General features: G+C 66.6%; 51 protein-coding genes (2 of these 51 cut by a window edge). 27 read left to right on the forward strand and 24 right to left on the reverse strand.

The features are described 5' to 3' along the window. The 6 genes in view from QOZ99_RS02475 to mnhG are tightly spaced (at most 4 nt apart) and all read left to right on the forward strand, a layout consistent with a single transcriptional unit that may run on beyond the window. Nucleotides 1–191: the 3' portion of a monovalent cation/H+ antiporter subunit A gene (locus QOZ99_RS02475; protein WP_306888294.1), read on the forward strand. The gene continues 2,728 nt to the left of window position 1, outside the view; the window shows 191 of its 2,919 coding nt (coding positions 2,729–2,919); its start codon lies off the left edge, out of view; the stop codon is at nt 189–191. Between the two features lie 4 nt (nt 192–195). Continuing rightward, on the forward strand, nt 196–537 hold the full coding sequence (locus QOZ99_RS02480; RefSeq protein WP_306888296.1) for a Na+/H+ antiporter subunit C: 342 nt from the start codon (nt 196–198) through the stop codon (nt 535–537). Nucleotides 538–539: 2 nt separating this feature from the next. Further along, complete coding sequence (locus tag QOZ99_RS02485) at nt 540–2,150, forward strand: monovalent cation/H+ antiporter subunit D (protein ID WP_306888297.1); 1,611 nt, start codon at nt 540–542, stop codon at nt 2,148–2,150. Next, complete coding sequence (locus tag QOZ99_RS02490; RefSeq protein ID WP_306888298.1) at nt 2,147–2,644, forward strand: Na+/H+ antiporter subunit E; 498 nt, start codon at nt 2,147–2,149, stop codon at nt 2,642–2,644. Before QOZ99_RS02485 ends, QOZ99_RS02490 begins: the two co-directional genes overlap by 4 nt. After that, nucleotides 2,641–2,922 carry a K+/H+ antiporter subunit F gene (locus tag QOZ99_RS02495; RefSeq protein ID WP_306888299.1) on the forward strand — a complete coding sequence of 94 codons (282 nt, stop codon included), beginning with the start codon at nt 2,641–2,643 and terminating at the stop codon, nt 2,920–2,922. Before QOZ99_RS02490 ends, QOZ99_RS02495 begins: the two co-directional genes overlap by 4 nt. Beyond that, entirely contained in the window at nt 2,919–3,281 is a 363-nt protein-coding gene (gene mnhG / locus QOZ99_RS02500) for a monovalent cation/H(+) antiporter subunit G (protein WP_306888300.1), read from the forward strand. Before QOZ99_RS02495 ends, mnhG begins: the two co-directional genes overlap by 4 nt. 81 nt (nt 3,282–3,362) lie before the next feature. On the opposite strand, the gene QOZ99_RS02505 is transcribed toward mnhG, so the two are convergent. The 14 genes from QOZ99_RS02505 to QOZ99_RS02570 all read right to left on the reverse strand — a co-directional run bounded on the left by QOZ99_RS02505 (nt 3,363) and on the right by QOZ99_RS02570 (nt 21,288). After that, complete coding sequence (locus QOZ99_RS02505) at nt 3,363–3,872, reverse strand: GAF domain-containing protein (protein ID WP_306888301.1); 510 nt, start codon at nt 3,870–3,872, stop codon at nt 3,363–3,365. Beyond that, the gene (locus tag QOZ99_RS02510) at nt 3,869–5,659 is read right to left on the reverse strand and encodes a gamma-glutamyltransferase family protein (RefSeq protein ID WP_306888302.1); all 1,791 of its coding nucleotides are present in this window, start codon (nt 5,657–5,659) and stop codon (nt 3,869–3,871) included. The genes QOZ99_RS02505 and QOZ99_RS02510 overlap by 4 nt, the downstream gene beginning before the upstream one ends. An 18-nt stretch (nt 5,660–5,677) precedes the next feature. Further along, nucleotides 5,678–7,114, reverse strand: coding sequence for an aldehyde dehydrogenase family protein (locus QOZ99_RS02515; RefSeq protein WP_306888303.1), 1,437 nt, complete (start codon nt 7,112–7,114; stop codon nt 5,678–5,680). Beyond that, nucleotides 7,111–8,487, reverse strand: coding sequence for an aspartate aminotransferase family protein (locus tag QOZ99_RS02520; RefSeq protein WP_306888304.1), 1,377 nt, complete (start codon nt 8,485–8,487; stop codon nt 7,111–7,113). The genes QOZ99_RS02515 and QOZ99_RS02520 overlap by 4 nt, the downstream gene beginning before the upstream one ends. Then, nucleotides 8,487–9,506 carry a branched-chain amino acid ABC transporter permease gene (locus tag QOZ99_RS02525; RefSeq protein ID WP_306888305.1) on the reverse strand — a complete coding sequence of 340 codons (1,020 nt, stop codon included), beginning with the start codon at nt 9,504–9,506 and terminating at the stop codon, nt 8,487–8,489. Before QOZ99_RS02525 ends, QOZ99_RS02520 begins: the two co-directional genes overlap by 1 nt. Beyond that, complete coding sequence (locus QOZ99_RS02530) at nt 9,503–10,393, reverse strand: branched-chain amino acid ABC transporter permease (protein ID WP_306888306.1); 891 nt, start codon at nt 10,391–10,393, stop codon at nt 9,503–9,505. The genes QOZ99_RS02525 and QOZ99_RS02530 overlap by 4 nt, the downstream gene beginning before the upstream one ends. Nucleotides 10,394–10,404: 11 nt before the next feature. Further along, complete coding sequence (locus QOZ99_RS02535) at nt 10,405–11,115, reverse strand: ABC transporter ATP-binding protein (protein ID WP_306888307.1); 711 nt, start codon at nt 11,113–11,115, stop codon at nt 10,405–10,407. Nucleotides 11,116–11,118: 3 nt separating this feature from the next. After that, nucleotides 11,119–11,832, reverse strand: a complete 714-nt coding sequence (locus QOZ99_RS02540) for an ABC transporter ATP-binding protein (RefSeq protein WP_306888308.1) — start codon at nt 11,830–11,832, stop codon at nt 11,119–11,121. A 55-nt stretch (nt 11,833–11,887) separates the two neighbouring features. Next, nucleotides 11,888–13,132 carry an ABC transporter substrate-binding protein gene (locus QOZ99_RS02545; protein ID WP_306888309.1) on the reverse strand — a complete coding sequence of 415 codons (1,245 nt, stop codon included), beginning with the start codon at nt 13,130–13,132 and terminating at the stop codon, nt 11,888–11,890. Nucleotides 13,133–13,226: 94 nt separating this feature from the next. Beyond that, the gene (locus tag QOZ99_RS02550; protein ID WP_306888310.1) at nt 13,227–15,491 is read right to left on the reverse strand and encodes a hydantoinase B/oxoprolinase family protein; all 2,265 of its coding nucleotides are present in this window, start codon (nt 15,489–15,491) and stop codon (nt 13,227–13,229) included. After that, the gene (locus tag QOZ99_RS02555; protein ID WP_306888311.1) at nt 15,488–17,569 is read right to left on the reverse strand and encodes a hydantoinase/oxoprolinase family protein; all 2,082 of its coding nucleotides are present in this window, start codon (nt 17,567–17,569) and stop codon (nt 15,488–15,490) included. The genes QOZ99_RS02550 and QOZ99_RS02555 overlap by 4 nt, the downstream gene beginning before the upstream one ends. 497 nt (nt 17,570–18,066) lie before the next feature. Next, on the reverse strand, nt 18,067–18,672 hold the full coding sequence (locus QOZ99_RS02560; RefSeq protein ID WP_183190084.1) for a helix-turn-helix domain-containing protein: 606 nt from the start codon (nt 18,670–18,672) through the stop codon (nt 18,067–18,069). 421 nt (nt 18,673–19,093) lie between these two features. Then, entirely contained in the window at nt 19,094–19,351 is a 258-nt protein-coding gene (locus QOZ99_RS02565; RefSeq protein ID WP_306888312.1) for a hypothetical protein, read from the reverse strand. A gap of 62 nt (nt 19,352–19,413) precedes the next feature. Beyond that, nucleotides 19,414–21,288 carry a sigma-54-dependent Fis family transcriptional regulator gene (locus QOZ99_RS02570; RefSeq protein ID WP_306888313.1) on the reverse strand — a complete coding sequence of 625 codons (1,875 nt, stop codon included), beginning with the start codon at nt 21,286–21,288 and terminating at the stop codon, nt 19,414–19,416. A 241-nt stretch (nt 21,289–21,529) separates the two neighbouring features. On the opposite strand from QOZ99_RS02570, the gene adh reads away from it, so the two are divergent. Both adh and QOZ99_RS02580 read left to right on the forward strand, forming a co-directional pair. After that, a complete protein-coding gene (adh, locus tag QOZ99_RS02575; RefSeq protein WP_306888314.1) occupies nt 21,530–23,047 on the forward strand; it encodes an aldehyde dehydrogenase in 1,518 nt (505 codons plus the stop codon). Nucleotides 23,048–23,118: 71 nt separating this feature from the next. Continuing rightward, entirely contained in the window at nt 23,119–23,553 is a 435-nt protein-coding gene (locus tag QOZ99_RS02580) for a DUF779 domain-containing protein (RefSeq protein WP_306888315.1), read from the forward strand. Between the two features lie 49 nt (nt 23,554–23,602). Here QOZ99_RS02580 and QOZ99_RS02585 read toward each other — a convergent pair whose 3' ends face one another. The 3 genes from QOZ99_RS02585 to QOZ99_RS02595 all read right to left on the reverse strand — a co-directional run bounded on the left by QOZ99_RS02585 (nt 23,603) and on the right by QOZ99_RS02595 (nt 28,527). Beyond that, the gene (locus QOZ99_RS02585; RefSeq protein WP_306888316.1) at nt 23,603–23,932 is read right to left on the reverse strand and encodes a hypothetical protein; all 330 of its coding nucleotides are present in this window, start codon (nt 23,930–23,932) and stop codon (nt 23,603–23,605) included. Between the two features lie 277 nt (nt 23,933–24,209). Next, nucleotides 24,210–25,154: a response regulator gene (locus QOZ99_RS02590; RefSeq protein ID WP_306888317.1), complete on the reverse strand. Its 945-nt coding sequence runs from the start codon at nt 25,152–25,154 to the stop codon at nt 24,210–24,212. Next, complete coding sequence (locus tag QOZ99_RS02595; protein ID WP_306888318.1) at nt 25,144–28,527, reverse strand: hybrid sensor histidine kinase/response regulator; 3,384 nt, start codon at nt 28,525–28,527, stop codon at nt 25,144–25,146. The genes QOZ99_RS02590 and QOZ99_RS02595 overlap by 11 nt, the downstream gene beginning before the upstream one ends. Nucleotides 28,528–29,014: 487 nt before the next feature. Here QOZ99_RS02595 and urtA point away from each other — a divergent pair, with 487 nt between their 5' ends. From urtA to QOZ99_RS02630, 7 genes are all read left to right on the forward strand, one after another. Then, nucleotides 29,015–30,298, forward strand: a complete 1,284-nt coding sequence (gene urtA / locus QOZ99_RS02600) for an urea ABC transporter substrate-binding protein (protein WP_306888319.1) — start codon at nt 29,015–29,017, stop codon at nt 30,296–30,298. 100 nt (nt 30,299–30,398) lie between these two features. After that, the gene (gene urtB / locus QOZ99_RS02605) at nt 30,399–31,325 is read left to right on the forward strand and encodes an urea ABC transporter permease subunit UrtB (RefSeq protein ID WP_306888320.1); all 927 of its coding nucleotides are present in this window, start codon (nt 30,399–30,401) and stop codon (nt 31,323–31,325) included. 10 nt (nt 31,326–31,335) lie between these two features. Beyond that, complete coding sequence (gene urtC / locus QOZ99_RS02610) at nt 31,336–32,499, forward strand: urea ABC transporter permease subunit UrtC (protein WP_306888321.1); 1,164 nt, start codon at nt 31,336–31,338, stop codon at nt 32,497–32,499. A gap of 11 nt (nt 32,500–32,510) precedes the next feature. Continuing rightward, the gene (urtD, locus tag QOZ99_RS02615) at nt 32,511–33,278 is read left to right on the forward strand and encodes an urea ABC transporter ATP-binding protein UrtD (protein WP_306888322.1); all 768 of its coding nucleotides are present in this window, start codon (nt 32,511–32,513) and stop codon (nt 33,276–33,278) included. A 10-nt stretch (nt 33,279–33,288) separates the two neighbouring features. After that, nucleotides 33,289–33,978, forward strand: coding sequence for an urea ABC transporter ATP-binding subunit UrtE (urtE, locus tag QOZ99_RS02620; RefSeq protein ID WP_306888323.1), 690 nt, complete (start codon nt 33,289–33,291; stop codon nt 33,976–33,978). A 75-nt stretch (nt 33,979–34,053) separates the two neighbouring features. Then, nucleotides 34,054–35,289, forward strand: coding sequence for a formamidase (gene fmdA, locus QOZ99_RS02625; protein ID WP_183190071.1), 1,236 nt, complete (start codon nt 34,054–34,056; stop codon nt 35,287–35,289). A 92-nt stretch (nt 35,290–35,381) separates the two neighbouring features. Continuing rightward, nucleotides 35,382–35,747, forward strand: a complete 366-nt coding sequence (locus QOZ99_RS02630; RefSeq protein WP_306888324.1) for an FmdB family zinc ribbon protein — start codon at nt 35,382–35,384, stop codon at nt 35,745–35,747. A 41-nt stretch (nt 35,748–35,788) separates the two neighbouring features. On the opposite strand, the gene ggt is transcribed toward QOZ99_RS02630, so the two are convergent. Beyond that, nucleotides 35,789–37,552: a gamma-glutamyltransferase gene (gene ggt, locus QOZ99_RS02635; protein WP_306888325.1), complete on the reverse strand. Its 1,764-nt coding sequence runs from the start codon at nt 37,550–37,552 to the stop codon at nt 35,789–35,791. 338 nt (nt 37,553–37,890) lie between these two features. On the opposite strand from ggt, the gene QOZ99_RS02640 reads away from it, so the two are divergent. Both QOZ99_RS02640 and QOZ99_RS02645 read left to right on the forward strand, forming a co-directional pair. After that, complete coding sequence (locus QOZ99_RS02640) at nt 37,891–38,364, forward strand: YaiI/YqxD family protein (protein WP_306888326.1); 474 nt, start codon at nt 37,891–37,893, stop codon at nt 38,362–38,364. 34 nt (nt 38,365–38,398) lie between these two features. Next, nucleotides 38,399–39,139, forward strand: coding sequence for a 3-keto-5-aminohexanoate cleavage protein (locus QOZ99_RS02645; RefSeq protein ID WP_306888327.1), 741 nt, complete (start codon nt 38,399–38,401; stop codon nt 39,137–39,139). A 36-nt stretch (nt 39,140–39,175) separates the two neighbouring features. Here QOZ99_RS02645 and QOZ99_RS02650 read toward each other — a convergent pair whose 3' ends face one another. Next, nucleotides 39,176–39,811, reverse strand: coding sequence for an FMN-binding negative transcriptional regulator (locus QOZ99_RS02650; protein WP_306888328.1), 636 nt, complete (start codon nt 39,809–39,811; stop codon nt 39,176–39,178). Nucleotides 39,812–39,888: 77 nt separating this feature from the next. Further along, nucleotides 39,889–42,681: a phosphoenolpyruvate carboxylase gene (gene ppc / locus QOZ99_RS02655; RefSeq protein WP_306888329.1), complete on the reverse strand. Its 2,793-nt coding sequence runs from the start codon at nt 42,679–42,681 to the stop codon at nt 39,889–39,891. 364 nt (nt 42,682–43,045) lie between these two features. Between ppc and QOZ99_RS02660 the strand changes: the two genes are divergently transcribed. From QOZ99_RS02660 to QOZ99_RS02670, 3 genes are all read left to right on the forward strand, one after another. Next, entirely contained in the window at nt 43,046–43,213 is a 168-nt protein-coding gene (locus QOZ99_RS02660) for a hypothetical protein (RefSeq protein ID WP_306888330.1), read from the forward strand. Between the two features lie 196 nt (nt 43,214–43,409). Next, nucleotides 43,410–44,435: a Tim44 domain-containing protein gene (locus tag QOZ99_RS02665; RefSeq protein ID WP_306888331.1), complete on the forward strand. Its 1,026-nt coding sequence runs from the start codon at nt 43,410–43,412 to the stop codon at nt 44,433–44,435. A 107-nt stretch (nt 44,436–44,542) separates the two neighbouring features. Further along, nucleotides 44,543–45,652: a linear amide C-N hydrolase gene (locus QOZ99_RS02670; RefSeq protein ID WP_306888332.1), complete on the forward strand. Its 1,110-nt coding sequence runs from the start codon at nt 44,543–44,545 to the stop codon at nt 45,650–45,652. Nucleotides 45,653–45,698: 46 nt separating this feature from the next. Here the strand turns inward: QOZ99_RS02670 and QOZ99_RS02675 are convergent, their stop codons facing one another. Beyond that, on the reverse strand, nt 45,699–46,115 hold the full coding sequence (locus QOZ99_RS02675) for a DUF805 domain-containing protein (protein WP_306888333.1): 417 nt from the start codon (nt 46,113–46,115) through the stop codon (nt 45,699–45,701). A gap of 313 nt (nt 46,116–46,428) precedes the next feature. Between QOZ99_RS02675 and QOZ99_RS02680 the strand changes: the two genes are divergently transcribed. Further along, nucleotides 46,429–46,866: a GNAT family N-acetyltransferase gene (locus tag QOZ99_RS02680; protein WP_306888334.1), complete on the forward strand. Its 438-nt coding sequence runs from the start codon at nt 46,429–46,431 to the stop codon at nt 46,864–46,866. A gap of 85 nt (nt 46,867–46,951) precedes the next feature. Here QOZ99_RS02680 and uvrB read toward each other — a convergent pair whose 3' ends face one another. The 3 genes from uvrB to QOZ99_RS02695 form a co-directional block, all read right to left on the reverse strand. Continuing rightward, nucleotides 46,952–49,567, reverse strand: a complete 2,616-nt coding sequence (gene uvrB, locus QOZ99_RS02685; RefSeq protein WP_306888335.1) for an excinuclease ABC subunit UvrB — start codon at nt 49,565–49,567, stop codon at nt 46,952–46,954. A 65-nt stretch (nt 49,568–49,632) separates the two neighbouring features. After that, nucleotides 49,633–50,430: a phosphodiesterase gene (locus QOZ99_RS02690; RefSeq protein ID WP_306888337.1), complete on the reverse strand. Its 798-nt coding sequence runs from the start codon at nt 50,428–50,430 to the stop codon at nt 49,633–49,635. Between the two features lie 121 nt (nt 50,431–50,551). Next, on the reverse strand, nt 50,552–51,256 hold the full coding sequence (locus tag QOZ99_RS02695) for a hypothetical protein (protein ID WP_306888338.1): 705 nt from the start codon (nt 51,254–51,256) through the stop codon (nt 50,552–50,554). 323 nt (nt 51,257–51,579) lie between these two features. On the opposite strand from QOZ99_RS02695, the gene QOZ99_RS02700 reads away from it, so the two are divergent. The 6 genes from QOZ99_RS02700 to QOZ99_RS02725 form a co-directional block, all read left to right on the forward strand. Beyond that, nucleotides 51,580–52,266 carry a cysteine hydrolase family protein gene (locus QOZ99_RS02700; RefSeq protein ID WP_306888339.1) on the forward strand — a complete coding sequence of 229 codons (687 nt, stop codon included), beginning with the start codon at nt 51,580–51,582 and terminating at the stop codon, nt 52,264–52,266. Between the two features lie 111 nt (nt 52,267–52,377). After that, nucleotides 52,378–53,994, forward strand: coding sequence for a regulator (locus QOZ99_RS02705; RefSeq protein ID WP_306888340.1), 1,617 nt, complete (start codon nt 52,378–52,380; stop codon nt 53,992–53,994). Nucleotides 53,995–54,113: 119 nt separating this feature from the next. Then, nucleotides 54,114–54,467 carry a cupin domain-containing protein gene (locus QOZ99_RS02710; protein ID WP_306888341.1) on the forward strand — a complete coding sequence of 118 codons (354 nt, stop codon included), beginning with the start codon at nt 54,114–54,116 and terminating at the stop codon, nt 54,465–54,467. A 122-nt stretch (nt 54,468–54,589) separates the two neighbouring features. Further along, a complete protein-coding gene (locus tag QOZ99_RS02715) occupies nt 54,590–55,144 on the forward strand; it encodes a hypothetical protein (RefSeq protein ID WP_306888343.1) in 555 nt (184 codons plus the stop codon). Beyond that, nucleotides 55,141–55,845 (forward strand): ribonuclease T2 family protein, encoded by a 705-nt coding sequence (locus QOZ99_RS02720; RefSeq protein ID WP_306888344.1) that lies wholly within the window; start codon nt 55,141–55,143, stop codon nt 55,843–55,845. The genes QOZ99_RS02715 and QOZ99_RS02720 overlap by 4 nt, the downstream gene beginning before the upstream one ends. Nucleotides 55,846–55,900: 55 nt before the next feature. Beyond that, nucleotides 55,901–56,714, forward strand: the 5' portion of a protein-coding gene (locus QOZ99_RS02725) for a 23S rRNA (adenine(2030)-N(6))-methyltransferase RlmJ (protein WP_306888345.1). The gene runs 62 nt beyond the window's last position; the window shows 814 of its 876 coding nt (coding positions 1–814); the start codon lies at nt 55,901–55,903; its stop codon lies beyond the right edge, outside the window.

Raw genomic sequence — 56,714 nt, forward strand, 5'->3', positions numbered from 1 at the left:
CCTCGCATTTCCGCTATCTGGAACTGCCGCTCCTTGGCAAGGTGCCGATGGCGAGCGCGCTGCTGTTCGACCTCGGCGTGTTCGCGCTGGTGGTCGGGGCGACCGTGCTCATCCTCATCGCGCTCGCCCACCAGTCCCTGCGCAGCAGCCGTGCGTCGCAGGCGGCGGAGGGAGGCGAGACGTGGAGGTGATGCAATGGAGATAATCCTCGCGATCGGCATCGGTGTCTTCGCCGCCTCCGGCGTGTGGCTGCTGCTGCGCCCACGCACCTATCAGGTGATCATCGGTCTCTCGCTGATTTCCTATGCCGTGAACCTGTTCATCTTCAGCATGGGCCGCGTCAAGCTGCATGCCCCGCCGGTGCTGCAGCCGGGCACCGCGGGCGACCCGTCGGCGGTGGCCGATCCGGTGCCGCAGGCGCTGGTGCTGACGGCCATCGTCATCGGCTTCGCCATGACGGCGCTGCTGCTGGTCGTGCTGCTGGCCGCGCGCGGGCGCACCGGCACCGACCATGTGGACGGGCGGGAGGCGGACTGACGATGGATCCCATCAACCACATCGTCATCCTGCCGATCCTGCTGCCACTCGTGGTCGGCGCCTTCATGCTGCTGTTCAGCGACCGCCGGCGCAGCATGAAGATCGCGCTCAGCATCGGCACCACGCTGACCCTGCTCGGCGTGGCGATTGCGCTGGTCGCCATTGCCGGCACGCCCCATGGCGACCGCTGGTCCTCGCTCATCGTCTATCCCGTCGGCAACTGGCCGCCGCCCTTCGGCATCGTGCTGGTGGCGGACCGGCTCTCCGCGCTGATGCTGCTGCTCACCGCCGTGCTGGCCAATGCGACGCTGCTCTTCGCGCTGGCGCGCTGGCACGGCGCGGGGCCACGCTTCTACACCCTGTTCCTGTTCCTGCTGGCGGGGCTCAACGGCGCCTTTCTCACCGGCGACCTGTTCAACCTGTTCGTGTTCTTCGAGATCCTGCTCGCCGCCTCCTACGGGCTGGTGCTGCACGGCTCGGGCACGGCGCGGGTGAAGGCGGGGCTGCACTATATCCCCATCAACCTCATCGCCTCCTCGCTCTTCCTCATCGGCGTGAGCCTGATCTACGGCGTCACCGGCACGCTCAACATGGCCGATCTCGGCCGCACCGTGCCGACGCTGCCGGAGGATTCGCGCGTGCTGTTCGAGATCGGCGCGGCGATCCTCGGCATCGCCTTCCTGGTCAAGGCCGGGATGTGGCCGCTCAGCTTCTGGCTGCCCACCACCTATGCCGCCGCCTGCGCGCCGGTGGCCGCCATGTTCGCCATCATGACCAAGGTCGGAATCTATGTGATCCTGCGCCTGTTCCTGCTGGCGCTGGGCGACGAGGCCGGCGCGGTGGAGGATTTCGGCGCCGAGTGGCTGTATTTCGGCGGCATGGCGACCATCGCCTTCGGCGCCATCGGCGTGCTCGCGGCCCAGTCCATGCAGCGGCTCGGCGGCTATGCGGTGCTGGTGTCGTCCGGCACGCTGCTCGCCGCCATCGGCACCGGCAACAGCGCGGTGATTTCCGGCGCGCTCTATTATCTCGCGGTCTCCACTCTCTCCATCGCCGCCTATTTCCTGCTGGTCGAACTCATCGAGCGCGGCCGTCAGGCCGGCGCCGACGTGCTGGCGGTGACGCAGGAAATGTTCGGCGACCCGGAAGAGGACATCGAGGAGGAGGACGACGAGGTCGGCGTGGCCATTCCCGCCACCATCGCCGTGCTGGGCGGGGCCTTCGTCGCCTGCACCGCGCTGCTCTCCGGCCTGCCGCCGCTCTCGGGCTTCATCGCCAAATTCGCCATGCTCTCGGCGCTGATCAACGAAGCGGGCTCGATCCCCGCCCAGCATTGGGCGCTGGTCATCCTGCTCATGGTTTCGGGCCTCGCCATGCTGATCGCCATGACCCGCACCGGCATCCGCTCGCTGTGGGTGCCGGACGAGATCGCCATTCCGCGCGTGCGCGCCATCGAGGCGATCCCGATCGGGTTGCTGCTGTTGCTGTGCGTGGTCATGACCGTGATGGGCGGGCCGACCATGCGCTACATGGAGGCCACCGCGCAGGTGCTGTACTGGCCGGCCATCTACGCCAATGACGTGCTCGGCCCTGCCGCGGGAGGCCCGCGATGATCCGGCGCGTGCTGCCGCACCCCTTCCTGTTCGTCGCGCTGCTGGTCATGTGGCTGATGCTCAACCAGTCTCTCGCGCCCGGCACGTTCGTGTTCGGCGCGCTGGTCGCCTTTGGCGGCTCCTGGGCCATGGTGGCGCTGGATCCACCAAGGGCGCGGCTGCGTCTCAGCCGCTTGCCGCCGGCCCTGCGGCTGGCCGGGCGCGTGCTGGTCGACGTGTTCCGCTCCAACCTCGCGGTGGCGCGCATTATTCTCGGCGGAGCCGAGCGGCGCACGCATTCCGGCTTCATGACGCTGCGGCTCGACCTGACCGACCGTTACGGCCTTGCCGTGCTCGCCATCATCATGACCTGCACGCCCGGCACGCAATGGGTGCATTACGACCCCGCGCGCGGCACGCTGCTGCTGCACGTGCTCGACCTCGTGGACGAGCGGCAATGGGCGAACCTGATCAAGCAGCGCTACGAGACGCTGCTGCGGGAGATCTTCGAATGAGCGCTCACATCCTCGGCTGGTCCTTGACGCTGGCGCAGGTGCTGCTCGCCTTCGCCATGGGGTTCGCGGCGGTGCGCTTCACGCGCGGCCCGCGCGCGCAGGACCGCGTCATCGGGCTCGATACCTTCTACGTGAACGCCATGCTGATGCTGGTCACGATCGGCATCCGCAGCGGCGTGACGCTCTATTTCGAGGCGGCGCTGATCATCGGCATGCTGGGCTTCGTCAGCACGGTCGCGCTGTCCAAGTTCCTCATGCGCGGCGAGGTGATCGAATGAACGCGGCACCCGACCTGCCGCTCTGGGCGGCGATCCTCGTCTCGCTTCTGGTGGTCGCCGGGGCGGCGATCACGCTGGTCGGCTCGGTCGGGCTGGTCCGGTTGCCCGATTTCTACTCGCGCCTGCACGCGCCCTCGCTCGGCGCCACGCTGGGAACCGGCTGCATCCTGATCGGCTCCATGCTGTGCTTCGGCGTGCTGAGGGATCGGCTGCTGATCCACGAAGCACTCATCGCGCTGTTCCTCACCATCACCACGCCGGTGACGATGATGCTGCTGGCCCGCGCCTCGCTCTACCGCGACCGTGTCGAAGGCAACAGGGCAGCCCCGGAACATGACCCGGAACCGACCGAACTGTAGGCGCCCCGCCCTCTCGGATCGTCTGCCGGATCGTCTGCGCGGTGGACGCGCGCGTCCACCCGCCGGGCCGTCGCTCGGCGCTTAGGGAGCCGACTTTTCCGCGAGGCTGTCGCGATAGGGGGCCGACAGATAGGGCCCGAGGCTGACCGCAGCGTCGAGATGACGGGTGTCATAGGCGCCCGCCGCGTGGAGGATGTTCAGCGAGCCGAGCGTGCGCCCCAGCGACACGATGGGCACGTTCATGGTCGCGCCCAACCCCAGACTCGCGATCAACTCGAAATCCGCGGGGAAGGCCCAGCGCACGGCCGCCGAATCGGGGCCAAGATACGGGCGCCGCTCGCCCAGCACATGGCGGCCCCAGTCGGTCGGGCCCAGCCTCTCCCGTCCGGATACGGGATAGTGCTCGGGATCGGTCGTGTAGAGCCGCTGCACCTCCTCGCCATCCGGCGACAGCCGCAGCATGGTCAACAGCCCGAAGCCGATGCGCGCGCGGGCAACCGCCTCGACGGCGCGGAACATGTCCAGCGGCGCGCGGGCCCCCAGATGCGCCAGGCCGAGCTGGCGATAATCGTCGGCTGTGATCATCATCATCGCCCGATCGCATAGCCCTGCATGAAGCGCGGCGTCGCTCCCGCGTGCAGCATGCCCCCGGAAATCCCGGCGGCGCAGACCCGGCCGAGCGCCCACGGCCCCTCGATCTTGAGCCGGTGTCCGCGCGCCGCCAGCCGCTCCAGCGTCTGCTGGGGGAAACGGCTCTCGATCAGCAGTTCGCCGGGCGCGCGCGCGCGCGGATAGAACGAGGCCGGCCCGTGCCGGGTATTGAACAGCGGCGCGTCGATCGCCGCCTGCAGATTGAAGCGGTGGTGCAGATGGCGCAGCAGCACGGTCGAGGACCACTGGTCCTGCTGGTCGCCGCCCGGCGTGCCGAGCGCGAGCCACGGCTTGCCGTCACGCCCCACCATGGTCGGCGAGAGGGTGGTGCGCGGGCGCTTGCCCGGCGCCAGCGCGGAGGAGAGCCGGCGGTCGAGCCAGAACATCTGCGCGCGGGTGGAGAGCGGAAAGCCCAGCTCCGGCACCACCGGCGAGCTTTGCAGCCAGCCCCCGCTCGGCGTCGCGCAGACGACATTGCCCCAGCGGTCGATAATGTCGAAATGCACCGTGTCGCCCTCCACCTCGGGAAGGTCGACAAAGGTCGGCTCGCCCATGCCGGGGCCGATCGGCGTCTCGCAGCCGGCCCGCTCCAGCAGCGCCGCAAGGCCGGCCTCGGCACCGGGAAGCGCGCCGGGGCGAATGTCGAGGGAAGCCTCCCGGCCGATCAGCCGGCGGCGTTCGGCATTATATTCGTCCGACAGCAGCACATCGAGCGGCACCTCGACGAAGTCGGGATCCCCATAGAAGACATCGCGGTCGGCCATGGCGAGCTTGGTGCACTCGGTGATGAGATGCACGTAGTCGTCGCCCAGCGGATCCATCGCGGCGATGTCGTAGCCCTTGAGCAAGGCCAGCATCTGCAGGAAAACCGGCCCCTGCCCCCACGGGCCGGTCTTGTAGACGCGCGCGCCGGCATAGTCATAGGAGACGGGGCGCTCATAGCTGGCCTGCCAGCCCGCCATGTCGTCGCCGGTCAGCAGCCCGGCATGCTTGCGCCCGCTGGTGTCCATGAGCGCGTTCTCGCGATAGAAACCGTCGATCGCCTCCGCCACGAACCCGCGGTAGAACGCGTGCCGCGCCGCCTCGATCTGGGCGACACGGTCGCCGCCGGCGGCTTTTGCCTCATCGCAGATGCGCCGATAGGTGTCGCCGATGGCCGGCGTGCGGAACAGCGCATCCGGGGTGGGCCGGCGCCCGCCCGGCAGCCACACCTGCGCCGAGGTCGGCCACTCCGTGGGAAAGAACTCTTCCACGGCATGGATCGCCTGCACCGCGCGGCGCACCAGCGGAAAGCCCTCCCGGGCATAGAAGATCGCCGGCTCCAGAACCGTCTCCAGATCCAGCGTGCCGTGGTCGCGCAGCAACAGCATCCAGGCGTCGAACGAACCCGGCACCACCGCCGGCAACAGGCCGGTGCCGGGGACGAGGCGCAGGCCGAGCCCCTCGAAGTGCTCGATCGTGGCAGCCGCGGGCGCCACGCCCTGCCCGCACAGAACCTGCGGCTCGTCCTCGCCCTGCTTCCAGAACAGGATCGGCACCTCGCCGCCGGGCCCGTTCAGGTGCGGCTCGACGATCTGCAGCACGAAACCGGTGGCCACCGCCGCGTCGAACGCATTGCCGCCGCGCTCGAGGATCGACATGCCGACCGCCGAGGCGATCCAGTGCGTGCTGGTGACGACGCCGAAAGTGCCCTTGATCTCGGGGCGTGTGGTGAAGGGATTTTCCATGTCGGCTTGCTTCTCGCGTCAGGCGGCGAACGTGTAGGCGGTGCGGGCCTTGGTGTAGAACCGCATGGCGTGGTGCCCCATTTCCGGCGGGCCGTAGCTCGACGACTTGAGCCCGGACAGCGGCACATGAAATTCCACGCCGGCGGTGGGAAGGTTCACCATCGCCAGACCGCTGCGCACATTCGCCTTGAAATGCTGGGCATGCTTGAGAGAACTCGTGACGATGCTCGCCGACAGGCCGAAATCGGTATCGTTCGCGACCGCCAACGCCTCATCATAGCCGCGCACCGGTATGATGCAGGCCACCGGGCCGAATATTTCCTCGCGATTGACCCGCATCTGGTTGCTGGTATCCCCGAACAGCGCGGGGGAGAGGAAATGCCCCGGTGTCGCGCGGTTCAGCCGGCCGCCTCCCGTCAGGAGCCGCGCGCCCTCCGTCTCGGCCAGTTCGATATAGGAGAGGTCCTTGGCCAGTTGCCGCTCGTCGATCACGGGGCCGATATCGGTGCCGGGGCTGATGGCCGCGCCGATGACGAGCTTTTCCATCCGCGCCACCAGTGCCTGCGTGAAGTCGGCGACCCGCTCGACATCGACGATGAGGCGGGACGAGGCGGTGCAGCGCTGCCCGGCCTGCATGAAGGAGCCCTGTATGGCGCAGTCCACCGCGACATCGAGGTCGGCATCGGCGGCGATCACCAGCGGATTCTTGCCACCAAGCTCGCACTGCGCCGGAATCATGCGGGAGGCGGCGATCTGCGCGACGGCGGTGCCGGTCGCCACCGAACCGGTGAAGCTCACCGCGTCGACCACGTCCACGATCGCGCGGCCAACCGAGCCGTCGCCCATCAGCAGGCTGAACAGCCCTTTCGGACAGCCGGCCCTGTCGATGATATCGGCCAGCGCCCAGGCCGATGCCGGCACCAGCTCGCTCGGCTTGAACAGCACGGCATTGCCATAAGCCAGCGCGGGCGCGATCTTCCATGCCGGGATGACGACGGGAAAATTCCACGGCGTGATCAGCCCCACCACGCCGATGGGCTCGTAGAGAACCTCGATCGTCACGCCGGTGCGCAGCGAGGGCGAGCGTTCGCCTGCCATGCGGAACACTTCGCCGGAATAGTAGCGGAAGATTTCCGCCGCCCGCGTCACCTCCGAACTGGCGTCGCGCAGTGCCTTGCCCTCCTCGCGCGACAGCAGCAACGCGAGTTCTCCGCACCGGCGCTCGATCTCGTCCGCGATGCGGCGCAGCAGGTCGGAACGCACGCCCGGCGCGGCCTGCGCCCATGCGGCGCCGGCGGACCGGGCGGCGGCAGCCGCCTCCCGCACCTGTGCTGCCGTGGCGCAGGCATATTCACCGACCACCTCATCCGTATCGGACGGGTTGATGTTGATGAGCGCGCCGTGCCCGGACACCCATTCGCCGGCCACAAGATTGGGAAAGATCGCGGTGCTCATGCCCGGGCCCTCATCGCGTTGGTGAAGCGGGCCAGGCCGCGCTCAAAACAACCGAGCAGTTCGTCGATCTGCGCATCGGTGATGATCAGCGGCGGCGAGATCGCCACCGTGTCGCCGATGGCGCGGACCACCAGCCCCTCGTCGAGGCACAGCATTTCCAGCTCCAGAGCCGCGCGCGCCTCGGGAGGGAAGTTCGCCCGGGTGGACTTGTCCTGCACCAGTTCCAGCCCGGCGATCAGCCCCATGCCGCGCACGTCGCCGACGAACGGGTTATCGGCAAAACGGCGCAGCCCCTCCTGGAAGCGCGGCGACACGCTCCGCACATGGCCGACAATGTCGCGTTCCTCGTAGATTTTCAGCGTCTCGATGGCGACGGCGGTCGGCACCGGGTGCGCCGAATAAGTGAAGCCGTGGCCGAACACGCCGATCTTCTCGGCTTCCGCCGACAGGCCGGCGAACACTTTCTCGTTCACCAGCAGGGCGGCGATCGGCTGGTAGCCGGACGACAGCGCCTTGGCGACCACGATCATGTCCGGCGCGAGCCCGAAAGCCTGCGAGCCGAACATCTGCCCGAGCCGACCAAAGCCGCAGATCACTTCGTCGACGACGAACAGGATGTCGTATTTGCGCAGGACCGCCTGCACCTTCTCGTAATAGCCCGCCGGCGGCACGATGACCCCGCCCGAACCGAGGATCGGCTCCGCCCAGAAAGCGGCGATGGTCTCCGGCCCCTCGCGCAGGATCATCGCTTCGAGATTGCCGACGATGCGGTCGACGAAGGCGCCTTCGCTCTCCCCCGGCTGCCCGTAGCGATAATAGAGCGGGCAATCCGTATGCAGGATGCCCTCGATGGGCAGGTCGAAGCTGGTGTGGTTGCGGGGAATGCCGGTGAGGCTGGCGGTGGCGAGGGTGGTGCCGTGATAGCCGCGAATGCGGGCGATCACCTTCTTCTTCGCCGGCCGGCCGAGCGCGTTGTTGAAATAGCGCACCGCCTTCAGCGCCGTGTCGTTGCCCTCGGAACCCGAGCCGCAGAAATACACTTTCGACATCGGCACCGGCGCCATGGCGATCAGCATTTCCGCGAGATCGACCGCGTTTTCCGTCACCTTGTGGCCGAACGAGTGATAGCAGGGCAGCTTCTGCATCTGGCGATGGGCCGCCTCCACCAGCCGCGCCTCGCTGAACCCGAGCGAGGCGTACCAGAGGGCGGAAACCCCTTCCAGATAGCGCCGGCCGGCGGTGTCGAAGACATAGATGCCCTCGCCGCGCTCGATCACCAGCGGTCCGGTCTCGGCAAGGCGCCTGGGGTTGGAATAGGAATGCAGGTGATACCTGGTATCGCGTGCCTCAACTGAATTTGGCGTGTCGAGCATCAGGCGTCCCCTTTTGTCGAGATGTGCGCGCCTTTGCCGGCGCGGGATGAGAAGCGCTCGCCCAGCTGGCGCAGCGCACCGGCAAAGCCGCTTGGAAAGACCGTGATGATGAGAATGAGCGACAGCCCGTAGATCACGAGGCGCCATTCCTGGAGGTCGCGCAGCACTTCCTGCATGCCGACCAGGAACAGCGCGCCCAGCAGCGAGCCCCACAGCGTGCCCCGTCCGCCGACATAGGCGATGGTCAGGATCTCGACGGTGCGCTGGATGCCGAATTCTTCGGCGGTCGGCACCAATATGCCGATGTAATGCGCGTAGAAGGCGCCGAACACGCCGACGAAGAAGCTGGCAACGACGAAGTTGAACAGCTTGTAGCGCACGACATGGATGCCCAGCACGCTGGTGCCCAGCTCATCGTCGCGGATGGCCTTGAACACCAGCCCGATGCGCGAGCGCACGATGGCGTACAGCACGGCATAGGTGACGATGACCAGCGCCAGGATGATGTAGTAATAGGTGATGGGCTCGCTGCGCGGAAACGGCATGCCGAAGAGCGGCGTGAACCCGCCCACCGTCAGCCCCGAGGCCCCGCGCGTCACCTCGCGCGCATTGGAGATGGCGAACCGCAGGGTTTCCATCACGAACAGCGTGGTCAGGCCGATATAGATGCCGCGCAGCCGCAGCGTCAGCACGCCGGTGATCAGACCGATCACCGCCGAGGCCAGCCCGCCGACCAGCAGCCCGGTCCACGGCGTGATGTGGAAATACTGCACGCTCAGCGCCGAACCATAGGCGCCCGCGCAGAGGAAGCCGGCAATGCCGAAATTCACGATGCGCAGATAGCCGAGCATGAAGTCGAACAGCGCCCCGAGAATGAAGAACAACAGGATCGAGGTGAACACCGCCGGGATATAGCGCCCGCCCACCAGGGACGGGATCGCCGCGAGACCCGCGAGCAGCGCGCAGATCACCAGTGCCCTGCGGTCGGGAAAGCGGAAATTCTTGAACAGGGATGTCATGGCCGGGTCACCTGGCGGCTGAAGAGGCCCTGCGGGCGAAGTACCAGGACCGCGAGAACGAGCAGCGACGTGATGGTGTTCTGCCAGCCGCCGGGCGCGAACGCCGTGGCATAGGCTTCGATGAGGCCGAGCAGTGGCCCCGCGAGCATGGCGCCCCAGACGCTGCCGAGCCCGCCGATGATCACCACCACGAAGGCCTTGAGCAGCACCTCGCCGCCAACCGTGGGATAGGCGGGATAGGTGGAGAGCAGCAGCGAGCCGATCGCACCTGCCAGCGCGGCGCCGATGCCGAAGGTGATGGCGTAGATGCGCTCGATGTTGATGCCCAGCACCTGCGCCGCCGCCGGATGCTCGGCGGTGGCGCGGATGGCGCGTCCCAGATTGGTCTTCTTGAGGAAGAGCGCGAGCGCGCCGGTGGTGAACAGCGCACCGGCGAGGATCAGCACCCGCTCGTTGGAGATCACCACGTCGCCGAATTCCTGCCGCCCCGGCCAGAAGGCGGCGATGCCGAATTCGCGCGGGCCGAAAACGATGAGCGCAAGGTTCTGCAGCACCACCATGATGCCGATGGTCAGCACATAACCATCGACCAGCCAGCGGCTGCCGAGCCGCGCCCGCAGCGGCGCGATCAGTCCGCGCTCCATGGCGACGCCGACGCAGAACATCAACGCCGTCGAGATCAGCAGCGCGATTGGCGCGGGCACGCCGAGCACCATTGCCGCGAAATACATCGCATAGGCCCCGAGCATGAAAAGCTCGCCATGGGCCATGTTGATGATGCCGAGAATGCCGAATATGAGCGCGAGACCAGCCCCCATGAGGCCATACATGGCGCCGCGCGACACCCCGTCTATCGTCAGCTGAATGAGTACGTCGGCGGTAAACATGATGCTTCGCCTCAGATGAAGTTGCGGACGAGTTCGTCGATGCGATCGGAGAAGGACGCGGCCGGACCCTCGATGCAGATTTCGCCCAGGCGCAGCACGTAGAGGTGATCGGAGGCGGCGCAGACGTGCCGCGCGCTCTGGTCCACCACCAGCACTCCCGCACCATCGGCCTTCATCTGCGCGATGCGCTCGAACACCTCGTGCACCAGCTTGGGCGACAGCCCGAGCGAGGGTTCGTCGAGGATGACCAGGCGCGGGTCGTTCAGCGTCAGCCGCTCCATTTCGAGAATGCGCTGCTGCCCGCCAGACAGCAGACCGGCCTTCACCTTGCGCTTGGCGCGCAACACGGAAGACAGCTCGAACGCCCGCTCCACGGCCTGTTTCGCGCGCGCGCGCTCCTTGCGGAAGGCCCATGTGCCGAGAATGAGGTTTTCCTCGACGGTGAGGCCCGGGAAGACCGAGTGCCCCTCCATGAGATAGGCGATGCCATGGGCGGCGAGTTGCGAGGGCTGGAGCTTGCCGATATCCGCGGCATCGAAGGCGATGGCGCCGCCCCGCCGGCGGAGGAAGCCGCATATGGTCTTCAGCAGCGTCGACTTGCCCGCGCCATTGGCGCCGATTAGTCCGGTGACCGAAGAGGCCCCCACGCTGAGGTCGACCCCCCTCAGCACATCCGCCCCGCTTGCATAGCCGACTTTTAATTCACGGACCTGCAAGAGCATCGTTCAGGCTCCCAGATAGGCATCGACGATGCGCGCATCGTTCCGGATCTCGGAAATGGCCCCGCGCGTCATCACCTTGCCTTCGACCAGCACGAGCACCTCCTCGCAGAGGCGCGGCAGCGAAACGATGTCGTGGCTGATGACGAGGCAGCCGACCCCCTCGCGGACAAGGCCGCGGATGATGCTGATGAGCAGGTCGATCACCTCGGCGCTGACCCCGCCGAACGGCTCGTCGAGGATCAGCAGCCGGGGCGAGGTCATCATCGCCCGGGCGGCCTCCAGCAGCTTCTTCTGGCCATCCGGCAGGGCCGAGACCATCAGGTCGCGCACCCCTGTCAGGCCCACCCGGTCCAGCATGGCGGCGATCCTCTGCCGCTCCTCGCGACCCGAGAGGCCGGCATTCACCAGCGCGACGCGGAGATTTTCGGCCACCGTCATGTCGTTGAACGTGCGGGCGACCTGGAAGGTGCGGCCGACGCCGTAGCCGGCGATCCGCGCCGGCGAGCGGTTGGTGATGTCGCGCCCGTCGAGCAGGACCCGCCCGCTATCGGCGCTGTAAATGCCGCTGATGACGTTGAACATCGTGGTCTTGCCGGCGCCGTTCGGCCCGATGAGGCCGAGGATGCGTCCCGGTTCCAGATCGAAGGTCACGTCGGTGAGCGTGCGCACGCCCTGGAAGCTCTTGTTCACATGGTCGACGGTCAGCAGCGCGGTCATGGCGTTAACTCCGGGGAATCCGCCTCGCGCGAGGAGACGGATTCCGTTTCGTCAATCAGTTGGGAGCTTTGAATTCCGCTTCCGCGAACTCGAACGGCCACACAACGGGGGCCTTGTCGCCGTAATATTGCACCATCGGGAAGGAGAAGCCCTTCATGAACGGCCCGGCCTTGACCTCATAGGCCGAGATGGCGGCGTCGCCGGGCTGCCTGGCGAAGGCGTAGTACTGCCAGATGCCCTTGTGCTCGGTGGCCAGCAGGGCAGCCGACAGCTTCGTCGTGTCGAGCGTGCCCGCCACGCTCATGCCCTTGATGAGCGCGCGCGTGTAGTCATAGGCGTGGCCGCCGGCCGCCGGCACCGGGGGCATGCCGAAGGTCTTCTCGAAACGCGCGGTCCATTCCTTCTCTTCCGGGGTGATGACGCGCGGGCTGTCCATGGAGAGCGCGAAATTGGCGGCGTCGCCGGTCAGTTCATGCCAGTTCGAGGCCCAGCCGAGGCCGTCGGCGAATAGCAGGCCCTTGAGGCCGGCACTGTGGAACTGCTTGACGAAGGCGGCGGCCGAGGCCGGCGCGTTCAGCGTGAAGGCGGTCAGGCTGACGCCCGAGGCCTTGTAGCGGGTCAGCAGCGCGTTGAATTCCAGCTCGTTGTTGCGCGCGACATCCTGCGCGACCACGTCCCAGCCCTTCGCCTTCAGGCCGGTGACGATGGCCTCGCCCCAGGTGCGGCCCCAGTCGCTGTCTTCCACCACCACGGCGGCCTTGCGCGTCGGCGGCGTCCACTTGCCCTTGGCGATCAGGTCCTCGGCCGCCTCGACATAGAGGCCCGACATGGTCTTGGGTGCCGGCCAGCCCTTGAACCAATTGGTATATTTTCCGGCGTTGATCTTCTCGGAAATGTCTTCCGGCGCGGCGAGGTTGCCGTAGCTGATGATGCCGTCGGAGGCCGCCAGATCGATCAGCGCCAGGCCGACCGAGCCGTGCCAGCCGTTCAGCAGCATCTGGATGCCTTCGCGCGACACGGCGTTGCGATAGGCCTTCACCGCCTTTTCGGGCGAGGATTCGTCGTCGATCCAGACCAGCTGGATATCGGCTTTCTTGCCGTCGATGGTCAGCGGCAGTTCACCGGCGGCGCGCGCATCGTCGAGCGCCATCTTGGTGCCGTTCTGGATATCCTGGCCGATCTTGGCCGAGGGACCGGTGAAAGGTCCCACGACGCCGATCTTGATGACGTCGGCGGCAAGCGCCGCCTGACCGATGCCGGCGAGTAGTACAGCCGACGCCAAAAATGTCTTTATCTTCATGACAGCCCTCTGATTGTTGGATCGCGTTGATTTACTCACTCGATCGATCTTTCTTCACGCCTGCACGCGAAGCCGAACGTCACCTTTCACCCGGCTAATGAACCAGTTGCACGTCCCAGAGCGGCGCCTCGCGGGCGAGCGCCACCTCGGTTTCGACCTGCGTGCCGCATCCCGGACAGATGAACGACCGGAACTCGACCGGCTCGTCGATGAAATCGGCAGGGTCCGCCATGGTCGGCGACAGGTCCGCGATCGGCGTCGTGCGCATGACGAGCGCGAGCTTGTAGTTCTCGCTCGCCGGCCCGTGATCCTGGCCGCAGCACCGGCAGGTCAGCCGGCGGCTGGCGAGCATGGTGTAATCGTTGAGCCCGATGCCGCCTTCCGGTACCGCGGCCGGCGTGTCGCGCCGCGCGGCCGGCACCTTCCCGCCGAGCCGGTCGGCGCGGATGAGGGTCCGGCGCGCCTGCGTCGCGGCCCTGTCGACCGCCCCGCCCTCGATCACCACGCCATAGAGCCGCGCCGCCTCGGTCCGCGAGACGAAGCCTTCCGCCACGTCGTGGAGAACGCTCTCCGGCTCGCGATCGAGCGGGTCGCCATAGCCGCCGCCACCGAAGAAGGTGATGGCGTAGACATCATCCCGGCCCTGCTCGGTCTGCGATTTCGGCGGCAGGATATCGAGCGTGCCGCTGAGGGAAGCGATCTCCTGCGGAATCTGCCCCTGCGCGAGGCGGGCCAGCACATCGCTGTCGCGCTGCATCGAGTAGACCACCGAGGCGCCCGGAAGACCGCCGCTGAGCGCCCCGCCATTGGGCACGGCGACATGGAAGGCGGCCGATACATGGGTGAAGTTGCGGTTGGTCTTGTGCAGCACGAAGGAGAACTTGCCGCCGGCCCCGCCGCGCCACTTGCCGGCGCCGCCGGTATCGATGGCCTCGCCCCGGCACAGAACCAGCAGCGGCCAGGTGAACTCGGTGGCCTCGACATTGGGAATACGCGCCGAGGGGATGCAATAGGCGCCGGCGGTATTCACCCCATCGGCAAAGGAGCGCGCGCCGAAGCCGGCAAGGTTGGCCTCCTGAAACTGCGTCACGAAGGCGTAGCCCGTCTTGTCCCAGCCGAACAGCTGCATCGCCGGCCACGAGCCGCCACCGCCCGAAAGCGCGCGCCGCCCGTGCTCGGGGTGGCAGAGCATCATCTTGGAAAGGGCGGCGTGGGCGCAGTTATGCGCGAGCCATGTCCCGGTGATCGAGCCCATGCTGACCGCCGCCGGGTATTCCGCATTCAGCATCGTGCCGCGCGGATTGGTGATCTCGATGCAGCGCTGCAGCCCGCCGAGCGCCCATGGAATATCGCCGACCAGCAGCGGCAGGATGCCGGCGAGCACCCCCGCCCGCGTGCCCGACGTGGCGGAGTTGATCAGCCCGACCTGCGCCGCCGATCCGGTGAAGTCGAAATGAAGATGATCGCCCGCCTTGGTCAGTTCCAGCCGCCCCGCATAGATGCCGCGATCGCCGGCAAACGCGGTTTCCTGAAAGTCGACATGCCGCCACACGCCGTCGGGCAGTTCCCGCAGCCGGGCGCGCAGCTGCGCCTCGGCACGGTCCATCACCCGCCCCATCACCGCCTTGACAGTGTCGGCGCCGTATTTCGCGATCGCTTCGAGAATGCGGCTGCGCGCCACGTTGTTGGCGGCGATCTGCGCCCGAAGGTCCAGCGACAGCAGCAGCGGCTGGCGCGAGCGCCGGGTGTAGAGGTCCTCGATATCCGACTGGATCTCGAAATTCTTGACGATCTTCACCGGCGGCAGCGGCGGCACTTCCTCGAACACGTCGCGCGCGGTGATGGAGAAACTGCCGGGCGCCGGCCCGCCGACATCGACTTCATGGATCGAGGCGCCAACCCAGCAGAACAGCTTGCCGCCATGGAACACCGGCGCGAACACCGCGACGTCGTTCTGGTGAACCGCCCCGACCCAGGGATCGTTGCACAGGAACATGTCGCCATCGTCGATGCCCGGGCTCTGGGCGCGGTTGATCAGCGTCCACTTGATCATCGGCTCGAAGGCCGCCGCCTGATAGAGCAGGTTCGGCGTCATGAACACGACATCGCCGGTCTCGCTGGCGATCACCGTCATGAAATCGTTGGCCTCGGTCGCGACGGGCGACCCCGACACGTGCCGGATGGTGACGCCCGCCTCGTCGCAGACGTGCCACAGCCGATGGCTCAGCACTTCATCGGTGATGAAGTCGACCGTGGTCGACGGATCGGCCCGGTGCAGGCTCAGCCCATGGCTGGCCAGTGTCTCGATCACCGGTTCGAAATCGGCGTAATAGCGTTCGGCGCCCGCAACCCAGCTCATGACGCGCTCCCGGATTTTTTCAGGATCAGATTGCCGACCCGGTCCACGCCGCAATTCCATCGCGGCGGGACGGTGATCGTGGTGGTGGAATATTCGAGGATGGCCGGCCCCTCGATCCGCGCGCCGGTCAGAACCTCGCCACCGCGATAGATGGCGGTCGCGACATAGGCGCCCGATTGCGGCCAGTAGACCTCGCGCGAGGCGATCGGTGCCGGCGCCGGGCCGACAGGCTGGTCGCCCACCGCGTATTTGTTGCGCAGTCCGATGGCCTCCAGCCGGAAGCCGACAATCTCGATGGGCGCATTGTCCCACGCAGCCCCGGGGCCGAAGGCTTCGACATAGAGCTGCTCGAACATGCCGCGTATCTCGCCGCCGCCAATGGCGAGATCGGGGATTTCGACCACCAGATCGTTGAGCTGGCCGACATAACGCACCTCGACGAAGTGCCGCATCTGCCGGTCCCGCGCCGCGATGCCGTCGCTTTGCAGCTGGGCATGCGCCTCGTCGACCAGTTCGTCGAACACCGCCCGAATGTCGGCCTGCACGAAGGGCTCGCGCAGCGTGATCGAGCGCTCATGGACATGGAGGACATCGGCCATCGCCACGCCATAGGCGCTGAAGGCCGAGGAAATTTCGCCAAGCGGGATCAGTACCGCCATGGCGTCGAGGTCGCTGGCGTAGAACGGCGCGTGCAAGGGCCCGAGCCCGCCATAGGCGCACAGCACGAAGTCGCGCGGGTCATGCCCCCGCTCCACCGTGACCTTGCGCACGAGATCCGCCATCTTGGCGTTCACGATGGAGAAGATGCCGATGGCGGCATCCTCGACGCTGATGCCGAGCGGCCCGGCGACATGGGTCGCAAGCGCGGTTTCCGCTGCTGCGCGGTCGAGCGGGAACCGCCCGCCGAGGAAGCTGACCGGGTCCATGTAGCCGAGCACGAGATTGGCGTCGGTCACGGTCGGGTAGGCGCCGCCCCGACCGTAGCAGGCCGGCCCGGGAAACGCCCCCGCGCTTTGCGGACCAACGGACAGTCGCCGCGTCACCGGATCGACAAAGGCGATGCTGCCGCCGCCGGCGCCGATCGAAACGATGTCGATGGTCGGGCAATAGAGCACGCGCTGGTCGATGATCGAGGTGCTGCGGATCAACGGGCGACCATCGACGATCAGGCCGACATCGAAGGTCGTGCCGCCGACATCGGCGCAGACCACGTTGCGATAGCCCGCCGCCTCGCACACCCGCCGCGAGGCGACGACGCCGCCGGCCGGGCCGGAGAAAAGCGTGGTGATCGGCCGCTTGCTGGAATTGGCTTCGGTGCCGACACCGCCGGCGGAGTGCATCACCAGCATCGGCGTCGTCACGCCCGAGGAAGCCAGGCCCCCCGACACTTTCTGGAGGTATTTCTTGACCTCGATGGCCACGTAGCCGTTGATCACGGCGGCCTCGGTCCGCTCATATTCGCCGAGCCGCCGCGAGAGCGAGGAGCCGAGCGAGACGAAAATCGCGGGGTGGCGCTCCTTGATCAGCGCTTCGATGCGCTGCTCATGCGCCGGGTTGACGAAGCTCCACAGCAGCGACACCGCGATGCTCTCCACGCCGGCCTCGACAAGGCGGGCAATGGCGGCCAGCGCCTCGTCGTCCTTGAGAGGGATGACGACATCGCCGGCATAGTCGATCCGCTCGTTCAGCTCGACGATACGGCTCTTGGGGATGATCGGCGCCGGCTTGCTGGTGATCGAGTAGTTCTGGATTTCCGACAGCGGGCGCCCGGCGACGCGCCCGTTCACCCGCATGATCGAAATCATGTCGGCATGGCCCATCGTGGTGATCAGCCCCACCTTGGCGCCGGTATGGGTGACGACGGTGTTGGTGGCGATCGTCGTGCCGAGAGAGAAGGACTCGATGTTGGAATAGAAGGTCCCGGCGCTGCCGGACCGGACACCCTCCGCCACGCGGAGAACGTCGAACACGCCCTGTGCATTGTCATGGGGGGTGGAGGGGGACTTGTGAACGGAGGTTTGGCCCTGCGCGTCGATGACAACGAGATCGCAGAACGTTCCGCCTGTATCGACACCCACGGTATCCATCGGACTTCGCAACCTTCATGCAAGTGACTTGAATGAAGAGAAATTAGATTGCGTATTCGTTATCGTCCAGTCCAAAAATCGGGCAGCACTCGGGATTGTGCGGGGATGTTTCGCGCGGCGGCCGGCCGGCCGGAATGTAGCCGTCCTTACAGGTCGCGCATGGGTCTTCGCCCGCGTTGATAGCCCGGTGGACGACATCCACGGGACACGCCAGCCGCACGGCGCGCACGCGCCCGCCATCACAGCAGGTTCGGCAACATATTGAACTTAAATCAGTTTATATCGGCTCGGCGCGCCGCCATGGCGATCGCCTCGCGTGCAGGGCGCGGAGCCCTCATCCCGGGTAGCGGTTGAAACCGGACGGCGCGAGCCGCGCCCCCTCGGCTCATTCGCCAGGGTTCCAACGGTACGCGGCCGCGGGTTCGCGCTCCTCCATGCAAGTCACTTGCACAGAATGCATTCCGCCTGCCTAATTGGCCGTCAACCGTTCAGAACGTGACCGGCGTGTTCACCCAGATGATCCGGCAATGCGCATCGCCGCTGGCGCGATAGAAATGCTCCAGCTCGGACTCGAAGAAGAAACTATCGCCGACATTGATGATCGACACCGTGCCGTTGACCTTCAGCTCCAGCGCGCCCTCCAGGACATAGCCGACTTCCTCGCCGGCATGGCGATAAGGCCCGCACCAATCGCCGTTCGAAGGCACATGCATGATATGGGCTTCCAGCATGCGCTGCGGGGCATAGGGCACCAGGCTTTCCGCCATGCTGCCATCGCCCTCGACGAAGCCGCTGCCGCTATATTTGGGCCGTTCGCCATTGCGGTAGATGACCAGCGACTCGTCGCTGTCGGCGTTCAGCAAGGCGGTGACGGAAATCCCCAGCGCGCGGCACAGCCGGTGCAACGTCGTCAGCGAAGGAATGACGAGGCCGTTCTCGACGCGCGACAGCAGGCTCTCGGAGCAGCCCGCCGTATCGGCGAGATCCTTGAGCCGCATCTTGCGCGTGCGCCGCTCGACACGAATGCGAAACCCGATATTGCGGAATTCACTTTCGTGGAGCGTCTCGGCCTTGGCCTCACTTTCCGAAGCCATCTCACATACCTCACTCGGCTTTCGCACCGCACGCGCGGCGCGCCGACCATCTCTAGCAGGCATGTATCGTTATTTTCCAGCCGCCCGATCACGGAGCGAGCCGCGCATATGTATGGCGGACGGCGATCCCGCAATGCAGCCGACGCATCGCGCATCGTCGCCGCATGGGATTCATGATCAGGCGATCATCGCGGAAACGATGTGAAGCCGTCTCCAGGGCGGTTTTCGCCGGAAAACCCGTGAGGTCGTCGAGGGTGTCTTGAGCCGGATGCATCGGCGCGGGCGGGGCGCACGGCGCAGAGGCGGCACGGGCGAGGCGCGGCGGCGTCATCCCTCGCGCATCCGGCCCGCCCCTTTTCAGATGGAGCCCAAAAAGACGCCGCCAACGCAGCGGCTTGCCGTCACAACACCAACCGCCCGTTCAACGGCGCGGATCTTCCGGCTTCAGCGGCGTGCCGTCGCGCGAACCATCGACCGTCCGCACGCTTTCGCGCTCATAGCGGCCGGCCGTGCGTTCCTTCGCGTCGCGGTCCTCGGGCCGATTGTCGTTGCTCACCTCCGCAAGCGGCGGGTGGCGGGGATCGGATATCGGCGTGGGCTCGTCCTTCAGCACCGCGTCGACATCGGCGGGATCGATGACGACCGGGTTCTGGTCGAGCAGGCGGGGATCGCGGGCCATGGGTCTCTCCTTCGATTGTGTCTCACGAAGGCAACGGACGGCGGACGCACGGGTTCCCCGCCTCAGGCGTTCAGCAGGCGGCGATAGAGTGTGGAGCGGTTGATGCCGAGCCGCTTGGCGGCCTGCGAGACATTGCCGCCGCAGGCATCGAGCGTGCGCCGCATGGCCTCCACCGTCAGCGCGTCGAGCGACATTTCCCCCTCCGGGAGGCTCGGCGCGGAGGAATCGTGGAGGGTGATCCGGCAAGGCTCGGGCATCGCGGCGCGAATGTCGGGAGGGAGCATGTCCGCCTCCACCGGCCGGTCCGGCTCGGCCAGCGCCGCCAGCATGCGCAGCGTGCCGACCAGCTGGCGGAAATTGCCCGGCCAGTGATAATCCGCCAGATGCCTTTCGCAGGCGGGCGACAGCATCAGCCCGCGGTCATGCGCCACCCGGCTCCACAGCTCGCGCACCGCCGGCAGCCGGTCGCCCAGCTGGCGCACGGCCGGCAGATCAATGGTGAAATGGGCGATGCGGAAATAAAGGTCGGAGCGGAACGCCTGCGCCTCCACCAGTTCCTTGAGGTTGCGGTGGGTGGCGCAGATGAGCGCGAAATCCACGCTCACCGGCTTGCCGCCGCCGAGCGGCTGCACCTCGCGGTCCTGCAGCACCCGCAGCAGCCGCGACTGCAGCGCCAGCGGCATGTCGCCGATTTCGTCGAGGAACAGCGCGCCGCCATCGGCTTCCCGCAGCAGGCCCTTGCGGCCGTGGCGGCGGGCGCCGGTGAAGGCACCCTCCTCATAGCCGAACAGTTCGGCCTCGATCAGCGTCTCGGGGATCGCCGCGCAGTTCACCGCCACGAAGGGGCCGCTGGCGCGCGGGCCCTTGCGATGGATTTCCCGCGCCGCCATCTCCTTGCCGGTGCCGGTCTCGCCCTGCACCAGAACGGGAACGCCGGCCGCGATCATCTTGACCGCGCGGGCCAGCCCCCTCTCGTCCTCCTCGCGCAAGACGAGATCGCCGAAATGCCCGGCCGGCCGCGGCGGGGCCGGGCGATTGGCAGCGGCGCGACGCTCGCCGTCGAGCCGCGCGAACAGCGCCCGCCCGCCGGCCGCTTCCAGCCGCGCGACCTGCCCGCCCTCCGGCAGGCGCTCCACCAGTTCGTCGGCCCGCAGCCGCCCGAGCGCCGACCAGTCCATGTGCAGCAGGCCGAGCGCATGCCGGTTGGCCGCCACCAGCCGGTCGCCGTCGAACACCAATACCCCCTCGCGCGGCGTGCCCAGCAACGCCCGGTCGGCGCCCACGCGCAGCACGCGCATGTCGGTGAAGCCCTCATCGAAGAAGCGATGCTCGATCTGCTCGGCCGCGAGGCGCACCAGCCCCAGCGCATGCCGGTGATCGACCGCCGCCGGACCGGACAGGTCCAGCACGCCGACCGCGCGGCCATACGGGTCCATGATGGGCGCGGCCGAGCAGCTGAGGATGCCGTGCGGATCAAGATAATGCTCGCCGCCATGCACCGCGATCGGGCGGCATTCCAGCAGCGCGGTACCGACCGCGTTGGTGCCGGTCGCGCTCTCGCTCCAGCTGACGCCGGGACGCAGCGCCACCTGCGCGGCGCGCGAGGCGAAGCCCGCATTGCCGCGCGAATCGAGGATCAGCCCGTTCGGATCGGTGAGGATGACCACGCAGCCGGTCTGCATCGCCTCGGCATAGAGGCTCTCGATCTCCGGCCGGCTGAGCCGGCGCAGGCGCTCGTTGCGCTCGCTCGCCTCGCGCAGTTCGCCATCGGTCAGCGGCACCAGCGAGGGCAGGCTGTGATTGTCGAGGCCACGGTCGGCGCAGCGGCGCCAGGAGCGCAGGATAGGCTCGGCGATCAGCGATTGCGGCGGACGCCCGTGATCGAAAAACTGCCGGCGGGCGACGGAAACCGCCCTTGGCGTTGCGTCGGCACGCATTGGCACCTCCCGAGTGTTGCATTCTGCAACACGTGTTTTTAGTTCTTGTTGTTTTGTACGACAGTTGTGGCAAAGTTCCGAAGGCGCGTCCACACCCTTTGTTTTGGCGCCGCTCCAATCCATAATCTTAAGTCAGTCATATCAATATTTTGCCGTGTCGCAGTAACGATTTTGTGCAGCGCCGCATCGCCTTGGCACGGGCGGTGCAATCCTTTCCGGCACCACCCTGGGAGGATACACAATGAACAAACCCGAACTCTCCATTACCAAGCAGTCGCCGTTCAAGGCGCGCTACGGCAACTTCATCGGCGGTCAGTTCGTCGAGCCGGTGGCCGGCCGCTATTTCGACAACACCTCGCCCGTGACCGGCGGCAAGATCTGCGAAGTGGCGCGCTCCGACAAGGATGACATCGAGAAGGCGCTCGACGCCGCCCACAAGGCCAAGGACGCCTGGGGCCGCACCAGCGCCGGCGAGCGCGCGCTGATCCTCAATCGGATCGCCGACCGCATGGAGGAAAACCTCGACCTGCTCGCGCTGGCCGAGACCTGGGACAATGGCAAGCCGATCCGCGAGACGACGGCGGCCGACATGCCGCTCGCCATCGATCATTTCCGCTATTTCGCCGGTGCCGTGCGGGCGCAGGAAGGCGGCATCAGCGAAATCGACCACGATACGGTCGCCTATCATTTCCACGAGCCGCTCGGCGTGGTCGGCCAGATCATCCCATGGAACTTCCCGATCCTGATGGCGGTGTGGAAGCTGGCTCCGGCGCTTGCGGCCGGCAACTGCGTGGTGCTGAAGCCGGCCGAGCAGACCCCGGCGAGCATCCTCGTGCTGGCCGAGCTCATCGCCGACCTGCTGCCGCCCGGCGTGCTCAACATCGTCAACGGCTTCGGTCTCGAAGCGGGCAAGCCGCTCGCCTCCTCGCCACGCATCGCCAAGATCGCCTTCACCGGAGAGACCACGACGGGCCGGCTGATCATGCAATATGCCAGCCAGAACCTCATTCCGGTGACGCTGGAACTGGGCGGCAAGTCGCCGAACATCTTCCACAAGGACGTGACCGCCGAGGATGACGACTTCTTCGACAAGGCGATCGAAGGCTTCGTGATGTTCGCGCTCAACCAGGGCGAGGTCTGCACCTGCCCCTCGCGCGCGCTCATCCACGAGAGCATCTATGACCGCTTCATGGAGAAGGCGCTCAAGCGCGTCGAGGCCATCGTGCAGGGCTCCCCGCTCGACCCCGCGACCATGATCGGCGCGCAGGCCTCCTCCGAGCAATTGGAGAAGATCCTGTCCTATATCGACATCGGCAAGCAGGAAGGGGCCGAGGTCCTCATCGGCGGCGAGCGCAACAATCTGGGCGGCGATCTCGCCGGCGGCTTCTATGTGAAGCCGACCGTGTTCAAGGGCCACAACAAGATGCGGGTCTTCCAGGAGGAGATCTTCGGGCCGGTCGTGTCCGTGACCACCTTCAAGGATGAAGACGAGGCGCTCTCCATCGCCAATGACACGCTCTATGGCCTGGGCGCCGGCGTGTGGACCCGCGATGGCAACCGCGCCTATCGCTTCGGCCGCGCCATCCAGGCGGGCCGCGTGTGGACCAACTGCTATCACGCCTACCCCGCCCACGCGGCGTTCGGCGGCTACAAGCAGTCCGGCATCGGGCGCGAGAACCACAAGATGATGCTCGACCATTACCAGCAGACCAAGAACATGCTGGTGAGCTACAGCCCGAAGAAGCTCGGCTTCTTCTGAGCGCCCGACATCGTCTCGACGCCGTCCCGGAACCTTTCCCGGGGCGGCGGTTTTTCATGGAGGAGGCCACCATGACCGTTTCGACGCCCGTCTCGACGCTCGAACCGGCCGCCACCACGGCGGATGCGATCACCGTGCCGCGCGTTCTCGCCACGCCGGCGGCGCTTGAGCTGATCGCCACGCTCGAACAGGAAAACGGCCCCGTGCTGTTCCACCAGTCCGGCGGTTGCTGCGACGGCTCCTCGCCCATGTGCTACCCGATCGGCGACTATATTGTCGGCGACGGCGACGTGCGGATGGGGGCGATCGGCGGGGCGCCCTTCTACATGAGCCCCTCGCAATTCGAATACTGGCAGCACACGCAGTTGATCATCGACGTGGTGCCGGGCCGGGGCGGCATGTTCAGCCTGGAGAACGGGCGCGGCGTACGCTTTCTCACCCGGTCCCGGCTATTCGGCGATGCGGAACTCGACCACCTGACGCCCCTCGCCTTCGGCGCGGCCTGACGCCTGCGCGCGCCGCGCTGAACCTGCCCGCCCCGCGCAGACCGAAGGCTTACCGGCAGATCAGGATGTCCTGCTCGCGGGTCATGCGATAATTGTCGCTGAGCTTGACGACGTAGCGCACATCGCCCGCGCTGTTGAGGCAATAGTCGACCACCCGGCCATTGCCCCAGCTGATGCGCACCGCGCGGGGATTGAAGCAGACATTCTGCAGTTCGATGCGCTCGGAATCGCTGTACGAACGCAACTCGATCACGCATTGGCGCTCGACAGCATATTGCAGCGCCTCGCCCGCGGCGCGCTGCTGGGCCAGAGCCGCCGATCCTGCCGCGCCGCTCATCAGCAGGGCGGCGGCGGCGGCAATCATCATCCGCTGGCGCATTGAGGTGTCCCTTTCGGGTGAAGTCTCGCTTTCCGCGTGAATTTACGGGCCACCCGTTACAAAGCAACAAATTCGTCGGCATTTTGCTGCGACATTATCGACAATTTTGAAATTTTATGACGAACCAAGTTCCCCTGATACCGAGGGTTGCGCGCCGCAGACTGGCGCGACGGGCCGTTCCGGACGATCGATGCGCCGGGCGCAAGCCCTCCCCCGGGACCGGCGGTCCAGCGGATCCGTGTGCCAAAGGAATCCTTCACACGAGGCCGAACCCGCGTCAGCGCGGCGCGAGTGCCGTGACCGCCAGCGCGGTGGCGGCGGCGCGGTTTTCCACGCCGATCTTGGCGTAGATCTGTTCCAGGTGCTTGTTCACCGTGCGGGGCGAGAGGCCGAGAATCTCGCCGATATCGCGATTGGCCTTGCCGCGCGCCAGCCACATCAGCACCTCCGCCTCGCGCACGGTGAGATTGAGCTTGGCGCGCAGCACCTGCTCGGGCGGCACGCTCTGGTCGTCGAGAATGCGCAGCAGCAGTTCCTCCGGGCCGATCTGCCCGACATAGGAGAGGCGCAGCCGGCGCACGGTGCCCGGCACCGGCATCGTCACCGGGAGGTCGATCGCGGCCGCCTCGCTGCCGGCGCCCTCCCCGCGCCGTGCCGTCAGCCACAGCCGCACGGCCTCGGGTAGCATCAGGCTATCGCCCGGCAGCGAGGAGGTGATGGCGGATAGCAGCGCCGTCGCCTGCGGCGTCGACCACAGCACCCGCCCCTCGCGCGTCGCCGAAAGCAGGAAGCGGCCGGCCGCGTCCAGTGCGGCGCGCGCGCTGTGGGTCTGCCGGGCATTGGCCAGATGCACGCGGATGCGGGCGATGAGTTCGTCCGGCGAGATCGGCTTGGTCACATAGTCGACGCCGCCCGCCTCCAGCCCCTTCACGATCTGCTCGGTTTCCGAAAGCCCGGTCATGAAGATGACCGGCACATGCGCCACCGCCTTGTTGCGCTTGAGACGCCGGCAGGTCTCGAACCCGTCCATCCCCGGCATGACAGCGTCGAGCAGGATGACGTCGGGGGTGATGCGGTCGACCAGAGCAAGCGCATTGGCGCCCTCCACGGCCACCAGCACCGTGGCGCCCGAGGCTTCCAGCGCATCGGTCAGCAGACTCAGGGTCTCGGGTGAATCATCCACCACGAGAATGATGTCGCGGCGTTCCACGCTATGCATCATCGCGGCGCAACGCCTCCAGGACGGTCATGTATTGCTTGAGGTCGAAGGTTTCCATGAGGTCGCGCATATGCGTGACGAAGGCGCCGTGCTCGGGTGAGGCACTCTCGATTTCCGTGAGCTTGGCCTGGATGCCGCGCACATAGCCGATCTCGCCGAGCTTCACGAGGTCCTCGATATGCCTGTCGGCTGGCGGGAGCAGCGGCGCTCTGGGCATCGCCTCGGGCACGATCTCGCCCTCGCCGATCCAGTTGAGGTCCAGCAGCTTCTCCAGCTTCTCCAGCAGGCCGCGCAGGTTCACCGGCTTGACGACATGGTCGTCATGGCGTTGCGCATCCAGCCCATCGCCGCGGATCTCGCCGGCATTGGCGGAAATCATCACGATCTTGAGCCGGCCGAAGCCCTCGTCGCGCAGCAGCCGCACCACCTCCCAGCCATTGAGGCCGGGCATGGAAATGTCGAGCAGCAGCACGTCGGGATTCCATTGCCGCACCATGTCGAGCGCCGCGACGCCGTCGGCCGCCGACAGCACGGTGAAGCCGAGCGGCAGCAGCAATTCGTGCATCAGGTCGCGATGGGCGGTATCGTCATCCGCCACCAGCACGGTGCGGCGCGGGCCGGTATAGCCGATGATGCGGCGGTGCTGGATCGGCCCGGCCAGCGTCGGGCGCGTCGCCTCGGAGAGCATCAGCTTGACGCGGAACGTGCTGCCGCGCCCCGGCACCGAGGTGAGCGCGATTTCCCCGCCCATGATCTCGGTGAGCAGCTTGGTGATGGTGAGGCCGAGGCCGATGCCGGCGGTGGAATAGGTGCCGGCTCTTTCCCCCCGTTCAAACGGCTCGAAGATGCGCGTGTGATCGGCGGCGGGAATGCCGATGCCGGTATCCTCCACCTCGAACTCCGCCACCTGGTTGCGATAGGCGAGGCGCAGCGCCACCCGGCCGGCGGCGGTGAACTTGATGGCGTTGGACAGGAGGTTGATGAGGATCTGCCGCAGCCGCTTCTCGTCGGTATAGACCACCGCCGGCAGCCGCTCGGGGCGCACATAGACGAAGTCGATGCCCTTGGCGGTCGCCTGCAGGCGGAACATGTCGACCAGCTGGTCGAGGAAATCGCCGATGCGCACCTCGTCGCGGGTGAGGTGCAGCCGCCCGGCCTCGATCTTGGAAATGTCGAGCAGCCCGTCGATCAGCCCCGACAGATGCTCCGCCGAGCGGCGCACCACGCGGATGGCATCGCGCCGATGCGGGGGAATGGTGGTGTCGCGCTCCAGAAGCTGGGCATAGCCGAGAATGGCGTTGAGCGGCGTGCGCAGTTCGTGGCTGATGCCCACGACATAGCGGCTCTTGGCGAGATTGGCGGCCTCGGCGACCTCCTTCGCCTTCTGCAGCTTGGTGTCGGTGCGCTTGTGCGCCTCGATCTCGCGCCGCAGCAGCGAGGTCTGCCGGTCGCTCTCCTCCTGCGCTACGCGCCGGCTTTCCTGCGCCAGCACGAACAGCCAGGCGGCGACGCCGGCGATGATGAGCAGGATGAAGTAGAGCGTGAACAGGATGCGGCCCATCGCCTCCCGCTCGGCGGCGGGGGCGAAGGTGGCCTGGAAATAGATCACCCCGAGGATCGCGCCGATCAGCGCCGCGAGCAGCGACAGCACGCCGATATAATGGCCGATGCGCGAATTGATCCGCGCCACCATCCAGCTCGGCAGCGTCGCACGCAGCGCGGCGAGAATCTGGTCGGGAAAGCGCGCATCCTCCTTGCAGCGATCGTTGCAGCGCGCATCGAGCGAGCAGCACAGCGAGCAGATCGGCCCGGCATAGACCGGGCAATGCGCCATGTCCTCGTGCTCGAACGTGTGCTCGCAGATGCAGCACCGGATCGTGAGCCGGCTCGCCCAGTTCCGGCTGGTGCGCCGCGCGATGTAGTAGCGGCCGCGGGTCGAAAAGGCGATGGCCGGCGCGGTGACGAACGAGACCACCATCGCCACGAACGGGGCGAAGGCCTGCGGCGCCGGGCCGAGCAGGCCGGAAAACGCCAGCGCGCCGACCAGCGTGCCGGCGATGATGGCACCGAAACCGACCGGGTTGATATCGTAGAGATGGGCCCGCTTGAACTCGATGCCGGGCGGGCTCCAGCCCATCGGCTTGTTCACCACGAGGTCGGCGACCAGCGAGGCCACCCAGGCCACGGCGATGACCGCGTAGAGTCCGAGGATCTGCTCCAGCACCTTGTAGATGCCGAGCGCCATCAGCATGAGCGCGATGGTGACGTTGAACACCAGCCAGACCACGCGGCCGGGATGGCTGTGCGTGAGCCGCGAGAAGAAATTCGACCAGGCGATGGAGCCGGCATAGGCGTTCGTCACGTTGATCTTGAGCTGGGCCAGGATCACGAACACGCCGGTGAAGGCGAGCGCGAGTTGCGGAGGGAACATGGTCTGGAAGGCGACGAGATACATCTGCGTCGGCTCGGCCGCGTGCAGGAACGGCACCCCGTGGGTGAGCGCGAAATAGGCCAGGAAGGAGCCGCCCAGCATCTTGAACACGCCGGGAATGATCCAGCCCGGCCCGGCGGAGAGCAGCGCCACCCACCACAGCGCATTGCGCCGCGCCGCGCTTCGCCCCGGCACCCGGCGCGGCAGGAAGCGCAGGAAATCCACCTGCTCGCCGATCTGGGCGATCAGCGCGAACACGACCGTGGTCGCCGCGCCGAACATCAGCAGGTCGAACGAGCCATCCGGAGCCCCGGCCCGGCCGGTAAAGGCGGTCCAGTCGCGGAACGATTCCCCGTGATAGGCGATGATGAAGCCGAACGGGAGGAGGTTCAGCAGCAGCCAGAAGGGCTGCGTCCACAGCTGGAACCGGCTGATGAAGGTGATGCCATGCGTCACCAGCGGAATGACCACCAGCGCGCTGATGAAATAGCCGACCATCAGCGGCACGCCGAAGCACATTTCCAGCGCCAGCGCCATGATCGCCGCCTCGATGGCGAAGAACAGGTAGGTGAACGAGGCGTAGATCAGCGAGGTGACGGTGGAGCCGATATAGCCGAAGCCGGCACCGCGGGTGAGCAGGTCGATATCCACGCCGAACTTGGCGGCGTAATAGCAGATGGGCAGGCCCGTGGCGAAGATGAACACCCCGACCACCACAATGGCGGCGACCGCATTCTCGAAGCCATAGGCAAGCGTGATCGCCCCGCCGATCGCCTCCAGCGCCAGGAAGGAGACCGCGCCCAGCGCGGTATTGGCCACGCGCAGCGCCGACCAGCGGCGCGCGCTCTTGGCGGTGAAGCGAAGCGCGTAGTCTTCCAGCGTCTCGTTGACGACCCACTGGTTGTAGCGCCGCCGCACGCGAACGATTTTCTGTTCCGCTGCCATGGGGCCCCGCTTCGCCGTTCCGACGTCCGACATCCCGCGCGCCGACCCCCTCGACTGTTTTTCTTGAAGCATCACCCGGCTCGCCCGGGAAACGGCGCAGTCTGGTTACCCATCTCGCCGTAGATTACAAGCACAATTCATTCCAACTTTGACGACATATTGCAAAAAGTTGATGCGCGAACGAATTCGGATCGCTCAGTCTGGATCGATCAAGAATTACCTTCCTTCCCGATATCCGATCCATTCCAGAGAACACTGACTAAATCATGATCGAACACACAACCCGCGCCCGCGCGCGCGCGAAAAACTGACGACGCGGGAAGCGCAGGACGCCTCTAGCGTGACACCTACTCTGAAGCCGGCTGCCAGGATCACCTATACGTCAATCGACGTATTGCTGCAGCAAGCCCTCGCCCGCCACGATCCCCCTAATGCAAGCATATCGAGAAGCTTGTTGAGGCCACGTCAAACCCGTGGAGGGGATCGTATGTCTTCCGATAACGACAATTCTCATAAGTTTTCCAGCATGCGCCGAAAGCTCCTCATGGGCATGGCGGCGCTTCCTGCTGCACCTCTTCTGTCGTCCACCGGCCTCTTTTCCACCCCCGCTTACGCTCAGGCACCGGCGACCGCCGCCGTCAACACGACGGGTCTTGCCGTGACCGACACGGAAGTCACCGTCGGCATCCTGCATTCCGTCACCGGCACCATGGCGATTTCGGAAACCGGCTCGGTGCAGGCGGAGAAGCTCGCCATCGACCAGATCAACGCCGCCGGCGGCGTGCTGGGCCGCAAGATCAAGTTCATCCAGGAGGACGGCGCCTCCGACTGGCCGACCTTCGCCGAGAAGGCCAAGAAGCTGCTGGTCAACGACAAGGTCGCCGCCGTCATGGGCTGCTGGACCTCGGCCTCGCGCAAGGCGGTTCTGCCGGTGTTCGAGCAGTATAACGGCATGCTCTACTACCCAACCTTCTATGAAGGGCTGGAGCAGTCCAAGAACGTCATCTATACCGGCCAGGAAGCGACACAGCAGATCCTCGCCGGCCTCGACTGGGTGCAGAAGACCAAGAGCGGCAAGACCTTCTACCTCATCGGCTCGGACTATATCTGGCCGCGCACCTCGATGAAGATCGCCCGCAAGCACATCGAAGGGCACCTGAAGGATTCCTCTGTCGTGGGCGAGGAATATTTCCCGCTCGGCCACACCCAGTTCAACTCGGTGATCAACAAGATCAAGCTGAAGAAGCCGGACGTGATCTACGCCGCCGTTGTCGGTGGCTCCAACGTCGCGTTCTACAAGCAGCTCAAGGCCGCCGGCATCGACCTCTCCAAGCAGACGCTGCTCACCATCTCCGTCACCGAAGACGAGATCGACGGCATCGGCGGCGAGAATTTCGCCGGTGCCTATAGCTGCATGAAGTACTTCCAGTCGCTCGATAACCCGAACAACAAGGAATTTGTCGCCGCCTTCAAGAAGATGTGGGGCGAGAAGACCGTGATCGGCGACGTCACCCAGGCCGCCTATCTCGGCCCCTGGCTGTGGAAACTCACCGTCGAGAAGGCTGGCTCCTTCGACATCGACAAGATCGCCGCCGCCTCGGCCGGGATCGAGTTCACCAAGGCGCCCGAGGGCTACGTCAAGATCCACCCCAACCATCACCTCTGGTCCAAGACCCGCGTGGGACAGGCCCAGCCGGACGGCCAGTTCAAGGTCGTGTTCGAGACGCCCGACCTCATCGAGCCGGATCCGTTCCCGAAGGGCTATCAGTGACCACCTGACGCTCCCACCCGGGGAGGGCCGCGTGCCCTCTCCGGGGCACTTTCGGTTGACGGAGACCGCGCGCCAAGCGCGCACGCCGGGGGATTCCTGAATGTTTGCCGATTATTCGCTGGCCGAGCTCGGCTCGATCTTCGTGATGCAAGGCTTCGCCGGCCTCATCCTGTTCTCGGTTTTCGTGCTCATGGCGCTGGGCCTGGCCATCATCTTCGGCCAGATGGGCGTCATCAACATGGCGCATGGCGAGTTCATGATCCTCGGCGCCTATGTCACCTATTTCACCTCGCAGTTCTTTCTCCATTTTCTTCCCTCCCTGTTCAACATCTACTTCTTCGTTGCGATGATCCTCGCCTTCTTCGCCTCCGGTGCGCTCGGAATGGCGGTGGAATGGCTGATGATCCGGCGGCTCTACAAGCGTCCGCTCGATACGCTGCTCGCCACCTGGGGCCTCAGCCTCATTCTTCAGCAGGTCTATCGCTCGGTCTTCGGCCCGCGCGAAGTCGGCGTCGAGCTGCCCAACTGGATGATGGGCTCGCTGGCCCTCACCGACACGATCGAGGTGCAGATCAACGGCCTGTTCGTCATGGGCCTGACCATCGCCATCACCATCGCCGTGGCCCTGCTGATGTACAAGTCGGCCTGGGGCAAGCAGGTGCGCGCGGTGGTGCAGAACCGCGTGATGGCCGGCGCGGTGGGCATCAACACCGAGCAGATCGACCGCAACACGTTCGGACTCGGCTGCGGCATTGCCGGCGTGGCCGGCTCGGCCTTCACCATGATCGGCTCGACGGGCCCGACCTCCGGCCAGCTCTACATCGTCGACACCTTCCTGGTCGTGGTGTTCGGCGGCGCGCAGAGCCTGCTCGGCACCATCGCCTCCGCCTTCACCATCTCGCAGGCCCAGTCGACCATGGAGTTCTTCCTCTCCGGTTCGATGGCCAAGGTCCTCACGCTGCTCGGCGTGGTCATCATCCTGATGCTGCGGCCGCAGGGCCTGTTCGTCATCAAGGTCCGTCGCTGAGGAGGCGCCCATGACCATCCCTGCCCCCAAATCCGGCCGCACCTTCTTCCTGCGTCCGCAGGACGTGATCGGCATCCTCGCCCTCGCCATCCTGCTGCTTGTCGTGCTGCCGCTGGCGCTGGACAATTTCCGCCTGCAATTCGTCGGCAAGTACCTGACCTATGCCTTCGTGGCACTCGGTCTCGTGCTGTGCTGGGGCTATGCCGGCATTCTCTCGCTCGGCCAGGGCGTGTTCTTCGGCCTCGGCGGCTACTGCATGGCGATGTACCTCAAGCTGCAGGCCTCCAGCGTCGAGAACACCAAGATCCAGTCGACGCCGGGCATTCCCGATTTCATGGACTGGAACCAGATCACCTCGCTGCCCTGGTTCTGGGAGCCGTTCCGCAGCTTCGGCTTCACCAGCCTCGCGGTGATCGTGGTGCCCGCGCTGTTCGCCCTTCTCCTCGGCTACGCGCTGTTCAAGCGGCGCGTGGGCGGCGTGTACTTCGCCATCATCACCCAGGCGCTCGCGGCGATCATGACCATCCTGATCGTCGGCCAGCAGGGCTATACCGGCGGCATCAACGGCATCACCGACCTGCGCAGCCTGCACGGCTGGGATATCCGCACCGACAGCGCCAAGACCATCCTCTATTTCGTCTGCGTCGGCCTGCTGCTCGGCTGTATCCTGCTCGCCTATTACGTGAAGTCGTCCAAGCTCGGCCGCATCCTGGTCGCCATGCGCGACAAGGAGGACCGCGTCCGCTTCTCCGGCTATGACGTCTCCTCGTTCAAGATCTTCGTGTTCTGCCTCGCCGCCTCGCTCTCGGCCATTGGCGGCGCAATGTTCACCCTGCAGGTCGGGTTCATGTCGCCGTCCTTCGTGGGCATCGTGCCCTCGATCGAGATGGTGATCTACACCGCGGTCGGCGGGCGCCTGTCCATCCTTGGCGCGATCTACGGCACGCTGCTGGTGAACTGGGCGAAGACATCCTTCTCCGAGAGCTTCCCCGAACTCTGGCTGTTCGGCCTTGGCGGCCTGTTCATCGCCGTGGTGCTGATCTTCCCCAACGGCCTTGCCGGCCTCTGGCAGACCTATGTCGCCCCGCGCCTCGGCCCGCTCTTCGGCGGCGGCGCCAAGCGCCGCGCCGCCCCGCCGGCCTCCGGGCCGGTTGCTCCCGCCGCCGCCGAATAGGAGCGAAAGCCATGAACACGGGCGTCATCACCGACTCCATGAACCGGGACTTCGTCCTCGCGGTGGAAGGGCTCACCGTCTCCTTCGACGGCTTCAAGGCGGTCAACGACCTGTCCTTCTATGTCGACGAGAACGAGATCCGTGTGATCATCGGCCCCAACGGGGCCGGCAAGACCACGGTGCTCGACCTCATCTGCGGCCGCACCCGGGCGACCACCGGCTCGATCCGCTTCAAGGAGCGCGAGCTGACGAAGATGAAGGAGCACGAGATCGTGCGCGCCGGGGTGGGCCGCAAGTTCCAGAACCCGTCGATCTACGAGGACCTCACCGTCTTCGAGAACCTGGAAATCTCCTATCCCAAGGGGCGCACCGTGGTGGGGGCGCTCACCTTCCGCCGCGACGGCCCGGTGAAGGAGCGTGTGCAGGAGATCGCCGAGACCATCTTCCTCGCCGACCAGCTCGACCAGCGCGCCGAATATCTCTCGCACGGCCAGAAGCAGTGGCTGGAGATCGGCATGCTGCTGATCCAGGACCCGGAACTCCTGATGCTCGACGAGCCGGTCGCCGGCATGAGCGTCTCCGAGCGCAAGAAGACCGCGGAACTGCTCAACACCATCATCAAGAACCGTTCGGTGATCGTGATCGAGCACGACATGAAGTTCGTCGAGGACATCGCCCACAAGGTCACGGTTCTGCACCAGGGCAAGATCCTCTCGGAAGGTTCCATGGCCAAGGTCCAGGCGGACCCCAAGGTCATCGAAGTCTATCTCGGCCATTGAGGGGCGGATCATGCTGAACGTATCCAGGCTGCACGTCTCCTATGGCGAGAGCGAGGTTCTGCACGGCCTCGACTTCAAGGTGGCGCCGAACGAGATCATCGCCATCATGGGCCGCAACGGCATGGGCAAGACCACGCTCATGAAGTCGCTCATGGGTATCGTGCCGACCAAGAGCGGCACGGTGAGCGTCGGCGCCACCGACATCACCCGGTTCAAGAGCTATGAGCGCGTCAAGAACGGCGTCGCCTACGTGCCGCAGGGCCGCATGATCTTCTCCACCATGACGGTGCAGGAGAATATCGAGACCGGCCTGATTCCGCGTGGCGAGAGCCGGGTGCCGCCGGACATTTACGAGCTGTTCCCGGTGCTGCTGGAGATGAAGGGCCGGCGCGGTGGCAACCTCTCCGGCGGCCAGCAGCAGCAGCTCGCCATCGCCCGGGCGCTCGCCACCGCGCCCAAGGTGCTGCTGCTCGACGAGCCGACCGAGGGCATCCAGCCCTCCATCATCCGGGAAATGGCCCGCACGCTGAAGCGGATCCGCGACGAGCGCGGCCTGTCCATCGTGGTCTCCGAGCAGGTGCTGTCCTTCGCCCTCGACATCGCCGACCGCGTGCTCGTCATCGAGAATGGCGAGATCGTCCACGAGAACCTGCGCGCCGAGGTCGACGAGGCCAAGGTCGCGCGGTTCCTCTCCGTCTGAGACCCGAGGGGACCCGCTCCTCGGAGCGCTCCCCATCGGCCTATCGCATCACGCCCAAGGGGAATGGAGTGCGCCATGCCTGAGACACTGATTTCGGTCGATCTTTCCAAGCCGGCTACCGACAACGAATTCCTGCATAATCGCTGGCATCCCGACATTCCGATCGCCACATGGGTGGAGCCCGGCGCGGATTTCCTCGTCGAGACCGTCGACTGGACTGGCGGCGCCATCGCCAACAATGATTCCGCCGACGATATCCGCGATGTCGACCTGTCGACGGTGCATTATCTCTCCGGCCCCATCGGCGTGAAGGGCGCCAAGCCCGGCGACCTGCTGGTGGTCGACATTCTCGATGCCGGGACGCTCAAGGGGCACGAATGGGGCTTTAACGGCTTCTTCTCCAAGAAGAATGGCGGCGGCTTCTTGACCGATCACTTCCCGCTCGCGCAGAAGTCGATCTGGCACTACGAGGGCATGTTCACCCGCTCGCGCCACGTGCCGGGCGTCGGCTTTGCCGGTCTCATCCATCCCGGCCTGATCGGCACCCTGCCCTCGCAGAAGCTGCTCGACACCTGGAACGCCCGCGAGCAGGCGCTGATCGACACCAACCCGACCCGCGTGCCCCCGCTCGCCAACCCGCCCGCGCCGAAGACCGCGCATCTGGGCAAGCTGGCCAAGGGCGATGCCTGGGACAAGGTCGCCTCGGAAGGCGCCCGCACGGTGCCGCCGCGCGAGCATGGCGGCAATTGCGACATCAAGGACCTGTCGCGCGGCTCGAAGATCTATTTCCCCGTCTATGTCGACGGCGCCGGCCTCTCCATGGGCGACATGCACTTCTCCCAGGGCGACGGCGAGATCACCTTCTGCGGCGCCATCGAGATGTTCGGCGCGTGGCTGCACATCAAGGTCGACCTGATCAAGAACGGCATGGAGATGTACGGCATCAAGAACCCGATCTTCAAGCCGTCGCCGATCACGCCCAACTACAAGGACTATCTCATCTTCGAAGGCATCTCGGTCGACGAGAGCGGCACCCAGCACTATCTCGACGCCAATGTCGCCTATCGCCAGGCCTGCCTCAACGCCATCGAATACATGAAGAAGTTCGGCTATTCGGGCGCGCAGGCCCATTCCATCCTCGGCGTCGCGCCGGTGCAGGGACACCTGTCGGGCGTGGTCGACATCCCCAATTCCTGCGCCACGCTGTGGCTGCCGACCGAAATCTTCGACTTCGACATCAAGCCTTCGGCCGCCGGACCAACCAAGTTCATCGACGGCTCGATCCAGATGCCGATCTCGCCGGACCTTTGACCCCCATCCAGGTCCGGCGCGCGGGGCGGCCTTCGTGCCGTCCCGCCTCCTTCAGGGGAAATGCCCCGAGAAAATACCCAAGGAGCGGCCCGATGCCCGTCTACGAATATCTCTGCGATGCCTGCGGCGACTTCACCGAACTTCGGCCGATGAGCGAATATCAGGCGCCGCAGCCCTGCCCGGATTGCGGCAGGCCGGCGCCGCGCGTCCTGCTTACCGCGCCGCATTTCTCCGGCCTCGCACGCGAAAGCCGCCTCGCCCATGCGACCAACGAACAGGCGCGCCACGCCCCGATGAGCGTCGACGGCTACAAGGAGAAGCAGGACCGCGCCCGCCACGGCGCCGGCTGTTCCTGCTGCTCGGGCATGAAGAGCCGATCGAGGAAGAGCCGCACCGCCACCACGGCGAGCGGCGCCAAGAGCTTCCCCTCGGCGCGGCCGTGGATGATCAGCCATTGAGGCCACGCCTCACTCGCCGATCGACTCACTTGCCGATTGACTCACTCGCCGATCGCCACACCCTCCCGGCGGGGGTCCGCCGCACCAATCAGCCCGTCCGGCGTGATCGCCACCGCCTGCACGCCCGAGGTCATCGGTATCGCCCTCACCTGAAAACCGAGTTGCTTCAGCGCCGGGGTCAGCGCCTCGGCGGCCGTGCCCTGCTCGATCTCCACCGCATCGAAACGCGCCAGCACATTGGGCGCGGCGATGGCCTGATCCAGCTTCATGCCCCAGTCGAGATGGGCGATCAGCGTCTTCGCGACATAGCCGATGATCTGGCTGCCGCCGGGCGAGCCCAGCGCCAGCACCGGTTTGCCCTCCTTTAGCACGATCGTCGGCGCCATGGAGGAGCGCGGCCGCTTGCCCGGCTCCACCCGGTTGGCGATCGGCACGCCGTCCTTCTGCGAGCGGAAGGAGAAATCCGTCAGTTCATTGTTCAGCAGAAAACCATGCACCATCAGCCGCGAGCCGAAGCCGGCCTCGATGGTCGATGTCATGGAAACGATGTTGCCCTCGCCATCGACAATGGTGATCTGCGTGGTGGACGGCAGTTCCAGCGCCTCGTCATCGGCGCGCGGCTCGGCCATGGCGTGGTCCCAGGTGGGGTTGCCGGGCGCGACTTCGGGCAGCGCATCGTCGCCCGCGAGCAGCTTGGCACGGGCGGCGAGATAGTCCCGCGCCAGCAGCCCCTTGGTCGGCATCGGCACATAGTCCTCGTCGGCCATGTAGCGATCGCGGTCGGCGAAGGCGAGACGCGAGGCATCGGCGATCAGCCGCCAGGCTTCCGGCGATTGCGGCCCGAGCGCCGTCAGGTCATAGGAACCGAGCATGCCGAGGATCTGCCCGAGCGTCAGCGCGCCGGAACTGGGCGGCCCCATGCCGCAGACGTCGAGCCCGCGATAGGGCGCGCAGACCGGGCGGCGCTCCTTCACGCGGTATTCGCGCAGATCGGCGAGCGAGAGCACGCCGGGATTTTCCGCCTCGCGCACGGTGCGCACGATGTCGCCCGCCAGCGTGCCGGCATAGAAGGCATCCGCGCCATATTGCGCGAGATGACGCAGCGTCGCGGCATAGGCGGGGTTCTTGAGCACGGCGCCCGCCTTGAGCGGCGCGCCGTCGGCATCCAGAAAATAGGACCGCGTCGCCGTGTTGCGCTTCAGGGTCTCGACATCATCGGCGATGAGGCCGGCAAGGCGGGGAGAGACGGCAAAGCCGGCCTCGGCGAGGCGCGCCGCCGGGCGGAACAGCTGCGCCCAGGCGATCCGGCCATAGCGCCGGTGCACCATCTCCAGAAGGCGCGGCGTTCCCGGCGTGCCGACCGAACGGCCGCCCACCACCGCGCCCATGAAGGAGAGCGGCTGGCCCTTGGCATCCTGGAACAGGGTCGGCGTCGCCGCGCGCGGCGCGGTCTCGCGCGCGTCGAACGTGGTGAGTTCGCCCTTCGCGGCATCCCAATAGACCAGGAAGGCGCCGCCGCCGAGGCCGGAAGATTGCGGCTCCACCAGCCCGAGCATGAGTTGCGTGGCCACCATGGCGTCTATGGCGTTGCCGCCCGCGCGCAGTGCCGCCGCGCCGGCCTCGGCGGCCAGCGGATTTGCCGCCGTCACCATCCAGCGCCTGGCCGTGGCGAACTTGGCGCCCGCCTGCACGGCACTCGCCGCTTCGGGCGCCTGGCTGTCGGCCGCCTGCTGCGCGGCGACCGGTGGCGCCGCCAGCGCCAGCGCCAGCACGGCCACTCCGGCCCATGGGAAAATCCTGCGCATCGCATCCCTCTCCTCTGTCCGGCACCGATCATGTCACGTCGTAACGGGATGTGAACGTGCGATGCACAAGAGGGGGTGACGCCGGTGCGAATCGGTTTAATCTGAAGTCGTCGTCAACAATTGAAAGGAGGTGATCCAGTGTCTGATCGTCTTGATCCGCGGTCGTCGGTATCCGTGACCTGGACGCTTGCCTCTTGCGAGGTCCGTGCCGCGTGATGCGACACTTTGCGCCGCCTCCGCGGCGGCTACCGGACCGGACCGCGGTCTGACATGGGGAGGGCTGTCCGAAAGGGCAGCCCTCCTTTCTTGTCTCATTCCTTTTTTGCATCGGTAATACTTTGCCGAAACCGATCCTCATCTATATCGACGCCGACGCCTGCCCGGTGAAGGACGAGACCTACCGGGTCGCCGCCCGCCACCGCCTCAAGGTGTTTCTGGTCTCCAATTCCTACATCGCCGTGCCGCGTGACGCGGAGGTGGAGCGCGTCATCGTGCCTGCCGGCCTCGACATTGCCGATGACTGGATCGCCGAGCGCGCCGAGGAAGGCGACCTCGTCATCACCAATGACGTGCCGCTAGCCGCGCGCGTGGTGGCCAAGGGGGCGGAGGCGATCGCGCCGACCGGCAAGCCCTTCACCGCGTCCACCATCGGCCTGCAACTCGCCACCCGCAACCTGATGCAGGATCTGCGCGAAGCGGGCGAAATCACCCGCGGCCCCCGCCCCTTTTCCGCCCGCGACCGCTCCGAATTCCTGCAATCGCTGGAAAGAGCGGTGATGCGGCTGAAACGGAAAGGCTTCCTCGGGGGTTAGTGACGACAACCGCCCTCGCATACTGGAGATTCCGATGCTGCAAGCCTGCCTGAATGGTTCGCGGGACAAGGGTTTCCATGCCTTCACGCCGCTCACCCCGGCGGAACTCGCGGCCGATGCCGCTGCGGTGGTGGCGGCCGGCGCGAACGAATTGCATGTGCATCCGCGCGACGCGCAGGGCCTGGAGACACTCGACCCCGCCACCGTGGCCATCGCGCTGGAGGCCATCCACGCCCGCGCGCCGGGCATTCCGATCGGCCTCTCGACGCATGCCCGCATCGCGCCGGGCGGTGCCGGGCGGCTCGCCTGCGTGGAAAAATGGACGGTGCTGCCCGATTACGTCTCGGTCAATCTCATCGAGCCCGACGCCCCGGAGATGATCCGCCTCGCCCTGTCGCGCGGCATCGGCGTCGAGGCCGGGCTGTGGTCGGCGTCTGACGCGGAACGATTCAGGGCCCTGCCCGAATCCCGCGCCGTCCTGCGAATCCTCATCGAGATCAACGAGCAGGACGAGGCTGAAGCGCTGGAAGCGGCCTCCGCCATCCGCATGGTGCTGGCCCGCGCCAGCCTGGACCTGCCGGTGCTGCAGCACGGGCTGGATGCCACCAAATGGCCGCTCTACCGCGACGCGCTGATGCGCGGACTGGACAGCCGGATCGGGCTGGAGGACGGCAAGCGTCTGCCTTCCGGCGAGGAAGCGGAGGGCAATCTGGCGCTGATCAAGGCGGCGCTGGAGATGGCGCGGGTGCCGCCCGACCCTGCCGTGACGCGATGACCCGATGACCCGATGACCAGATGACCCGTCGAGGGCTCAGCGGTCCCGCTCGATGGGGATCAATGCCGAGACCTCCCGGTCACTCTCGCGTTCACTGCCCAGCAGTCCCGCCGCCACGCCCGCGCGATCCGCTTGCGGGCGATTCTGGCTCATCTTCCGTTTCCCCTCGATGCGGGAGATCGCCAGGCGGAGGCCGACAATCCCCTTCAGCTGGGACTGGATGAACTGGTCCGGTGCATCCGAAACCGCCCAGGGCTCATCCCGCCGCCCTTCATGGAGTTCGGTGAGGTGGGTGACCGCGTCCAGCAGCCGCGCCGGATCCTCGAAGAACTCGACCGGGCCGTAGGCATGCACGGCAATGTAGTTCCAGGTCGGCACGACCTTGCCGTGCTCCGGCTTGGACGCATACCAGGAGGGCGTCACATAGGCATCGGGTCCGGAAAAAATGACAAGCGCCTCCCCGAGCGGCGGCGCTCTCCATTGCGGATTGGCCTTCGCCACATGGCCGTAGAGCGTACCGTGCGGGCCCTCGGCCTCGTCGAGGAAAAGCGGCAGCGGTGTCGCGACAAGCCCCCCGGCGGTGGCGGTGACCAGCGTCGACAGGCGCGCATCGCGCATGATCAGCCGCAGGATGGCCGGATCGTCTTCACGGAAGGCGGGCGGAATGTACATCGATCGACACCGGATCTGGCTTGACGGAGAGCCATCATGTCACCGTCAAGCCATAGGCGTCATCAGCGCGGGCTCCCTCACCCCGAATTGCGCAGCCCCGCCGAAATCCCGTTGATGGTCAGCTGGATGCCCTGCAGCACCTTCTCGTCGGTGTCGTTGGCGCGGTATTTGCGCAGCAGGCCGACCTGCACGTGGTTCAGCGGATCGATATAGGGGAAGCGCGCGCGGATCGAGCGGTCGAGCAGCGGGTTGGAGCCGAGCAGCCGGGGCTGCTGGGAAGTCGCCAGCAGGGCTTCGATGGCGCCCTGATGCTCCACGCGGATACGCCCGAAAATGCTCTCGCGCAGTTCCACGTCCTCCACCAGCTGCGCATAGCGCGAGGCGATGGCGATGGAGCTCTTGGAGAGCACCATGTCCATGTTGGACAGCTGGGTGCGGAAGAACGGCCACTCGCGATACATTTCCTGCAACAGCGGCAGGCCGTCCGGATGGTGCTGCAGCCAGTTCTTCACGGCCGTGCCGAAACCATACCAGCCCGGCAGCATCAGCCGGCACTGCGCCCAGGAGAACACCCACGGAATCGCGCGCAGATCCTCGATCCGCCGCGTCTTCTTGCGCGAGGCCGGGCGCGAGCCGATGTTCAGCGTCGCGATCTCGTTGATGACGGTCGATTCCCAGAAATAGTCCTCGAAGCGCGGGGTCTCGTAGACCAGCGCGCGATAGGCCGTGAACGCGGCGTCGGACAGTTCCTCCATCACGGTGAGATATTCCTCGCGCGGCGCCTTGGCATCGCCCGAGAGCAGCGTGGCCTCCAGCGTCGCCGCCGCGAGAATTTCGAGATTGCCGCGCCCGACCGCCGGGTTCGAATATTTCGAGGAGATGATCTCGCCCTGCTCGGTGATGCGGATCGCGCCCTGCACCGCCCCGCCCGGCTGGGCGAGGATGGCATCATAGCTCGGCCCGCCGCCGCGCCCGACCGAGCCGCCGCGCCCGTGGAACAGCCGCAGCCGCACGCCATGGCGCTTGAACACCTCGATCAGCTCGATCTCGGCCTTGTAGAGTTCCCAACCCGAGGTGACGAAACCGCCATCCTTGTTGCTGTCGGAATAGCCGAGCATCACTTCCTGCAGGCCGCCGCGGCTGTCCACCAGCTTGCGATATTCCGGCAGGCGGAACATCTGCTCCATCACACGGGCGGCGTTGCGCAGATCCTCGATGGTCTCGAACAGCGGCACGATATTGACCGCCGAGGTGCCCGCCGGGTCCACCAGCCCCACCTCCTTGAGCAGCAGCGCCAGTTCCAGCATGTCCGAGACGCCCTCGGCCTTGGAGATGATGCAGGTCTGGATGGCCTCGGGACCATAGATCCGGTGGATGCGCGCGCAGGTGCGCAGCATGTCCAGTTCCCCCACCGTCTCCTCGCAATAGGCGGCGAAGGGCGAGGTCAGCGGGCGCGCGGTGGCCAGTTCGCGCAGCAGCAGCGAGACGCGGGTGCCCTCGGGCTGCGCCTTGTAGTTGGTGCCCGGCGCGGCGACCTCGAACAGCTCGGCGATGCAGCGCTCATGCACATCCGAGTTCTGCCGCGAATCGAGAATGGCGAGGTGGAAGCCGAACGAATCCACCGCCCGGCGCAGGTCGCGCAGCTTGCCGCGGGCGATGGCGCCGGACTTGTGCGCGGTCAGCGAGGCATCGATGACATCGAGATCGGCCTTGAACTCGGCGGCCGACGCATAGGGCGCAGCGCTGGGCTTCACCGTCAGGCCGACCAGATCGGCCACTTCCAGCCGGAAGGCGGTGGCCCGCAGCCGCGCGGCTATGGCGGTGGCGGCAAGCCGGTAAGGCTCGTTGCGCCGGTGCGGCGAGAGGTCGGGCGAGGCATCGACCAGCGTGATGAGCGCCTCGGCCACCTTGACGCGCACGGTGCTGATGGAGAGTTCGGCCCCCAGCGCATCGATCTCCGCGAGATAGAAGCGCATGGCCTGCGCACTTTGCAGCCGCATCGTCTCGCGCGTCACCTCGGCTGTGACGAAGGGATTGCCGTCGCGGTCGCCGCCGATCCAGCTGCCGATGCGCAGGAAGGAGGCGAGTTCCGGCGCCGCGGTGCCCTCCTCATCCAGGCTGGCCAGCCGATCCTCCAGCGCCGCATAGAGCTTCGGCAACTGCCGCAGGAACGTGTAGTCGTAATAGGCAAGCCCGTTCGCCACCTCGTCCAGCACGGTGAGCTTGGTCCGGCGCAGCAGGTTGGTCTGCCACAGGGTGAGCACGCGGCGGCGCAGTTCCTCGTCGGCCTGTTCCTGCTCGTCCGGCGTCGGGTCCAGCCGGGCGCGGTCGGCCAGCAGCTCGGCGATGCACATTTCATGCGTCAGGGTCGAGCGGCGGCGCACCTCGGTCGGATGCGCGGTCAGGACAGGGCTGGCATGCGCGGTCTTGAAAAATTTGCGCAATTCCGCCGTGGAAATGCCTGCTTCGCGGGCACGCTGCAGCGCGCTGGCCAGCGAGCCGGGCGCCGCGCCGCGCCCGCTGGCGGCCGCGGCGCGCATGCGGCGGATGACGTTCTGGTCCTCGGCAATGTTGGCGAGGTGCGAGAAATAGCTGAAGGCGCGCACGATGGAGATGGTCTGATCCGCGCCCAGATCGCTCAGGATCGCTTCCAGCTCCTGGCGCGCGCCCTCGTCCTCCTCGCGGTGGAAGCGGGTCGAGACGCGGCGGATGCGCTCCACAAGCTCATAGGCGGGCTCGCCTTCCTGGTCGCGCAGCGTGTCGCCCAGCACACGGCCGAGCATGCGGATATCCTCGCGCAGCGAGTGGTCGAGATCGCCATCGGCTTCGGTCTCGGCATCGGGCAAGGCGATGGTGAGGGCAACGGACATGGCGATTACTCCTTTAGGCGTAGGCTGAACTTAGCAATTAGCATGCCGTCCGTGACAGGGAAGCGGCTGATGCCGGATATCCCGGGCCACGCGAGCGCGAGGTAGCCGGATGCCCCTGCGGCAGATGCGCAACAGGTTTCGCATTCTTTCGGTTTGCCCCGGAACCGCCCCGATTGTGAACCAAATCGCCGCCAGTATGAACGCCAGGGTCAGACAAGGTTCAGCGTTCATCGTTCATAACCGAAGCTGTCCGAAGATGGGGGTCGCCGGGTTGGCGGCGTCCATCGAGGTCAAACCGGCAAGGCTCTGCTCGCCGAGCCGGCGAATCGTCAGACGCGTGTGCGTAATCAGGAAGGACGTACCAATGCCCCCCGTCGTGAACCCGGCCGAGGTTCAGACCCCCGCCAATATCCGCCAGTCCAAGCCCCTTTTCGCCTCCGTCCCGGCCACCGCCGCGACCGAGAAGAAGGCGGCTGTCGTATCGGCTCCCATCGGCTCCATCGCCGCACTCGAATCCGCCCTCGGATTCTGAACCGCCCGATGCCCGGGCGCCGCGCCGGATGCGCGACGCCTCACGGGAATGTGTGCCCGGCGCGCGGCCTGTGCCCTCAAGGCCCGGAGGCCTGCCGCGCCGGAAGAATCGCGGTGTGTGGGTGACAAACGCTCTCGGGAACCCCATATGGTGACGTAACGGCATATGCCGGATCCACCAGTTCGAGAGAGTCCCCTTGTCCAAACCCTCGCGTTCCCGATCCGCCGCGCTGCGCGTCGCCCTCGCGGCCCTTTTCGTCGCGGCCAGCTGTGTCGTGGCCATGGACTTTGCCGAGGCTCGCGCCGGGCGCAGCATGAACATGGGCAGTCGCGGCTCGCGGACCTGGTCGACCCCCGCCCCGACCCCGACCGCCCCCTCCGCCCAGCCGATGCAGCGTTCCGCCGCGCCGCAGACCCAGCCCGGCTCGGCTGCAACGGCGGCCGCAGGCGCGCGGCCCGGCGGCTTCTTCAACCGCGGCGGCTTCATGGGCGGGCTGATGGGCGGCCTGCTCGGCGCCGGCCTGTTCGGCCTGCTGATGGGCTCCGGCTTCTTCTCCGGCCTCGGCAGCCTCTCCGGCATCCTCGGCCTCCTTCTTCAGGTCGGCCTGATCTTCATCGTGGTGCGGCTGGTCATGGGCTGGCTGCGCAACCGCAATCAGCCTTCCTTCGCCGGCGGAGCCGGTTCCCAGCCGAGCCAGCGCAGCGCGCTGGACGGCGCGGCCGGCCCTTCCGCCCCGCTCGGCGGCGGTTCGGCAACGGCGGGCGTGGCCGCCGGTGGCCGTGCCGGCTTTGGCAGCGCTCCGCGCGGGCGCCCGCTCACGCTGCAGGCCTCGGATTTCGATGCGTTCGAACAGAGGCTCGGTGACGTGCAGGGCGCCTATGGTCGCGACGACCGTGCAGCCCTGGCGCAGGTGACGACGCCGGAAATGCTCGCCTATCTCGGCGAGGATCTCGACGATCTCGCTCGCGACGGCCTGCAGAACACCCTCACCGACGTGAAGCTGCTGCAGGGCGATCTGTCGGAAGCGTGGTCCGAGGACGGCCGCGACTATGCCACGGTGGCCATGCGCTACGAACTGAAGGACGCGACCATCGAGCGTGCCACCGGCCGCCTCGTGCAGGGCGATCCCGACCGGGCGACGCAGGTGATCGAGTTCTGGACCTTCGCCCGCGAGTCGGGCGGCGCGTGGAAGCTCAGCGCCATCCAGCAGGGCCGCGTGTGACGGAGCGCGTATGAACCCGGCCGGCCGCTGACGGAAATCATCGAACGGTAGGGATTTTGGATCCATGATCCTCCCGCGCCGCCAAGCCCGGCGCGGGAGGATTTTTCATGCTGAGAACGATTGCCCGCAAAACGCTCACGGTAGCCGCGGCCCTGGCGATGGCCGGCGTGCCCATGGCCGCCAATGCCTGCACGTCCTTCCTGCTAAAAGCGAAGGACGGCGCCATGGTCTATGGCCGCACGCTGGAATTCGCCCTGCCCCTGCAGTCGCAGCTGGCCGTTTTCCCGCGCAACCTCACGATCAAGGGCACCGGGCCCGATGGCTCGGCCGGCACCGGGCTGGAATGGAAGGGCAAATATGCCGCCATGGGCGCCAACGGGCTGGGCCTGCCGATTCTCGTCGACGGGCTGAACGAGAAGGGGCTGGCCGGGGGCATGCTGTTCTTCCCCGAGCTTGCCCGCTTCCAGGATGTCGCCCCGGGCGAGGCGAAGAACTCGATCGCCTCCTTCGAACTGCTCACCTGGATGCTGACCAATTTCGCCACGGTGGACGAGGTCCGGGAGGCGCTGCCGACGATCAAGGTGTCGAACGCCCCTCAGGTGGTGTTCAAGAGCGCGGTGCCGCTGCACGTCACCCTGCACGATCTCGGCGGCAAGAGCATCGTCGTCGAATATGTCGACGGCAGGCTGAACATCTATGACAACCCCACCGGCATCATGACCAACGCCCCAGCCTTCCCGTGGCAGATCACGCATGCCGGCCTCTATGGCAACCTGTCGGCGAGCGAGCCGCCGGCGCGCAAGGTGGGCGATCTCACCCTCGCCGCGCCGAGTTCCGGCGCCGGGCTGCACGGCCTGCCCGGCGACTTCCTCTCGCCCTCGCGCTTCGTGCGTGCCTTCACCTTCGTGCAGAACCTGCCGCAACTGCCGACGGGCCCCGACGCGATGAAGGCCGCGCGTCACATTCTCAATAATTTCGACATCCCGCCCGGCGCCATCGTCACCAGCGCCGATTCGGCGGCCGGCGGCGGCGTCTCCGGCTTCGAGACGACCGAATGGACCGCCGTCGCGGACCTGAAGAACGGCATCTACGCGATCTGGGATTATGAGAACCCGACCCCGCGCCTGATCGACTTCAAGCAGCTTGATCTCGACGCCAAGGCCGTGCGCCTCATCCCCTTCAACCAGCAGCCGTCCTATATCGGCCTGTCAAAGTGACCGGTCTGTCAAAGTGACTGGTCTGTCGAAGTGAACAGCGTCCGGGTCACACCGGGCGCCGGTCCAGCGGGTCCGGACCATGGCGGTTCGGGCCCGTGTCGCCCTTCACCATGAACCAGAAGAAGATCACCAGCGCGCCGATGCCGGTCAGCCCGATCAACAGCCACCAGCCGGTGCGGCCCAGATCATGAAAACGGCGGGCGCCGACGGCGAGCGAGGGAAGGATCAGCGCCAGCCCGACAATGGTGGAGAGCGGCGTGAACACGTCCGCCGCGCCGACATAGCTCATGTCGCCGAAATGAACGAGCGCGAAAGTGCCGAACAGCGCGGTGTCGAGAAACGTCGTCACCCAGTTGAGCAGAACCGAGAACACGACCCACCACCAGTATTCCGACCGCGGCGCGCGGCCGGAAAACGTGGCGTATTTGCTCAGGACACTGGATACGGCCTGTCCGAAATTCATGATGCTTCCCCCACACCCGTTTCACATGTCCGGACGCACCGGGCTCATGCCGCGCGCCCATGTTCCCCATGGCCGGCGCGCGCCCGCGAGCATAGGCCCATCGAAGGGGCCGCGAAACGCGCCGGGTTGGGAATTCCCGCGCGGGCGGGCGGGAGCGTTTTCCACGAGAGTTGATCGGCTTTCGCGATCCGAAGGCGCTCCAGCTTCTTGAATCGAGAGCACTTTCTTATCGAGCAGGAGATTCCATCCGATCGATAAGCGCTCTAGAAGGGGTTCGGCCCGCTCGCGCGGCCGGCAGAGGACGGAGACGCGCATGCAGTTCACCATCGAGGAGAATCCGGGCGCCGAGGTCCGGGCGATGATCGACCGGGGTCTCGACGCCTTCAACGACACCAAGGCCGGCCCGCCGCACGCCCGCGACCTCTGGGTCATGGCGCGCGGCAGCGGCGGCGCGGTGCAGGGCGGGCTGAAGGGGCGGATCTATTACAGCTGGCTGTTCATCGACTGGCTGTGGGTCTCCCCCGCCTCGCGCGGCGCCGGCATCGGCGCGGGCCTGCTCGCCGCGGCGGAAAAGGAAGCGCAGCGACGCGCCTGCATCGGCGCCCATGTCGACACGTTCAGCTTCCAGTCGCCGGATTTCTACGTCCGCCAGGGCTATGAGGAGTTCGGCCGGATCGACGACTTCCCGCCCGGCCATGCGTGCCTCTGGCTGAAGAAGCGCTTCCGCACGGCCGCGAATGCGCCCGCGTGATCGCGTGCACGGCGGAGAGGCAGAAGCCCTCCGTCACGCCGCCGCGTCGCGCCTTCCCCGCCGTGCCTTCCCCGGCCTCACTCCATCACCGTCCCTTGCGCCGCCCGCCCTTGCGGTGGCCCTTGGTCATCGGATCGGGGCGCTCGGGGCGCACCCAGTCCTCCACGCGCAGCGGCTCGACGCGGTCGGTACCGGGGCCCATGTCGTCGAGCGAGGGCCTGACGAGGCGCGAGCGCGCGCCGGCGGGTGTGTCGCCGGGATCATAGACCGCCTGCGCCTCGTCGGCCCGCGCCTCGTGGCCGGCCGAGACATGGCCGGGCGAAGAGCGCGGCCCTGAGGAACGCGCGCCTGAGGAACGCGCTCCTGACTTGCCAGCCGTCTTCGTCTCCGGAAGATTGGCCGAGCGCCCATATTTGCGCTGCCCGCGATAGCCGCCGGTCTGCTCATCCACATCGCCCTGCCGTGCCAGCGGATCGTCGGCCACCGCCAGTTCGGTCGCCTGCAGGCGCTTGATCTCGTCGCGCAGCCGGGCCGCCTGCTCGAAGTCGAGATCGGCGGCGGCGGCGCGCATGCGCTTTTCGAGGTCGGCCATGACCGTGGCGAGGTTGTTGCCATAGGTCGCCGCGCCCTCGGCCAGACCGGAATCGACCGTCACATGGTCCCGTTCGTAGACGCTTTCGAGAATGTCGCCGATCGACTTGCGCACGCTTTCGGGCGTGATGCCGTGTTCCACATTCCACGCCACCTGCTTGGTGCGGCGGCGATCGGTCTCCGCCATCGCCCGCTCCATCGAGCCGGTGATGTTGTCGGCATAGAGCAGCACCCGCCCGTCGACATTGCGCGCCGCGCGGCCGATGGTCTGGATCAGCGAGGTCTCGGAGCGCAGGAAGCCCTCCTTGTCGGCATCGAGGATCGCCACCAGCCCGCATTCGGGAATGTCGAGCCCCTCGCGCAGCAGGTTGATGCCGATCAGCGCGTCGAACGCCCCGAGCCGCAGGTCGCGCAGGATCTCGATACGCTCGATCGTGTCGATGTCCGAATGCATGTAGCGCACGCGGATGCCGTTTTCGTGCAGGTATTCGGTCAGGTCCTCAGCCATGCGCTTGGTGAGCACAGTCACCAGCGTGCGGTAGCCCTTGGCGGTGGTGGCGCGCACCTCGCCCAGCAGGTCGTCCACCTGCGTGCGGGCCGGGCGCACCTCGACCGGGGGATCGACCAGCCCGGTCGGGCGGATGACCTGCTCGACGAACACGCCGCCGGTGCGCTCCATCTCCCATTTTCCGGGCGTGGCGGAGACATGCACCGTCTGCGGGCGCATCGCCTCCCATTCCTCGAAGCGCAGCGGCCTATTGTCCATGCAGGACGGCAGGCGGAAGCCATATTCCGCCAGCGTCGCCTTGCGGCGGAAGTCGCCGCGATACATCGCGCCGATCTGCGGCACGGTCACGTGGCTCTCGTCGCAGAAGATCAGCGCGTTGTCCGGCACATATTCGAACAAGGTCGGCGGCGGCTCGCCCGGCTGGCGGCCGGTGAGCCAGCGCGAGTAATTCTCGATGCCGGCGCAACTGCCGGTCGCTTCCATCATCTCAAGGTCGAAGGTGCAGCGCTGCTCCAGCCGCTGCGCTTCGAGATAGCGGCCCATGGCATTGAGCTCATCGAGCCGGTGCTTCAACTCGGCCTTGATGCCCTGGGTGGCCTGGATCAGCGTCGGGCGCGGCGTCACATAATGCGAGTTGGCGTAGAGCTTGACGAATTTCAGCTCCTGCGACTTCTGGCCCGTGAGCGGATCGAATTCCTGGATGCTCTCGACCTCGTCGCCGAACAGCGAGACCCGCCAGGCGCGGTCCTCGTAATGCGCGGGGAAAATCTCGATGACGTCGCCCCGCACGCGGAATGTGCCGCGGCCGAAATCGCCCTGCGTGCGCTTGTATTGCAGCGCCACCAGATCGGCGAGCACCTGGCGCTGGTCGATCCGCTCGCCCACCTCGATCTTGAACGTCATCGAGGCATAGGTCTCGACCGAGCCGATACCGTAGATGCAGGACACCGAGGCCACGATGATCACATCGTCGCGCTCCAGCAGCGAGCGCGTGGCCGAGTGGCGCATGCGGTCGATCTGCTCGTTGATCGACGATTCCTTCTCGATGAAGGTATCGGTGCGCGGAACGTAGGCCTCGGGCTGGTAGTAGTCGTAATAGGAGACGAAATACTCCACCGCATTGTCGGGAAAGAAGCTCTTGAACTCGCCATAGAGCTGCGCCGCCAGCGTCTTGTTCGGGGCGAGCACCAGCGCCGGGCGCTGCAGCCGCTGGATGACATTGGCCATGGTGAAGGTCTTGCCGGAGCCGGTGACGCCGAGCAGCACCTGATCGCGCTCGCCCTCCTGCGCCGCCGCCACCAGATCCTTGATCGCCTGCGGCTGGTCGCCATTGGGCTGGTAGTCCGACTTCAGGACGAACGGGACGCCACCTTCGGATTTTTCCGGCCGGGCCGGGCGATGCGGCACCCAGAGCTGGCCGTCGACTTCCGGGCGGCCGGTCTCGATCAGCGCCGTGAGCGCGGCGACGGTGGCGGAGGCACCCGAGGTCGGCGCCACGCCGAGCTTCTCGGCGAGGACGGGATCGAGGGTGGCGGATTGCGCGGGTTCGAAGGCGCGCTGGGAGCGCTCCGCGAATCCGCCGGGACGTGCAGCTTTGGCCATGGCGCGAATATGGGGCGTCCCACCCGCCGATGGAAGAGCCGCGTGTGCGCCCCCGAAGGCCCCGCTCAGAAGAAATCGAACGGGCCGGCAAAGCGCCCGATCGGCACGAAATGCGTGATCAGCCCGGTGCCCGGCCGCCATTGGTGCAGCAGCATGGCCGGCGGCTCGACATAGGAGGCCGGCTCGGCATCGGGGGCGAGGCGCAGGGCGATGGCGGTGGTGGTGCTCGGCGCCGTCACCAGCAGGGTGCCGCCGAAGCGCAACTGCATGAAACGGTGGATATGGCCGCACAGCACGCGCTCGACATTGGCGTGGCGCGCGAGGATGGCGGCGAGGCGCTCGCCGTTCCGGCAATTATAGTCGTCGATATAGTGGATGCCGCTGGCGAAGGGCGGCTGGTGCATCATCACCAGTATCGGCCGCTCCGGTTCAGTGGCCAGCACCGCCTCCAGCCACGAGGCGGTGGCGTCGTCGAAATCGCCATGGTGCTCGCCGGGCGGGGTGACGTCGAGCGCGACAATGCGCACCGGCCCATGATCGCCGACCGCGAAATGCAGCGGCCCGGTGGCCGGCAGGTGCGCCTGCGCCTTGAAGCAGGCGCGAAACGCCTCCCGCTCATCGTGATTGCCGGGAATGACCAGCAGCGGCAGCCCGATGCCCGCCAGCATCTCGCCCGCGACCGCATATTCCTCCGCCGTGCCCTCGTCGACCACATCGCCGGTGAGCAGCACGAGATCGGGGCGCGGATCGAGCGCCGCGAGATGCGCCAGCGCGGCCTCGAACATGGCATTGGAATCGATCACCCCCTGGTAGAGCTGGCCGCGCGGCCGCAGATGCGGATCGGAAAGATGGGCGATGAGCATGCTCTGTCCTTCAACGGGCAACCGATTGTGTGGTCGCCCGTCGGAACCTTAGCACCCCGGGGGATTGTGGCGCGGCGGGTCTGGCCGAGACCCGTCTGGACAAGGCCCCGCCGCCCGGAACTCAGCCGCCGGTGCCCGCCACCGAATCACGCGCCTCGGTACCCACACCGAAGACGAGGCCCGTGCCGGAAAAGCCGAGCTGCAGCGTGTCGCTGAGCGTCGCCTTCAGGCTCGGCTCCACCGCCTTCAGCTTGACCGCGACATCGCCGCCAATCTCGCGCTCGCGCTTGCGCGTGAAGACGATATCGCCCGAGTAGACTTCCAGAACCTGATAGATCCGCTTGTCGCCGACCCGTGCCGTGAAGGCGCGCCGGCAATGCGGGCGCCGCATCAGCCCCTCGAACACCTGGTCGGCGATCTCGCCCTCGATGTAGTATTTGGTGACGTTGACGATCTTGTACTCGTAATAGTCGCTGAACGACCCGTTCAGGTTGACCGATGCCAGCTTGAGATTGAGTCCCTTTAGATCGCTGCGGCTCAGCACGGTCTGAATGAGGTCGATATTGGCCACTTTATCGGGATCCGCGTTCGGCGCCGGAACATTGAACTCGGCCAGCGAGCGCGACACCCGGCATAGGGAACGCAGCGATAGCGGGCCCTTGGCATTGCGCCGCTCGTCCTCGATCGCGGCATAGAGGCCACCAACGAAAATCCCGGTCTGCGGTGGACGAAGCTCACGCGCCCCGATCTGGCCCCCTACGCCGACCTTCGCACAACCGGCCAGAAGAAACGCGCCCAGCACGACGACACACGTCCCGATCTTCATCAATGCCCCCATGGACCCGACCCGGCGTCATACTCTTATAAGTTGCATATCTTTCAATGCGCATCTTTGGTGGCAATCGCACCGGGCGGGTCGCCTGTCGAAAGAATTGATACTGCCTATATTTTATACATCCATTCGGCGCGGAGCGCCGCCTGACCTCGCAGAGGCAGGAATGAAGAAACGAAATTTATTCTTATAAAACAATATTTTAGATAAATTTATAGACACTCGGAAAGCTGGCACAGCTTCTGCATGCATGAATGTATGCACGGTGGCGGGCGCTTCCGGCAATGGTGGATGCGCCCCCGTTTCAGGAGCTGCCCATGCCCGAGAGCCTACTCGCCGCCGAGCCTGCCCCGCTCGCCTTCCACCCCGCGCGTGCCGCGCTGGTCATCATCGACATGCAGCGCGACTTTCTCGAGCCGGGCGGCTTCGGTGAAACCCTGGGCAATGACGTGTCGCTGCTTCAGGCCGCCGTCGGCCCGTGCAAGGCGGCGCTGACGGCGGCCCGCGCGGCCGGCCTGCTGATCATCCACACCCGCGAGGGCCACCGCCCGGACATGGCCGACGCGCCCCCCGCCAAGGTCGAGCGCGGCGCGCCGACGGCGCGGATCGGCTGCGCCGGGCCGATGGGCCGCATTCTCATCCGCGGCGAGCCCGGCCACGACATCATCGCCGAACTCTACCCCGCCCCCGGCGAGGTCGTGCTCGACAAGCCCGGCAAGGGCGCCTTCTACCAGACCGACCTCGAGATCATCCTGAAAAATCGCGGCATCGACACGCTGCTGGTCGCCGGCGTCACCACCGAGGTCTGCGTCCACACCACCATCCGCGAGGGCAATGATCGCGGCTATCGCTGCGTCGCGCTGGCCGATTGCTGCGCCTCCTATTTCCCGGAATTCCACCGCATCGGCCTTGAGATGATCAAGGCCCAGGGCGGCATCTTCGGCTGGGTGTCCGGCTCCTCGGCGCTCACCGCCGCGCTCGCCAACAAGGCCGAAGCCGCCTGAGTACCGGGGCCTGCGCGTCGCCGCCCCAGCGGCGCCTGCATTGCCCTGCCGATCCAACCGCTTCCGCTCGCGCCCTCACGCTCGACACCATTTTCAAAGGGGATGAAGTCCATGTCCGCCAGTGAGATGATCCCAATTTCACCTTCCCGAATCGGCATGCGGCCGACCCTGTGGACACGGGGTGACTGGAATGCCCTGTTCGGCTTCGGCACCAACATTCTGGTCAACATGCTGGTGCTCACCGGCCTGCTGCAATTCGTGCTGAAAATGCCATCCGAGATCGTGTTCGGCCGCATCCTGCCGGCGGTCGGGCTGATGATGTTCCTGTCGACCAGCTACTATGCCTGGCTCGGCTACCAACTGGCCAAGAAGACCGGCCGCGACGATGTCTGCGCCCTGCCTTCGGGCATTTCGGTGCCGCACATGTTCGTGGTGACGTTCGTCATCATGCTGCCGATCGGCGCGGCCACGGGCGACCCCATCCAGGGCTGGGAAGCCGGCCTGGTCTGGGTGTTCTTCCAGAGCTTCATCCTGATGATCGGCGGCTTCGTCGCCCCGTGGATCCGCCGGATCACTCCGCGTGCGGCGCTGCTCGGCACGCTGGCGGGCGTCTCCATCGCCTTCATCGCCATGCGCCCGGCCTTCGAGATCTTCACCACGCCGGTCATCGGCCTCACCTGCTTCGCCATCATCATGGTGAGCTGGTTCGGCGGCGTGAAATACCCCAAGGGCATTCCCGCCGGGCTGGTGGCCATCGCGGTGGGCATGGTCATCGCCTGGGGCTCCACCGCGCTCGGCCTCAACTATGGCGGCATGAGCGTCGACAAGGTCGGCGCGGCCTTCTCCAGCTTCGGCTTTTCCGTTCCGCTGCCGGCGGTGGACCACGTGTTCCACGGCTTCAAGTATCTCGGCATCATCCTCGTCACCGCCATCCCCTTCGGCATTTACGACCTGGTCGAGGCGATGGACAATGTGGAGAGCGCCGAGGCGGCGGGCGACCACTACCCGACGACCCGCGTGCTGACCGCCGACGGCGTGGTGAGCCTCATCGGCTGCCTGATGGGCAACCCGTTCATCAATGCCGTCTATATCGGCCACCCCGGCTGGAAATCGATGGGCGGGCGCATCGGCTATTCCGTCGCCACCGGCCTGATGGTGATCGTGCTGTCCTGGTTCGGCATCATCGCGCTGCTGCTGGCGTTGATCCCGGTCGTCGCGATCTCGCCCATCCTGCTCTATATCGGCATGCTCATCGGCGCGCAGGCCTTCCAGACCACGCCGAGCAAGCACGCCCCCGCCATCGTGCTGGCGCTGGCGCCGCATCTGGCCGCCTGGGCGAAGCTGCTCATCGACAATTCGCTCGCCGTGGCCGGCACCTCGGCCGCCGCGCTCGGCCTTGACAAGCTGGGGGCCGTCGGTGTGCTTTACCATGGACTTGAGGTAATGGGGGGTGGCGCCATCCTGGTCGGCCTGGTGCTGGGCGCGATCGCCGTGTTCGTCGTGGAACGCCAGTTCATTCAGGCCTCGGCATTTGCGCTGGCCGGCGCGGTGCTGACGTTCTTCGGCTTCATGCACGGGGAAACGGTGGGCTTCGCCGTCACGCCCGGTGTATCCGTGGCCTATCTCATCGTCGCCGGGTTCCTGTTCGTGTGCTCGCGCATGGAGGTGACGGCGTCGGCGCCGGTCGAGACGCTGCCGGAGGGTGCCCAGCCGGCCCCCGCGGAATAGGCCTTCCGCTTCGTTGATCCGGGGGCGGATCGAAGCGGCTTGAGACGGCGCGGCGCATCGCACAGGATGGCCGCGCCGCTCTTGTTCCATCCCCCGCCCTTCCGCCGGCCGAGGTTCCCATGTCCTTCCTGCTGCGTTTTACCCCTGAGACCCTCGGCGAGCCGGAGGAGACCGCACCGCCGGCCGACCGCGTCGTCGCGGGCGATCCGCGCCACCTCACCTGGAATGCCGAGACCCTGCCGGACGGCGCGCTGTTTGCCGGCGTCTGGGAATCGTCGCCCGGTGCCTGGCGCGTGGACTATGAGGAATGGGAATTCTGCACTCTCACGTCCGGGGTCTCGATCCTGCGCGAGGACGGCGAGCCGCCGGTGACGCTGAAAGCCGGCGACAGCTTTGTGATACGGCCCGGCTTCAAGGGCGTGTGGGAAGTCGTCGAGACCACGCGCAAATTATACGTCATTCGGCTGATCTGACCTCGGCGGGCCGGAATGCAGCTTCTCGGCGATTGCAGATTATCTGAAGGTGTGTCCTTGCCGTTATTGACCGCTTGACGCGGGCGACGCATCTTCGCGGCAAAGGGCTTGGGAGACGTAGGATGCGTGCTGAACGGAACGAAGCGACTGGTCTGCTGCGTAAGGTCGTGACGGGCGCGGCGGCCGTTGCCATGCTGGCTTCGTCCCTGGCCTCGGCCCAGGCGGCGAACTTCTTCGAAAAGAACTTCTGGCTGTCGGGGCCCAACTATAGCGGCAACGTGCCGGCCTGCGATCTGCCGGCCGCCATCTCCGAGATTCGGGGCCGCTTCGCCACAACCGAATCGCGCTTCTGGAACTCGTCGCTGAAGATCGACAGCTTCGACCATGTGCGCGAGATCGCGTTCCGGCCGTGGGGCGAGGAATACATGCCCCGCCGCTATTGCTCGGCCGAGGTCGTCATTTCCGGCACCGAAGGCCCGGTGCCTCACGCCCCCGCCCAGTATAATGGCGGCAAGGCGGCCGGCAGCACCGTGGTTCATCCGGCGCGCCGCACCATCTATTATTCGCTGATCGAGGATGGCGGCTTCCAGAGCTTCTCCTGGGGCGTGGAATGGTGCGTCGACGGCTTCGACCGCTCGTGGACCTACGCGCCGAACTGCCGCATGGCGCAGCCGTGAGGCTGGCCCGCGGCGGGCGTGTTCCGCTCGCCGCACCTCTGCTGGCTACATGTCTGCTGGTCGCAGGTCTGCTCGTCGCAGGTCTGCTGGCCAGTGGCCCGGCTCTGGCGCAAACCCGCGGGGAGCCCGGCCGGTTCGACCATTACGTGCTGTCGCTGTCCTGGTCGCCAACCTATTGCGAAACGCGCGGCGACAAGGCCGAGCCGGCCCAGTGCAGCCGCGCGCGCCCCTTCGCCTTCGTCGTGCATGGCCTCTGGCCGCAATATGAGCGCGGCTGGCCGGAATCCTGCCAGTCGCCGGCGCCCTTTGTGCCGGAACCCGTGCTGCGCGGCATGCTCGACATCATGCCGAGCCGCCCCCTCGTGCTGCACGAATGGCGCAAGCACGGCACCTGCGCGGGCCTGGACCCCACGGCCTATTTCGCCACCGTGCGCGATGCCTATGGCAAGGTGACGATTCCCGAGCCGTTCCGGCGGCTGGATGATTATCGCACCGTCAGCCCGGGCGAGGTGGAGGGCGCCTTCCGCGCCGCCAATCCCGGACTGGCCGCCGACATGATATCGGTGCAGTGCCACAGCCGCCGCCTCACCGAGGTGCGCATCTGCCTCACCGCACAACTCGATTTCACACCCTGCGCCGACGTCGACCGGCAGGCTTGCCGCGCCGCGCGCGTGGTGATGCCGCCGACGCGCGGCGGCTGAGAATCGCGAGCGCCGGCTCGCTTGGCCCGGTGACGATCCCCACGAACGAGCGCCGATGAATTACCGCCACGCCTTTCATGCCGGCAATTTCGCCGATGTCGTCAAGCACGCCGTGCTCGTGCGCATCCTCGCCTATCTCGCGAAGAAGGAGGCGCCGTTCCGCGTGCTGGATACCCATGCCGGCGCCGGGCTCTACGACCTGCACGGCGAGGAAGCCCGGCGCACCGGCGAATGGGAGGGCGGCATCGGCGCCGTGCTCGCGGCCGAACTGCCGCCCGCCGTGGCGGGGCTGCTGGAGCCCTGGCTGGCGGTGGTGCGCGCGGTCAACCCGCAGGCGGCGGATGACGCCATGCTGGCGGGCGCGCTTCGTCGCTATCCCGGCTCTCCGCTCATCGCGCAGGCCCTGGCGCGGCCGCAGGATCGGCTGATCTTCTGCGAGACCGTCGAAGGAGTGCGCGAGGCGCTTGCCGAATCGGTCGGCCGTGACGGCCGCGCCAAGGTGCTGGCGACCGATGGCTGGCAGGCCTTGCAAGCCTATCTACCGCCGAAGGAGCGGCGCGGCGTGGTGCTGATCGACCCGCCCTTCGAGCAACCCGGCGAATTCCAGCGCATGGCCGAGGGCCTGATCGAGGCGCATCGGCGCTGGGCGACCGGCATTTACGTGCTGTGGTACCCGATCAAGGACGTTCGCGCCGTCGATGCGTTCCGCCGCGAGATCGAGCGGGCCCGCATCCCCAAGACGCTCAACGTGCAGTTCGATCTGAGGGCCGTACGTCAGATCGACGCCATGTCGGGCTGCGGGCTCATCGTCGTCAACCCGCCCTTCACCCTCGCGGAGGAATTGCGCACCGTGCTCGGTGCCCTGACAC

Origin of the sequence: Ancylobacter amanitiformis (genome assembly GCF_030814815.1) — a bacterium.
Lineage (GTDB): Bacteria > Pseudomonadota > Alphaproteobacteria > Rhizobiales > Xanthobacteraceae > Ancylobacter > Ancylobacter amanitiformis.

Coding starts and splice junctions, on each gene's coding strand:
- QOZ99_RS02480 (WP_306888296.1), top strand. CDS start 196: ATGGAGATAATCCTCGCGATCGGCATCGGTGTCTTCGCCGCCTCCGGC.
- QOZ99_RS02485 (WP_306888297.1), top strand. CDS start 540: ATGGATCCCATCAACCACATCGTCATCCTGCCGATCCTGCTGCCACTC.
- QOZ99_RS02490 (WP_306888298.1), top strand. CDS start 2,147: ATGATCCGGCGCGTGCTGCCGCACCCCTTCCTGTTCGTCGCGCTGCTG.
- QOZ99_RS02495 (WP_306888299.1), top strand. CDS start 2,641: ATGAGCGCTCACATCCTCGGCTGGTCCTTGACGCTGGCGCAGGTGCTG.
- mnhG (WP_306888300.1), top strand. CDS start 2,919: ATGAACGCGGCACCCGACCTGCCGCTCTGGGCGGCGATCCTCGTCTCG.
- QOZ99_RS02505 (WP_306888301.1), bottom strand. CDS start 3,872: ATGATGATGATCACAGCCGACGATTATCGCCAGCTCGGCCTGGCGCAT.
- QOZ99_RS02510 (WP_306888302.1), bottom strand. CDS start 5,659: ATGGAAAATCCCTTCACCACACGCCCCGAGATCAAGGGCACTTTCGGC.
- QOZ99_RS02515 (WP_306888303.1), bottom strand. CDS start 7,114: ATGAGCACCGCGATCTTTCCCAATCTTGTGGCCGGCGAATGGGTGTCC.
- QOZ99_RS02520 (WP_306888304.1), bottom strand. CDS start 8,487: ATGCTCGACACGCCAAATTCAGTTGAGGCACGCGATACCAGGTATCAC.
- QOZ99_RS02525 (WP_306888305.1), bottom strand. CDS start 9,506: ATGACATCCCTGTTCAAGAATTTCCGCTTTCCCGACCGCAGGGCACTG.
- QOZ99_RS02530 (WP_306888306.1), bottom strand. CDS start 10,393: ATGTTTACCGCCGACGTACTCATTCAGCTGACGATAGACGGGGTGTCG.
- QOZ99_RS02535 (WP_306888307.1), bottom strand. CDS start 11,115: ATGCTCTTGCAGGTCCGTGAATTAAAAGTCGGCTATGCAAGCGGGGCG.
- QOZ99_RS02540 (WP_306888308.1), bottom strand. CDS start 11,832: ATGACCGCGCTGCTGACCGTCGACCATGTGAACAAGAGCTTCCAGGGC.
- QOZ99_RS02545 (WP_306888309.1), bottom strand. CDS start 13,132: ATGAAGATAAAGACATTTTTGGCGTCGGCTGTACTACTCGCCGGCATC.
- QOZ99_RS02550 (WP_306888310.1), bottom strand. CDS start 15,491: ATGAGCTGGGTTGCGGGCGCCGAACGCTATTACGCCGATTTCGAACCG.
- QOZ99_RS02560 (WP_183190084.1), bottom strand. CDS start 18,672: ATGGCTTCGGAAAGTGAGGCCAAGGCCGAGACGCTCCACGAAAGTGAA.
- QOZ99_RS02565 (WP_306888312.1), bottom strand. CDS start 19,351: ATGGCCCGCGATCCCCGCCTGCTCGACCAGAACCCGGTCGTCATCGAT.
- QOZ99_RS02570 (WP_306888313.1), bottom strand. CDS start 21,288: ATGCGTGCCGACGCAACGCCAAGGGCGGTTTCCGTCGCCCGCCGGCAG.
- adh (WP_306888314.1), top strand. CDS start 21,530: ATGAACAAACCCGAACTCTCCATTACCAAGCAGTCGCCGTTCAAGGCG.
- QOZ99_RS02580 (WP_306888315.1), top strand. CDS start 23,119: ATGACCGTTTCGACGCCCGTCTCGACGCTCGAACCGGCCGCCACCACG.
- QOZ99_RS02585 (WP_306888316.1), bottom strand. CDS start 23,932: ATGCGCCAGCGGATGATGATTGCCGCCGCCGCCGCCCTGCTGATGAGC.
- QOZ99_RS02590 (WP_306888317.1), bottom strand. CDS start 25,154: ATGATGCATAGCGTGGAACGCCGCGACATCATTCTCGTGGTGGATGAT.
- QOZ99_RS02595 (WP_306888318.1), bottom strand. CDS start 28,527: ATGGCAGCGGAACAGAAAATCGTTCGCGTGCGGCGGCGCTACAACCAG.
- urtA (WP_306888319.1), top strand. CDS start 29,015: ATGTCTTCCGATAACGACAATTCTCATAAGTTTTCCAGCATGCGCCGA.
- urtB (WP_306888320.1), top strand. CDS start 30,399: ATGTTTGCCGATTATTCGCTGGCCGAGCTCGGCTCGATCTTCGTGATG.
- urtC (WP_306888321.1), top strand. CDS start 31,336: ATGACCATCCCTGCCCCCAAATCCGGCCGCACCTTCTTCCTGCGTCCG.
- urtD (WP_306888322.1), top strand. CDS start 32,511: ATGAACACGGGCGTCATCACCGACTCCATGAACCGGGACTTCGTCCTC.
- urtE (WP_306888323.1), top strand. CDS start 33,289: ATGCTGAACGTATCCAGGCTGCACGTCTCCTATGGCGAGAGCGAGGTT.
- fmdA (WP_183190071.1), top strand. CDS start 34,054: ATGCCTGAGACACTGATTTCGGTCGATCTTTCCAAGCCGGCTACCGAC.
- QOZ99_RS02630 (WP_306888324.1), top strand. CDS start 35,382: ATGCCCGTCTACGAATATCTCTGCGATGCCTGCGGCGACTTCACCGAA.
- ggt (WP_306888325.1), bottom strand. CDS start 37,552: ATGCGCAGGATTTTCCCATGGGCCGGAGTGGCCGTGCTGGCGCTGGCG.
- QOZ99_RS02645 (WP_306888327.1), top strand. CDS start 38,399: ATGCTGCAAGCCTGCCTGAATGGTTCGCGGGACAAGGGTTTCCATGCC.
- QOZ99_RS02650 (WP_306888328.1), bottom strand. CDS start 39,811: ATGTACATTCCGCCCGCCTTCCGTGAAGACGATCCGGCCATCCTGCGG.
- ppc (WP_306888329.1), bottom strand. CDS start 42,681: ATGTCCGTTGCCCTCACCATCGCCTTGCCCGATGCCGAGACCGAAGCC.
- QOZ99_RS02660 (WP_306888330.1), top strand. CDS start 43,046: ATGCCCCCCGTCGTGAACCCGGCCGAGGTTCAGACCCCCGCCAATATC.
- QOZ99_RS02670 (WP_306888332.1), top strand. CDS start 44,543: ATGCTGAGAACGATTGCCCGCAAAACGCTCACGGTAGCCGCGGCCCTG.
- QOZ99_RS02675 (WP_306888333.1), bottom strand. CDS start 46,115: ATGAATTTCGGACAGGCCGTATCCAGTGTCCTGAGCAAATACGCCACG.
- QOZ99_RS02680 (WP_306888334.1), top strand. CDS start 46,429: ATGCAGTTCACCATCGAGGAGAATCCGGGCGCCGAGGTCCGGGCGATG.
- uvrB (WP_306888335.1), bottom strand. CDS start 49,567: ATGGCCAAAGCTGCACGTCCCGGCGGATTCGCGGAGCGCTCCCAGCGC.
- QOZ99_RS02690 (WP_306888337.1), bottom strand. CDS start 50,430: ATGCTCATCGCCCATCTTTCCGATCCGCATCTGCGGCCGCGCGGCCAG.
- QOZ99_RS02695 (WP_306888338.1), bottom strand. CDS start 51,256: ATGAAGATCGGGACGTGTGTCGTCGTGCTGGGCGCGTTTCTTCTGGCC.
- QOZ99_RS02700 (WP_306888339.1), top strand. CDS start 51,580: ATGCCCGAGAGCCTACTCGCCGCCGAGCCTGCCCCGCTCGCCTTCCAC.
- QOZ99_RS02705 (WP_306888340.1), top strand. CDS start 52,378: ATGTCCGCCAGTGAGATGATCCCAATTTCACCTTCCCGAATCGGCATG.
- QOZ99_RS02710 (WP_306888341.1), top strand. CDS start 54,114: ATGTCCTTCCTGCTGCGTTTTACCCCTGAGACCCTCGGCGAGCCGGAG.
- QOZ99_RS02715 (WP_306888343.1), top strand. CDS start 54,590: ATGCGTGCTGAACGGAACGAAGCGACTGGTCTGCTGCGTAAGGTCGTG.